The sequence below is a fragment of the Pseudoduganella umbonata genome (genome assembly GCF_014192225.1).
Classification (GTDB): Bacteria; Pseudomonadota; Gammaproteobacteria; order Burkholderiales; family Burkholderiaceae_D; genus Rugamonas; species Rugamonas umbonata.
Window position 1 is genome coordinate 646,235 of record NZ_JACHXS010000003.1, and the last position, 57,671, is coordinate 703,905.

Annotated in this window: 47 protein-coding genes and 1 tRNA gene (1 of these 48 cut by a window edge); 18 read left to right on the top strand and 30 right to left on the bottom strand. The window is 66.8% G+C overall.

The features are described 5' to 3' along the window. The 3 genes from FHS02_RS11480 to FHS02_RS11490 all read left to right on the top strand — a co-directional run. Positions 1-100: the final stretch of a flagellar basal body rod C-terminal domain-containing protein gene (locus tag FHS02_RS11480; RefSeq protein WP_229422590.1), read on the top strand. The gene continues 239 nt to the left of window position 1, outside the view; the window shows 100 of its 339 coding nt (coding positions 240-339); the start codon falls outside the window, past its left edge; the stop codon is at positions 98-100. 116 nt (positions 101-216) lie between these two features. Then, positions 217-1,191, top strand: coding sequence for an IS1595 family transposase (locus FHS02_RS11485; RefSeq protein WP_137317361.1), 975 nt, complete (start codon positions 217-219; stop codon positions 1,189-1,191). Between the two features lie 107 nt (positions 1,192-1,298). After that, positions 1,299-2,018, top strand: coding sequence for an HAD-IA family hydrolase (locus FHS02_RS11490; RefSeq protein ID WP_137313542.1), 720 nt, complete (start codon positions 1,299-1,301; stop codon positions 2,016-2,018). A gap of 14 nt (positions 2,019-2,032) precedes the next feature. Here the strand turns inward: FHS02_RS11490 and FHS02_RS11495 are convergent, their stop codons facing one another. Further along, the gene (locus FHS02_RS11495) at positions 2,033-2,890 is read right to left on the bottom strand and encodes a phytanoyl-CoA dioxygenase family protein (RefSeq protein WP_137313543.1); all 858 of its coding nucleotides are present in this window, start codon (positions 2,888-2,890) and stop codon (positions 2,033-2,035) included. 169 nt (positions 2,891-3,059) lie between these two features. On the opposite strand from FHS02_RS11495, the gene FHS02_RS11500 reads away from it, so the two are divergent. After that, a complete protein-coding gene (locus FHS02_RS11500; protein WP_137313544.1) occupies positions 3,060-4,778 on the top strand; it encodes an ATP-binding protein in 1,719 nt (572 codons plus the stop codon). 21 nt (positions 4,779-4,799) lie between these two features. On the opposite strand, the gene FHS02_RS11505 is transcribed toward FHS02_RS11500, so the two are convergent. Continuing rightward, positions 4,800-5,219: a response regulator transcription factor gene (locus FHS02_RS11505; RefSeq protein ID WP_137313545.1), complete on the bottom strand. Its 420-nt coding sequence runs from the start codon at positions 5,217-5,219 to the stop codon at positions 4,800-4,802. A 174-nt stretch (positions 5,220-5,393) separates the two neighbouring features. On the opposite strand from FHS02_RS11505, the gene FHS02_RS11510 reads away from it, so the two are divergent. Together FHS02_RS11510 and FHS02_RS11515 are read left to right on the top strand one after the other, a co-directional pair. Further along, positions 5,394-6,068, top strand: a complete 675-nt coding sequence (locus FHS02_RS11510; protein WP_137313546.1) for a phosphoribosyltransferase — start codon at positions 5,394-5,396, stop codon at positions 6,066-6,068. Between the two features lie 133 nt (positions 6,069-6,201). Continuing rightward, complete coding sequence (locus tag FHS02_RS11515; RefSeq protein WP_137313547.1) at positions 6,202-6,717, top strand: ferritin-like domain-containing protein; 516 nt, start codon at positions 6,202-6,204, stop codon at positions 6,715-6,717. An 88-nt stretch (positions 6,718-6,805) separates the two neighbouring features. Here the strand turns inward: FHS02_RS11515 and FHS02_RS11520 are convergent, their stop codons facing one another. The 4 genes from FHS02_RS11520 to FHS02_RS11535 form a co-directional block, all read right to left on the bottom strand. Continuing rightward, complete coding sequence (locus FHS02_RS11520) at positions 6,806-7,690, bottom strand: ZIP family metal transporter (protein ID WP_137313548.1); 885 nt, start codon at positions 7,688-7,690, stop codon at positions 6,806-6,808. A gap of 1 nt (position 7,691) precedes the next feature. Further along, entirely contained in the window at positions 7,692-8,666 is a 975-nt protein-coding gene (locus FHS02_RS11525) for a manganese catalase family protein (RefSeq protein WP_137313549.1), read from the bottom strand. A 300-nt stretch (positions 8,667-8,966) separates the two neighbouring features. Then, positions 8,967-10,013 carry a chemotaxis protein CheB gene (locus FHS02_RS11530; RefSeq protein ID WP_137313550.1) on the bottom strand — a complete coding sequence of 349 codons (1,047 nt, stop codon included), beginning with the start codon at positions 10,011-10,013 and terminating at the stop codon, positions 8,967-8,969. Between the two features lie 62 nt (positions 10,014-10,075). Continuing rightward, positions 10,076-14,212 (bottom strand): CheR family methyltransferase, encoded by a 4,137-nt coding sequence (locus tag FHS02_RS11535; protein ID WP_137313551.1) that lies wholly within the window; start codon positions 14,210-14,212, stop codon positions 10,076-10,078. A gap of 218 nt (positions 14,213-14,430) precedes the next feature. Between FHS02_RS11535 and FHS02_RS11540 the strand changes: the two genes are divergently transcribed. After that, positions 14,431-15,996 (top strand): class I adenylate-forming enzyme family protein, encoded by a 1,566-nt coding sequence (locus FHS02_RS11540; protein ID WP_137313552.1) that lies wholly within the window; start codon positions 14,431-14,433, stop codon positions 15,994-15,996. On the opposite strand, the gene FHS02_RS11545 is transcribed toward FHS02_RS11540, so the two are convergent. Next, positions 15,974-16,294 (bottom strand): hypothetical protein, encoded by a 321-nt coding sequence (locus FHS02_RS11545; RefSeq protein ID WP_137313553.1) that lies wholly within the window; start codon positions 16,292-16,294, stop codon positions 15,974-15,976. The two genes, FHS02_RS11540 and FHS02_RS11545, sit on opposite strands and share 23 nt — an antisense overlap. A gap of 257 nt (positions 16,295-16,551) precedes the next feature. Between FHS02_RS11545 and FHS02_RS11550 the strand changes: the two genes are divergently transcribed. Together FHS02_RS11550 and FHS02_RS11555 are read left to right on the top strand one after the other, a co-directional pair. Beyond that, positions 16,552-17,061: a MarR family winged helix-turn-helix transcriptional regulator gene (locus FHS02_RS11550; RefSeq protein ID WP_137313554.1), complete on the top strand. Its 510-nt coding sequence runs from the start codon at positions 16,552-16,554 to the stop codon at positions 17,059-17,061. Positions 17,062-17,086: 25 nt separating this feature from the next. Beyond that, on the top strand, positions 17,087-18,034 hold the full coding sequence (locus FHS02_RS11555; RefSeq protein ID WP_137313555.1) for a gamma-glutamyl-gamma-aminobutyrate hydrolase family protein: 948 nt from the start codon (positions 17,087-17,089) through the stop codon (positions 18,032-18,034). Between the two features lie 160 nt (positions 18,035-18,194). On the opposite strand, the gene FHS02_RS11560 is transcribed toward FHS02_RS11555, so the two are convergent. Further along, on the bottom strand, positions 18,195-19,316 hold the full coding sequence (locus tag FHS02_RS11560; protein WP_137313556.1) for a YbdK family carboxylate-amine ligase: 1,122 nt from the start codon (positions 19,314-19,316) through the stop codon (positions 18,195-18,197). A gap of 3 nt (positions 19,317-19,319) precedes the next feature. After that, on the bottom strand, positions 19,320-20,501 hold the full coding sequence (locus FHS02_RS11565) for a cation:proton antiporter (protein WP_137313557.1): 1,182 nt from the start codon (positions 20,499-20,501) through the stop codon (positions 19,320-19,322). Positions 20,502-20,701: 200 nt separating this feature from the next. On the opposite strand from FHS02_RS11565, the gene fghA reads away from it, so the two are divergent. Then, complete coding sequence (gene fghA, locus FHS02_RS11570) at positions 20,702-21,538, top strand: S-formylglutathione hydrolase (RefSeq protein ID WP_137313558.1); 837 nt, start codon at positions 20,702-20,704, stop codon at positions 21,536-21,538. 175 nt (positions 21,539-21,713) lie between these two features. Here fghA and FHS02_RS11575 read toward each other — a convergent pair whose 3' ends face one another. From FHS02_RS11575 to FHS02_RS11585, 3 genes are all read right to left on the bottom strand, one after another. After that, positions 21,714-22,295: a DJ-1/PfpI family protein gene (locus FHS02_RS11575; protein WP_137313559.1), complete on the bottom strand. Its 582-nt coding sequence runs from the start codon at positions 22,293-22,295 to the stop codon at positions 21,714-21,716. Between the two features lie 151 nt (positions 22,296-22,446). Beyond that, positions 22,447-23,409, bottom strand: coding sequence for a chemotaxis protein (locus tag FHS02_RS11580; protein WP_137313560.1), 963 nt, complete (start codon positions 23,407-23,409; stop codon positions 22,447-22,449). Between the two features lie 342 nt (positions 23,410-23,751). After that, positions 23,752-23,827, bottom strand: a tRNA-Gly gene (locus FHS02_RS11585). A gap of 147 nt (positions 23,828-23,974) precedes the next feature. On the opposite strand from FHS02_RS11585, the gene FHS02_RS11590 reads away from it, so the two are divergent. The 6 genes from FHS02_RS11590 to FHS02_RS11615 all read left to right on the top strand — a co-directional run bounded on the left by FHS02_RS11590 (position 23,975) and on the right by FHS02_RS11615 (position 31,283). Continuing rightward, a complete protein-coding gene (locus tag FHS02_RS11590) occupies positions 23,975-24,949 on the top strand; it encodes an IS1595 family transposase (protein WP_137313561.1) in 975 nt (324 codons plus the stop codon). Positions 24,950-25,190: 241 nt separating this feature from the next. Next, a complete protein-coding gene (locus FHS02_RS11595) occupies positions 25,191-26,189 on the top strand; it encodes a PEP-CTERM sorting domain-containing protein (RefSeq protein WP_137313562.1) in 999 nt (332 codons plus the stop codon). Positions 26,190-26,400: 211 nt separating this feature from the next. Continuing rightward, positions 26,401-28,038 (top strand): Na+/H+ antiporter, encoded by a 1,638-nt coding sequence (locus tag FHS02_RS11600; RefSeq protein WP_137313563.1) that lies wholly within the window; start codon positions 26,401-26,403, stop codon positions 28,036-28,038. Between the two features lie 2 nt (positions 28,039-28,040). Then, the gene (locus FHS02_RS11605; RefSeq protein WP_137313564.1) at positions 28,041-29,156 is read left to right on the top strand and encodes a sensor histidine kinase; all 1,116 of its coding nucleotides are present in this window, start codon (positions 28,041-28,043) and stop codon (positions 29,154-29,156) included. Then, entirely contained in the window at positions 29,144-29,923 is a 780-nt protein-coding gene (locus FHS02_RS11610; protein WP_137313565.1) for a LytR/AlgR family response regulator transcription factor, read from the top strand. The genes FHS02_RS11605 and FHS02_RS11610 overlap by 13 nt, the downstream gene beginning before the upstream one ends. 160 nt (positions 29,924-30,083) lie before the next feature. Then, positions 30,084-31,283, top strand: coding sequence for an acyltransferase family protein (locus FHS02_RS11615; RefSeq protein WP_137313566.1), 1,200 nt, complete (start codon positions 30,084-30,086; stop codon positions 31,281-31,283). Between the two features lie 8 nt (positions 31,284-31,291). On the opposite strand, the gene FHS02_RS11620 is transcribed toward FHS02_RS11615, so the two are convergent. Further along, positions 31,292-32,248 (bottom strand): GGDEF domain-containing protein, encoded by a 957-nt coding sequence (locus FHS02_RS11620; RefSeq protein ID WP_175424779.1) that lies wholly within the window; start codon positions 32,246-32,248, stop codon positions 31,292-31,294. A 56-nt stretch (positions 32,249-32,304) separates the two neighbouring features. After that, complete coding sequence (locus FHS02_RS11625; protein ID WP_137313568.1) at positions 32,305-34,704, bottom strand: penicillin acylase family protein; 2,400 nt, start codon at positions 34,702-34,704, stop codon at positions 32,305-32,307. A 127-nt stretch (positions 34,705-34,831) separates the two neighbouring features. On the opposite strand from FHS02_RS11625, the gene FHS02_RS11630 reads away from it, so the two are divergent. Together FHS02_RS11630 and FHS02_RS11635 are read left to right on the top strand one after the other, a co-directional pair. Beyond that, positions 34,832-35,353 carry a GAF domain-containing protein gene (locus FHS02_RS11630; protein WP_137317362.1) on the top strand — a complete coding sequence of 174 codons (522 nt, stop codon included), beginning with the start codon at positions 34,832-34,834 and terminating at the stop codon, positions 35,351-35,353. Continuing rightward, positions 35,346-35,747 (top strand): ANTAR domain-containing protein, encoded by a 402-nt coding sequence (locus FHS02_RS11635; RefSeq protein ID WP_137313569.1) that lies wholly within the window; start codon positions 35,346-35,348, stop codon positions 35,745-35,747. The genes FHS02_RS11630 and FHS02_RS11635 overlap by 8 nt, the downstream gene beginning before the upstream one ends. Positions 35,748-35,759: 12 nt before the next feature. On the opposite strand, the gene FHS02_RS11640 is transcribed toward FHS02_RS11635, so the two are convergent. From FHS02_RS11640 to FHS02_RS11715, 16 genes are all read right to left on the bottom strand, one after another. After that, complete coding sequence (locus FHS02_RS11640) at positions 35,760-37,304, bottom strand: PAS domain-containing sensor histidine kinase (RefSeq protein WP_137313570.1); 1,545 nt, start codon at positions 37,302-37,304, stop codon at positions 35,760-35,762. A 65-nt stretch (positions 37,305-37,369) separates the two neighbouring features. After that, a complete protein-coding gene (locus tag FHS02_RS11645; protein ID WP_137313571.1) occupies positions 37,370-38,542 on the bottom strand; it encodes an esterase-like activity of phytase family protein in 1,173 nt (390 codons plus the stop codon). Positions 38,543-38,814: 272 nt separating this feature from the next. Continuing rightward, a complete protein-coding gene (locus FHS02_RS11650; RefSeq protein ID WP_137313572.1) occupies positions 38,815-40,110 on the bottom strand; it encodes a DUF3422 family protein in 1,296 nt (431 codons plus the stop codon). Beyond that, positions 40,110-41,051, bottom strand: coding sequence for a LysR family transcriptional regulator (locus tag FHS02_RS11655; protein ID WP_137313573.1), 942 nt, complete (start codon positions 41,049-41,051; stop codon positions 40,110-40,112). The genes FHS02_RS11650 and FHS02_RS11655 overlap by 1 nt, the downstream gene beginning before the upstream one ends. 107 nt (positions 41,052-41,158) lie before the next feature. Continuing rightward, positions 41,159-42,169, bottom strand: coding sequence for a glycoside hydrolase family 43 protein (locus FHS02_RS11660; protein ID WP_307722197.1), 1,011 nt, complete (start codon positions 42,167-42,169; stop codon positions 41,159-41,161). Between the two features lie 73 nt (positions 42,170-42,242). Continuing rightward, a complete protein-coding gene (locus FHS02_RS11665) occupies positions 42,243-43,217 on the bottom strand; it encodes a glycoside hydrolase family 43 protein (RefSeq protein ID WP_137313574.1) in 975 nt (324 codons plus the stop codon). 10 nt (positions 43,218-43,227) lie between these two features. Further along, the gene (gene yjfF / locus FHS02_RS11670) at positions 43,228-44,178 is read right to left on the bottom strand and encodes a galactofuranose ABC transporter, permease protein YjfF (protein ID WP_137317364.1); all 951 of its coding nucleotides are present in this window, start codon (positions 44,176-44,178) and stop codon (positions 43,228-43,230) included. A 103-nt stretch (positions 44,179-44,281) separates the two neighbouring features. Further along, positions 44,282-45,379: an ABC transporter permease gene (locus FHS02_RS11675; protein ID WP_229422591.1), complete on the bottom strand. Its 1,098-nt coding sequence runs from the start codon at positions 45,377-45,379 to the stop codon at positions 44,282-44,284. Then, entirely contained in the window at positions 45,376-46,905 is a 1,530-nt protein-coding gene (locus FHS02_RS11680; protein WP_137313575.1) for a sugar ABC transporter ATP-binding protein, read from the bottom strand. Before FHS02_RS11680 ends, FHS02_RS11675 begins: the two co-directional genes overlap by 4 nt. 14 nt (positions 46,906-46,919) lie before the next feature. After that, entirely contained in the window at positions 46,920-47,882 is a 963-nt protein-coding gene (locus FHS02_RS11685) for an ABC transporter substrate-binding protein (RefSeq protein ID WP_137313576.1), read from the bottom strand. Between the two features lie 141 nt (positions 47,883-48,023). Next, complete coding sequence (locus FHS02_RS11690) at positions 48,024-50,381, bottom strand: glycoside hydrolase family 127 protein (RefSeq protein WP_137313577.1); 2,358 nt, start codon at positions 50,379-50,381, stop codon at positions 48,024-48,026. A gap of 264 nt (positions 50,382-50,645) precedes the next feature. Continuing rightward, positions 50,646-51,668: an arabinan endo-1,5-alpha-L-arabinosidase gene (locus FHS02_RS11695; RefSeq protein ID WP_137313578.1), complete on the bottom strand. Its 1,023-nt coding sequence runs from the start codon at positions 51,666-51,668 to the stop codon at positions 50,646-50,648. Positions 51,669-51,750: 82 nt separating this feature from the next. Beyond that, complete coding sequence (locus tag FHS02_RS11700; protein ID WP_137313579.1) at positions 51,751-53,277, bottom strand: glycoside hydrolase family 43 protein; 1,527 nt, start codon at positions 53,275-53,277, stop codon at positions 51,751-51,753. 4 nt (positions 53,278-53,281) lie between these two features. Further along, on the bottom strand, positions 53,282-54,826 hold the full coding sequence (locus FHS02_RS11705) for an alpha-N-arabinofuranosidase (protein ID WP_137313580.1): 1,545 nt from the start codon (positions 54,824-54,826) through the stop codon (positions 53,282-53,284). Positions 54,827-54,848: 22 nt separating this feature from the next. Beyond that, positions 54,849-56,774: a glycoside hydrolase family 97 protein gene (locus FHS02_RS11710; protein ID WP_137313581.1), complete on the bottom strand. Its 1,926-nt coding sequence runs from the start codon at positions 56,772-56,774 to the stop codon at positions 54,849-54,851. Between the two features lie 122 nt (positions 56,775-56,896). Continuing rightward, positions 56,897-57,664 carry an SDR family NAD(P)-dependent oxidoreductase gene (locus FHS02_RS11715; protein WP_137313582.1) on the bottom strand — a complete coding sequence of 256 codons (768 nt, stop codon included), beginning with the start codon at positions 57,662-57,664 and terminating at the stop codon, positions 56,897-56,899. Between the last annotated feature and the right edge of the window lie 7 nt (positions 57,665-57,671).

Below are 57,671 nucleotides of genomic sequence, written 5' to 3' on the forward strand. Positions count from 1 at the left end.
CGTCAACTCGCTGGTGTACAAGGCCGGCTTCGAGCTGTCCGCCAAACTGATCCAGGCAGCCGACGAGCGGCTCGGCACGCTGATCGACATCCGCGCCTGACCTTGACGAGGTCTCCCTTTCGGCCGATTCGATAGGCGCTGTTACCCGAGCACGTGGGATGAACTGAACCATTCGCCGGCGTTGCTGTCTCATCCTTATTGACGATGGAGGCGGCGATGCACGACGGCGTTTTCAACAGCTTGCTGGAACGATTACGGGGGCAACTCGACGGGTTCTCCGGCGCCCAACTGACGACACTGCGTGCCCTGCTCGAGTCGGCCTCCTCACTGGCGACCTGTCTTGAACTGATCGAGAAGTTCGGCCGGCCCTGCGATCGTTGTCCGCATTGCGCGGCTATCCGCATCCATCGTCACGGCTGCACTGGCGGCCTGCAACGCTACCGCTGCGTGACGTGCCGCCGCACCTTCAACGCGTTGACCGGCACGCCCTTCGCGTTCCTGCGCCTGCGCGGCAAGTGGCTGCCGTTCCTGCAGGCGGTGCTGGATTCGCGCACTGTCCGGGGCGCCGCCGAAACCACCGGCATCCACCGCAATACCAGCTTTCGCTGGCGCCATCGTTTCATGGGTGGAGCACGGCACGACCGGCCACCGCGGCTGCAAGGCATTGTCGAGGCGGACGAAACCTATCTGCTCGAGTCGCAGAAAGGCAGCCGACACCTGGACCGGCCGGCGCGCCGCCGTGGCGGCAAGGCCAGGCGGCGCGGCATCTCAAACGAACTCGACTGCATTCTGGTGGCGCGCGACCGTGACGGCAAAACCCGGGATTTCGTCTGCGGCCGAGGTCCGGTCACGGCACGCCAGTTGGCGTCCCACCTGCCGCCAGTACTGGCCGCCGATGTCTTGCTGGTGTCGGACAGTGCAGCCGCTTACCGAACGTTCACACGCCGCGCCGGTATCCTGCATGAGGCAGTCAATCTGAGGGCAGGCGTGCGCGCTCGCGGCGCCATCCACCTGCAGCACGTAAACGGCTATCACAGCCGCTTCCATGGCTGGCTGTCGCGTTTCAATGGCGTGGCGAGCAAATACCTGCCGAACTACCTGGGCTGGCGTCATGGCCTCGACGGGCAGCGCTGGCTTGCCCCTGCAGACTGCCTGATCGCCGCGCTGCGCGGCAATTACCCTCTTTCTTGATGACTTGGCGAAACTTCCACAGGTTCGGGTGACAGCGCCATTCGATACGCCTGTTCAATTCGTGCCGTTATGGCATGATCGCCCGATCACTTACAAGCGAACCGGGCATGACATTGACTGAATCCTTTACCCCCGTACCCTTCACCCACCTGATTTCCGACTGCGACGGCGTGCTGATCGACAGCGAGGCCGTTGCCTTGGAGGCCCTGGTCGATTACCTGGCCCCGCTGCATGCAGACCGCGCCGCGCTGGCCGCGCGAATCCGCCCCCGCCTGGGCCTGAAGCTGGAGGCACTGGTACTGGGCGTGTGCGCGGAACTGGGCCTGCCGGAACCTACCGTGCCGGACCTGGCCGTCATGCGCTCGGTGGTGGAAGGCGAATGCGACCGCAAGGCGCAGCCGATACCCGGCGTGCGCGAAGCCTATGCGGCGATCCCCCTGCACAAGGCGGTGGCCAGCAACAGCCGCCACGTGCGGGTGCAGGGCCTGCTGGGCCGTACCGGCCTGGCGCCGCTGTTCGACGGCGGCATCTACACGGCCGATATCGCCGGGCGCCCGAAACCGGATCCGGCCGTGTACCTGGCGGCCGCGGCCGGCATGGGCGTCGCTCCGGCACGCTGCATCGTCATCGAGGACAGCGTGACCGGCGTGCATGCGGCGGTGGCCGCCGGCGCCACGGTGCTGGGCTTCGGCGGCGGCGAGCACAGTCCGCCCGGCCAGGCGCGCCTGCTGCGCGAGGCCGGTGCCGCGCACGTGTTCGGATCGATGGCGGAATTGCCGGACCTGGTGGCCGGGCTGAATTCAGCCGGCCGGCCTGCCGCCGGCTGAATGCCGCCCGGACTTCAGCCCGGGCCGCCCATCGTCGGCTCGTCGACGCCCTTCAGCAGGCCCTCGATCGCATGCTCCTGCACGATCGGTTCGAGCCGGTCGACGACGCGGCACGCCAGGTGGCGGCGCACGTCTTCCGGCAGGCTGTCCCAGTAGCCGCGCGTGACCTGCAGGTCGTGCTTGTCGGCGTTGGTACCGTCCGGCGCGTCCACGCCGAGCACGAACACGGGGCGCGACTTGTCGGAACGATTGGCGGTGCCGCGGTGGATCGTCAGCGCCGAGCGGGCCGAGATGTCGCCCATCTGCGCCAGCTTGCGCTGCGCCCGGGCCGCGTAGCGCGGCCATAATTCCTGGGCCGGGAACATGTGGTGCCCGCCGGCCAGGTCGTCCCACTGCGTGCCGGGGGCGATCTCGAACGGCCCCATGTCTTCCGTGACATCGACTGTCGTGATGTTGAACGCCAGCGAGTTCAGCCGGCGCCCCACCAGCGTCGCTTCCGGCGTCGCGAAATCGCGGTGCCATGGCTGGTGCAGCGCGCCGGGGCCGGGCACGTCGAAGCCGGCCTCGACTACCTTGTAGTCCGGTCCGAGGATCGATTCGCACACCGCCATGACCCAGGGATGCGTGACGATGTCGGTAAAGCCGCGCAGCCGTTCCGGGTGGATTTCAACGTAGAAGCGGTTCGGGCCCCGCGGCAGCGCGCCGCCCGGCTGGCGCTGCGCCTCGGCGAACAGCGTGTCGATATCCTCGCGCAGGCGCTGCACCCATTCGCGCGAAAACGCGCCCTTCAGCGCCGTGAAACCGTCGCCGTACAGCGCACCCATGATCGCGGCCACGTCGTAGCCGCGGTTGTCGTTGCGGTCATCGTTCATCTTGCCCTCCGTTGCCGCCATTGTAGGCAAAACCGCCGGCGGGCGCGGCACGGCTGGCTGCGCGCGGCATGTGCGCACGATATGTGCGCGCGCGAACAGCGGGCGCCCGCACCGCCCCTTACGATGGCCCGCAATTACCAACGGAGACGGCGTCTCGGGAGAAGCGAACATGACGATCGGACGGCAAAAGGACGATGCCAGCGTACCGACCGAACAGCAGGCCGGCGGCCAGGTCGTCGGCAAGCTGGCCTGCGGCGAACTGGAAGGCAACTCGGTATCCACGCTGGGCAGCCCGGGCGTGCGCCACTGGCAGGCCACGTACCTGGAGCACGCGGACCTGCACGACCGTGGCAACATCTTCTTTGCCGCCGTCGAGATGACGCGGATGCCGATGCTGATCACGGACCCGAACCAGCCGGACGACCCGATCGTGTTCGTCAACGGCGCCCTGCTCGACCTGACCCTGTACCAGGAAGACCAGTTGCTGGGCCGTAATTGCCGGCTGCTGCAGGGCCCCGACACCGATCCCCGCACCGTGGCCGAAGTACGCGAGGCACTCGCCGGACAGCGCGCCGTGGCCGTCGACATCCTGAACTACAAGGCCGACGGCACGCCGTTCTGGAACGCGCTGTTCATCGGCCCTATCTTCGACAAGGACGGCAAGCTGCTGTACTTCTTTGCATCGCAGATGGACATCACGCAGCGGCGCATCCACGAGCAGTCCTACCTGCAGGCGCAGAAGATGGAAGCGGTCGGCCAGCTGACGGCCGGCCTGGCGCACGACTTCAACAACCTGCTGCAGGTCGTCAACGGCAACCTCGAGCTGGCCCAGCGCATGATCGACGCCAAGCCGCAGGCGCTGCAGGCGATCGGCCGCGCCCAGCGCGCCGCGCTGAAGGGCGGCGCGCTGACCCAGCAGTTGCTGACCTTCGCGCGCAAGCAGCGGCTCGAGCCGCGCCGCATCAACCTGAACGCGCTGGTGCTGGAATTTTCAGAGATGCTGGTACGCACGCTGGGCCAGGAAGTGCAGCTGCAGCTGGACCTGCGCCCCGGCCTGCCGCCGTGCGTGCTGGACCCGACCCACCTTGAAATGGCGTTGCTGAACGTGCTGATCAACGCACGCGACGCGCTGGGCGGCGGTGGCACCGTGAGCGTCGGCACGTCCGTGCTGAGCGATGCCCGCAAGCTGGCCGTGCACCACCTGGCACCGGGCCAGTACGTGGTGATCTGCGTGGTCGACCAGGGCTGCGGCATGACACCCGAAGTCCTGCGCCGCGCCACCGAACCGTTCTTCACCACCAAGGGGCCGGGAACCGGCCTCGGCCTGGCGATGGTGCACGGCTTCGTGCAGCAATCGCATGGCCGCCTCGACATCGAGAGCAAGCCGGGCGTCGGCACCACGGTACGGATGATCTTTCCCGTTGCCGACCAGGCCGGCGCGGCACATGCGCCGGCCGCACAGGCCCGCCCCGTCCCTGCCGACGGCAAGGCGACAATCCTGCTGGTGGAAGACAACGAAGACGTACGCGAGCTGGGCCGCATCATGCTGGAGGCGCACGGCCATGCGGTCGTGTCCGCCGCCAGCGGCGAGGAAGCGCTGCGCCTGCTGGAGGAACACGAAGGCGGCGGCCATGGCCCCATTGGCCTGCTGTTTTCCGACGTGATCATGCCCGGCGGGATGACCGGCGTGCAACTCGCCGAGGAGGTGCGCCGGCGCCGGCCCAGCCTGCCGATCCTGCTGGCCACCGGCTACATGGAGCAATTGCCGGACGCGCGCAGCCTGCCGTTTCCCGTGCTGCCGAAACCCTACCAGGAAAGCGAGCTGATGAGCCGCATCGCCGATGCACTGGCCGGCCACGGCGCGCGGCCGCACCCGGCCAGCGTGTAGCGGAGCTTGGGAACGGGACTGTCAGGTCAGCAGCGTGGGCCGGATACCGAGCGAGGCGGCATCGACCACCCACATCGGCCGCGCCCCTTGTAACATGCGCGGCGTGCGCAGCACGTAATCGAAGCAGCGGTGCCGGTCCAGCAAGCCGATCGCGGGCGGCAGCAGCGCCAGCACGCGCATCCGTGCGCAGCCCGGGATCGTACGCAGTGCCCGCGCCAGCTGGAAGCCGTCGAGGTAGCGCAGGTCCAGGCCAAGCACCGCGGCAGTGGGGAAAAAGGTGCGCGCCTTGTCGAGTGCGGCCACGCCGTCGAAGGCAGTGCGCACGGAAAAACCGGCGTTGCCGAACGTGCGCGCCAGTGCCTCGGCCATCGCGTGGTCGGCGCTGGCCACCAGTACCCGGTCGCCTGGCTTGAACGGTGTAATCAGCGATGCGGTCGTCATGCTTTCCTCCCTTCGTCAAGCCGATTCTGGCACGGCGCGCTGCCGGCGCTGTAGGCATACGCCTCGTACCCGCGTCGGATCGTGTCGAACGGCCTGCGTGGCGCGCAGCCGCGCCGTTAATCTGTATGCTGGAAAAACGCAGCGCAGACCGAGACATGACCGCCGAGGCCCTGTATGGACGACACGGACGACACGGACGACACGGACGACCCGCATGACCTGGTGAGACTGCCTTTCCGCGATCGCGCCCAGGCGGCCGAGCTGCTGGCCGAGCGTGTGCTGCGCTGGCGCGGCAGCAAGCCGCTGGTGCTGGCGATTCCGCGCGGCGCCGTGCCGATGGGCCGCATCGTCGCCGACCGCATCGAAGGCGAACTCGACGTCGTCATGGTGCGCAAGATTCCGTCCGCCTACGACCCGGAACTGGCCGTCGGCGCCGTGGACGAACACGGCACCGTGGAGCTGGCGCCCTACTTTCACCGCACCCGCACCGGCATGGAATGGGTCGAGGCCCAGGTGCGCGAGCAGGTCGCGCTGATGAAGCGCCGCCGCGCCGCCTACGGCCCGTCGGCCGACGTCCATGACCGTGTCGTGCTCGTCGTCGACGATGGCCTGGCAACGGGGTCGACGATGGCCGCCGCCCTGCGCGTGCTGCGCGCCAGGCAGCCGCGCCGCCTGGTTGCCTGCGTGCCCATCGCATCGGGCGAAGCGGTGGCGCTGATCGCGCCGCTGTGCGACGACGTGGCCGTGCTGGCCACGCCGTTCAACTTCGTCTCCGTCAGCCGGCATTACGAAGTGTTCCCGCAAATCGAGGAAGCGGAAGTGATCCGCCTGCTCGACCGCGTGGCCTGACCTACCGGATTTTCCTACATGCGCCGACGGTGCGTTCCTATACCGTGCGCGCGAACCTGCGGCCATCATGCGTTGGCCGGCGCGCGTGCGCCGTTTGAAATACCACCGACCAACCAGGCACCGGGAGAACGACATGGCAACGAAGGAACCTCGCGACCACCTGCTCGACTGGCTGCGCGATGCGCATGCGATGGAGCAGCAGGCCGAAACGATGTTGAAGGCGCAGGCCGAACGGCTTGTACACTACGGCACGCTGAAGGCGCGCGTGCTGCAGCACCTGGAAGAAACGCACTGGCAGAAGGCTCAGCTGGAAGACTGCATCGCCCGCCTGGGCGGCAGCCCGTCCGTGCTGAAGGACCTGTCGATGACGATGATGGCATTCGGCCAGGCCGCGATGGGCATGGCGGTCGACGATGAAGTGGTGAAGAACTCGCTGCAGAGCTATGTCTTCGAGAACATGGAAATCGCCAGCTACACGGTGCTGATCGCGGCCGCCGAGCAGGCCGGCGACACGGCAACGCGCGACGTGTGCCAGCAGATCCTGGCCCAGGAAGTGGCGATGGCGAAGTGGGTGCTCGACCACCTGCCGGGCACGACGAACGCGTTCCTGACCCGTTCGGCGATGCCGGGGCTGGAAGCCAAGGTGTGATCCGCAGGCTTTCCAGTCTCGTCCAGCATTGCCGGGCAAGAACAACGCCGCGTCGAACGCGGCGTTTTTTTATCCCGGCGATAGGCGCCTAGGCCAATGCCGTATCGAGCACCATCATCAGGATGAATCCGGCCACCACCGAGCACGACGCGCTTTTCGCATGGCCATGGCGGTGCGATTCGGGAATCACGTCGTGCGCGATCACGAACAGCATCGCGCCGGCCGCCAGCGCCAGGCCCCACGGCAGCATCCAGCGGGCGTATTCGATCAGCACGGCGCCGCCGACGGCGGCCACCGGTTCGATCAGCCCCGATGCAATGCCCAGCGCGCACGCGAACAGCCGGCCATAGCCGACCGTGCGCAGCGCCAGCGCCACCACCAGGCCTTCCGGCACGTCCTGGATCGAGATGCCGGTGGCAAGGCTGTGCGCCTTGGTCACGTCGACCCCGGCATAGGCGACACCGATGGCCAGCCCTTCGGGCAGGTTGTGGATCGCCACCGCGGCCACGAACAGCCATGCGCGCTTGAGCGAATCGCTGCGCGCCGCGTCCACGCCCTCGAGGATGTTCTGTTCGCGCACCAGGCGGTCCAGCAGCAGCACCAGGCCCATGCCGAGCAGGATGCCGCCGCCGGTGATCGCGCTGGCCTCGAACGCGCCGGACCCTTCGCCCCTGGCCGCCGCGATCGCCGGGATCACCAGCGAAAACGACGTGGCGGCCAGCATCACGCCGGCGCCGAAGCCGAGGAAGGCATCATAGGTTCGTTGCGAGAAATTCTGCGACAGCAGCACCGGCAAGGTGCCGAGTGCCGTCGCCAGGGCGGCGGTGGCGCCGCCCAGCAATGCGCCATGCACGCTGGCGTCGAACGCCTGCACGCCGCTGACGATTTCATGCAGCAGCGCCAGCGCTCCGCCGAGGCAGATCGCGGCGCCGAGCGCATAGCGCCAGACGGGGAAGACGCGCGCCAGCGGCATGTCAGTGCCTCGTCAGGCCGTCGGGGCTGGCGTGCGGGGCGGAACCGTCGGGCGTTGCCGGAATCCTGCCGCCCGCGGCGGAAGCCGAGTCGATCGCGCCGGGGTCGGCCGTCATGCCCAGCTCGGCACCGGTCAGCGGATCGGCGCTCGGGTCGGACATCGTGCGGATCGCCATCTGGTTCAGCAGTTCCGCATCGGCAGCATCCAGCGTGACGCTGGCATCGCCGCCGCCGCCGTCCACGCCCATCTGCTGTTCGCGGTCGGAAACCACCTGCCACTTCTCGCCGCTGTTCCACGGACCGTTCAGTTCCGGGCCGCCCTGCGACATGTTGTAGTACACGCTGGCGAATTCCGGCCGGCCGGCGGTTTTCCCTGGAGGGAAGTTCGGCTGGATCGCGTACAGCGCCTTCTCGAACGATTTCTGGTGGGCGATCTCGCGCGTCATCAGGAAGCCCAGCGCTTCGCGTACGCCCGGGTCGGGGGTCAGCGCGATCAGTCGTTCGTAGACGATCTTGGCACGCGCCTCGGCGGCGATGTTCGAACGCAGGTCGGCGGTCGGTTCGCTGATCGAGTCGATGTAGGCGGCCGTCCACGGCACGCCGGCCGAGTTGGTCAGCGGTGCGCCCGCGCCATACAGCACCTGGGTGATGTGGCTGTCGTTGCCGGCGCCGGTGATGCGGCGGTACATCTCGCCTTCCTCGTCGACCGCTTCGGACAGCCGGCCCTTGGCCCCCTTGTTCAGCATACAGACGATGTTACCGATCACTTCGAGGTGGCTGAGCTCTTCGGTGGCGATATCGAACAGCATGTCCTTGCGGCCTGGATCGTCCTCGGCAACGGCCTGCGTGAAGTAGCGCATCGCCGCGGCCAGCTCGCCCTGCGGGCCGCCGAACTGTTCCAGCATCAGATTCGCCAGGCCAGGATTCGGTTCGCTGACCCGCACGGTGTATTGCAAACGCTTATTGTGTGCAAACATTAGATTCTCCTAATCGGTTCAATGGACGCCGACGCCCATTACGGTCGAGACCGCGTAACACCGGCATGCACATCATGAACGTTTAGAAAAAGTGCAAGTATAGGAACGCGACGACAGCGCGTGTAGGACTTTACCCGCCTGATTTGCAACGAACGATCGCGGTCCGCCTGTACTTTGTCGGTTCGGGCTGGCCGCTTCGGCTGGCAGGTGGGTTACCCCGGTTTTTTCCATCACGGCCGGGGAAGCCGCTCATGCCTCGGATACTTCCAGAACTTCTGATACCTGATGCCTGCATTCCTCTCAAACGGACTGCTCCGTATGCCCTTCGGCGACCAGCAGCCGCCGCAGCACCTCGCCATCGCGCTGCGCGGCCGCGGCCTGCTGCAGGTAATCGGCGGCGGTTTGCGCATGCCCGAGGGACAGCGCGCTTTGTGCCATCTGCCGCAGCAGCTTTTCCTTTTCCGTCAGTGCCCGCACCGCCGACCACAGCGATTCCTCGACGGCCACGCCCTGCTGCTCGCTCAGGTGGCGCTCGGTAAACGCGTGCCCCGTGTGGCAGCGGAAACGCGTTGGCGCCTGGCCCTGCATTTCCCACAGCGTACCATGACATTCGGGGCAGGTGAACGTCGATGGCGTACCGATCCGTGACAGTGTTTCCATGTCGCTTTCCTCGATAGCAAAGCGGTTTTCCAGCCGCACCCATTCCGGCACCTCGCGCGGCCGGCCGCGCGCCTCCGCCAGGCTTTCATCCAGCATGCGCTCCAGCGCGGGACCGATGTCGGCGACTGGCAGCACGCGGTCCACCTCGACGTTGCGGATGGCGCTTTCCGGCATGTCCGGCGCCTGCGCTTCGTCGGGCGATTGCACGATCGCCCGGCCGCCGCAAGCCTTGATGGCCTGCAGTCCGGAGGTACCGTCGTCGAGCATGCCGGTGAGGAGCACGCCGATCGCCCGCGGCCCGAACGCGGCGGCGGCCGAGCGGAACAGCGGGTCGATCGCGGGCCGCGCATGGTTCTCGCGCGCGGTGCGCGACAGCAGCACACGGGTGTGGCCGCTACCGATGTCCGGATCGCGTGCGACCAGGAGGTGGAAATCGGGCGGTGCGACGAGGATGCGGCCGGGTTCGAGCACGTCGCCATCGCGTGCATGGCGCACCGGCAGGCGTGCCGCCCGCGCCAGCAGCGACGGCAGGATGCTGTCGTGATTGCCGATGTGCATGACGACCAGCACGGCCGCCGCGAACTGCGGCGGCAGCGTGGCCACGAAGGTCTGCAAGGCGGCGACACCTCCGGTGGAGGCGCCGACGACGACCGCGTCATCCGCGGCAAAAATGGGGCGCTGGTTCATCCGTGAAGGGTGCCAGCGCCGTGCCATGCGGTCAGTGCGGTGGGCCACATTGGGCAGCGCCGCTACTGCGGGGACAACAGCCGAGCGACCCGTTCGTTCAGCAGTTCCAGCGTGACCGGTTTCGTCATGAAGTCGGAGAAACCGGCGTTGCGCGCGCGCTGTACATCCTGGTCGCGGGCGAGGCCGCTCAGGGCGATGGCCGGCAGCCCCTGCAGTTTGGGCTGGGCGCGCACCGCCTCGATGAACTCGAACCCGTCCATGTCCGGCATCGACAGGTCGGAAATCACCAGATCGACGCTCTGCTCGCCCAGCAGCTGGAGCGCGCGACGCGCGGTGGTGGCCACGTGCACTTCGGCGCCTTCCAGTTCCAGCAGCGCCTGGAAGGTTTCGGCCGTGTCCTCGGTATCGTCGAGGATCAGCACGCGCCGGCCGGCCAGCGCGCCCACCTCGCCCGCCGCATCGGCCGTGTCGCTGGCGGGCGATTCATTGACCAGCGGCAGCCAGACCGTGAAGCGGCTGCCCTTGCCGGCGCCTTCCGACGCGGCTTCCACCCGGCCGCCATGCAGTTCGACAAGCTGGCGCACCAGTGCCAGGCCGATGCCCAGCCCGGCCTTGCTGCGCACCGCCTGGGCGGTGCCCTGGCGGTACATGCGGAACACGTCCGGCAGGTGTTCGGCCGCGATGCCGGCGCCCGTGTCGGTCACGTCCAGCCGCGCCTCGCCTTCCTCGCGCACCAGGCGCAGCGTGACGGTGCCGCCGGCCGGCGTGAATTTCACGGCATTGCTGAGCAGGTTCAGCATCACCTGTTCGATGCGCACCGGATCGGCCGACACCACCAGCGGATCGTCGGGCAGCAGCACCCGCAAGGTCAGCCCTTCGACCACGGGGTCGGCCTGCATCACCTCGATCAGGCGCGTGGCGCTGTCGGCCAGGTCGACCTCGCGGCACGCCAGCGCCAGCTTGCCGGTATTGACGCGCGACATGTCCATCAGGTCTTCGATGATCTTGGCCTGGCTGGCCACGGAATTGCGGATGATCGACGCGGCGCGCAGCGCCGGCGGCGATTGGCGCACCGCGGGCAGCCGCGACAGCAGCTCCACGTTGATATAGATGAGGTTCAGCGGATGGCGCAGCTCATGCGACATCACGGCCAGGAACTCGTCCTTCATGGCGCTGTCGGTCTCGGCCTGCGTGCGGCTGGCCTGCTCGGACCACAGCGCGGCTTCGCGGCGCTGTTCCTGCTGGGCACGCGAGGTCTGGTCGCGGGCGATCTTGGCGAATCCCCGGAACCGGGCGTTGTGCAGCGGCGTCGTGACGCCGGCGCAGAAAAACCGCGTGCCGTCCTTGCGCATGTGCCAGCGTTCGTCTTCGGCGCGGCCTTCGTCGGTGGCGCGGCGGCGCTCGTTCTCCGGCGCGCCGCCGGCCAGGTCTTCCGGCGTGAAGATCATGTCGAGGCTGCTGCCCAGCGCTTCTTCCTCGGTCCAGCCGAAGGTGCGCTCGGCACCCTTGTTCCAGCCGGTGACGCGGCCTTCGGCATCGGTACTGATGATCGCATAGTCGTCGGTGCTTTCGGCCACCAGCCGCATCCACATTTCGCTGGTGCGCACCTGCTCTTCCGCCTCGCGGCGGCGGGTGATGTCGAAGAAGGTCATCACGGCGCCTTCAATCTTGTCCTCGGTGGTGCGGTACGGCAGCAGCCGGATGATGTAGTAGCGCCCTTCGCTGCTGCGCACCTCGCGCTCGACGGGGCGCAGTGTCTCGAAGGTGGACGACACGTCGCCGGCCAGCTGGTCGTACTCGAGCCGGTGCGTGATGTCGAGCAGCGAGCGGCCGATGTCGGTCGGGATGATCGAGAAGATGTCGGCCGCGCGCGGCGTGAAGCGCTTGATGCGCATGGCCCGGTCGACGAAGACGGTGGCGATGTCGGTCGAGGCGATCAGGTTGTTCAGGTCGTCATTGGCCTTGCCGGTTTCCTCGACCTTCACCTTCAGCTCATAGTTGACGGTGATGAGTTCCTCGTTGACCGACTGCAGCTCCTCCTTCGAGGTTTCCAGTTCCTCCGTGGCTGAGCGCAATTCCTCGTTGATCGCCTGCAATTCCTCATTCGATGCGCGCAGTTCCTCGTTGGAGACTTCGGCATGCTCGATGGTTTCCTGCAGTTTTTCCTTGCTGCGCTGCAGTTCCGCTTCCAGCTGCTCGAGCACCAGGTCCTTGTGCGGGGCCGGGGCCGTGGCGGCACCGCTGCCGCCCGCCTGCAGCGTCTCGTCGAACATCACCAGCATGAAATCCATGTTGGCCACCCCATCGGTGAACGGCTGCACGGCAATGCTGACGAAGAAATCCTGGTCCTCGCGCCGGACCGGCACGCGCGCGCCCTCGACGTTCTGGCCGCTCTGCTGGGCCTGGTACAGCGCCGTGCGCAGCTCCAGCCGCAATTCCGGCAGGATCAGCGCCAGCGCGTTGCGCGACGGCTCGCCGCCCACGTGGCGCAGGAAGCGCCCGGCCGCATCGGACATGTGGACGATATTGGTTTCGCGGTCCACCACCAGGCTGGGCGGCGCGAACTTCGCCAGCGCCCGCTGGTGTACTTCGGCAAAGGAAAACTGGCGGCGCGCTCCCGGGCCCGCCTGCGCCAGTTCCGGCACCCGGCTCACCGGCGAATGCGACAGCACCGGCACGTAGCGCGCCGCACGCGACAGCGGCCGCGCCCGGTAGATACGGTTCTTCTTGTCGAACGGCACAAAGAATTCAGCCGCCGCATCGGCCGATTCGGACGAGCCGAGGAACAGGAAGCCGTCGGGTTTCAGCGCCGAATGGAACATCTGCAGCACGCGCAGCTGCACGTCGCGGTTCAGGTAGATCAGCAGGTTGCGGCAGGAAACCATGTCCAGCTTCGAGAACGGCGGGTCGCGCAGCAGGTTGTGCGAGGCGAACAGGATGCGGTCGCGGATCGTCTTGCGGATGCGGAAGCGGTCGTCTTCCTTCGTGAAGAACTGGCGCATGCGCGACGGCGGCACGTCCATCACGATCGAGGCCGGGTAGACGCCGGCGCGCGCGGTGGCGATCGCATGCTCGTCGATGTCGGAGGCAAAGACCTGGATCTCCGGCGGGCGTTCCTTTTGCAGCGCATAGTCGGCCAGCAGCATCGCCACCGAGTAGGCTTCCTGGCCGGTGGCGCAGGCTGCCACCCAGACCCGCACCTGCTCGCCGCGCAGCTTGTCGCGGAACAGTTCGGGAATGATGTCGCGTTCGAGCGCCTCGAACGCGTCGCGGTCGCGGAAGAAATTCGTCACGCCGATCAGCATGTCGTTCAGCAGCGCCTTGAATTCGCCCGGTTCATTGTCGAGCAGCTGGGCATACTCGGGCAGCGTGGCCACTCCCTTGACCTGCAGGCGGCGTTCGATACGGCGCAGTACGGTGGCACGCTTGTAGTTGCGGAAGTCGTGGCCGGTATGCGCGCACAGCATGGCGATCACGTTCTGCAGCGCGGCCTCGTCGTCGATCCGTTCTTCCTCGACGGGCGGCGGACCGATCGCCGCGTCGCCGTCGCCGGTCGGCGGCAGCTGGATGTGGCGGGCGTTTTCCCACAGTTCCGCCAGCTTGGCCGGCAGCTCCTCGGCCGGCAGCACGAAATCGATCATGCCGGTGCCGATCGCGGCGACCGGCATGCCGTCGTGTTCCGCGTCGGCCGGCGCCTGCGCCAGCGCCACGCCGCCCTGTTCCTTGATGCGCTCGATCCCCACGGCACCGTCGGAACCGGTGCCGGACAGCACCACGGCAAAGGCGCGTTCCCGATGGGCCATCGCCAGCGTGCGGAAGAAGATATCGATCGCCACGTGATGGCCGGGCGTGCGCACCAGTGCCGAGACGCCGAGGTGGCCGTCATCCATCGACAGCTGCTGGTTCGGCGCGATTACGTACACGTGTTCCGGCTGGATGGGCACCCGCTCGGTGACCTGGATCACCGGCATGTACGTAGCCCGCTGCAGCACGTTGTCCGCCAGGCTTTCGTGCTTCGGCGACAGGTGCAGGATCACCACGAAGGCCATGCCGTTTCCCGGCTGCACGTTCTCGAAGAACTGCAGCAGGGCCTGCAGGCCACCGGCCGAGGCACCAAGGCCGACCACTGGAAATCGGAGGTGGCTGCGGCTGACGACGGGATCGGTGTCACTGCCCTGCGGCGTGGGGGTCTGCGGCATGGAGAATAAGATTGAATGGAAGGCACTGAAGTCTACTCCAATCATGTCTGGAGGTTAAGCACTTCCGCCCAGTGTGTGGGGGGGGGGAACAGGCTTTTGACCACAGGATCGGCAAAAGGTTTCGGCCTGGACAGTCCAACCGTTGACAGCGGCAGGTCCGGACGGCACACTGCCGGCCCCTGCCCACCGCCACTGCCACTGCCAGTCTGTTCAGGACAATGACCGCCGCACTGCCTTTCACCTTGCTACCTGGCACCCTGCCGGACCGACTGCCAGGCCTTCTCGCCGAACGCGCGCTGCGTCACCCGCAGGCGCCGGCACTGCGTGAAAACGGCCGCGACATCGGCTATGGCGAACTGTGGCAAACGGTGCGGGAAACGGCCGCGCAACTGGCCGCGCTCGGCGTGCGGCCCGGCGACCGCGTGGCGGTGGTCGGCGAGAACGCGCTGGCGCAGGTCTGCCTGGTGTTCGCGGCCGGGCTGTGCGATGCATGGATCGTCTGCGTCAACGCCCGGCTGGCGCCACGCGAAGTCGACGGAATCCTCGACCATTGCAGCGCGCGCGTGGCGTTCTACACGGATGACGTGTCGCCCGAAGCGGCGGCGCATGGCGCCCGGCACGGCGCGGCGCACGTGGCCGGGCCGGCACTGGTCGGCAACTGGCTTGCCGGGCCGCTGAACCACGCGGCACGGCCGGAACCCGTGTACGCCGACGGCGCCCGCCAGTGCGCCGCGCTGCTGTACACCAGCGGCACCACGGGGCGCCCGAAAGGCGTGATGCTGTCGCACCGCAGCCTGCTGTACGTGGCGGCCGTTTCCGCCACGCTGCGCCGCCTGGTGCCGGGCGACCGGGCCTGCGGCGTGCTGCCGCTGTCGCACGTCTACGGCCTCGCCTCCGTGCTGCTGGGCACCCTGCACGCCGGCGCCTGCCTGCACCTGGTGCCGCGTTTCACGCCGGCCGGCCTGCTCGGCATGCTGCGCAACGATGGCATCACGATCCTGCAGGGTGTGCCGGCACTGTATGCGCGACTGCTCGATGCGGCCGGCGGACCGGTGGCCTCCACGCTGCGCTTCATCTACGCGGGCGGATCGCCGCTGACGCCGGCGCTGAAGGCGCGCGTCGAAGCGGCGTTCGGGCTGCCGCTGCACAACGGCTACGGCATGACCGAAACGGCGCCGACGATCTGCCAGACGAACCTCGACGCGCCGCGCGCCGACACCTCGGTCGGCCAGCCGATTCCCGGCGTGGACACGCGCATCGCCGGCGGCGCCGGGGAAGGCGAACTGTGGGTGCGCGGGCCGAACGTGATGCTCGGCTATTACCGCGATGCGGCGCAGACCGCCGCCGTGCTGGCGCCGGACGGCTGGCTGAGTACGGGCGACGTGGCGCGCCGCGCCGCCGACGGCGCCCTGTTCATCGTCGGGCGCACCAGGGAGCTGATCGTGCGCAGCGGCTTCAATGTCTATCCTCTCGAAGTGGAAACGCTGCTGAACGCGCACCCGCGCGTGGCGCAGGCCGCCGTGGTGGGCCGCGCCGCCCCCGGTGGCAATGGCGATGAAGAAGTGATTGCCTTCGTCGAGCCGCGCGGTGCGGCGGACGGCGCCCTGCCCGACGCGCTGGCGGGCTGGCTTGCCGGGCAACTGGCGCCGTACAAGGTGCCGGCCCGGGTGGTGGTGCTGGAGGCGCTGCCTGCCGGCGCCACCGGCAAGGTGCTGAAGGCGGCACTGCGCGACATCGCGGCCGCGCTGGACGACGGCCCGGTCAGCCGTGCACCAGCTTCGTGATCTCGATCAGCCGGTGCGGGTATTCGCGGGACAGCTCGGCGATCAGCGCATGCAGCGCCGCGTCGGCCGGCTGGTAGAGCACGTGGCCGCCCGGCGTGCACGCGCAAAAGCCGCGTGCCGCCAGTTCGCGCACGATGGTGTCGGCCTGGCCGAGTGATTGCAGATACAGCCGTTGCGCGATGGCTTCGGCGGTCCAGATCTGGCCGGGCGCGCCGTGCAGCAGCAACAGCGCTTCCAGGAACGGGACGGATGGCAGCGTCAGGATGAAGCTGCGCAGTGCGGGACTGATCTCCTTCATTGGCTCTCTACGGTGGCTGGCGGCGCGGGCCGGCAGGCGGTGTGCCGCTGGCTTTGCAGCGGCAATGTGCAGTTGAGTAAACCATTCGGCCCTCCCGCGCGTTGCTTGCCAATGTCCTGCACAGCCGAACGACAGCCGAACTACAGGTGAAAAGCGGATGGACGGGAAGAGAATTCGATGGACGAAACCGAAATTATATTCCTAAAAATATATTTATGCCACGCAGCAAGCCAAGCAGTAATCCAGAAGCACCAGCCATGAGCGGTACTGAAAACCCCGATATTCCGGCAGCGGCCGCCGCGCCGACGCCCCACCTGGAGGCGCTGCAGAAGCTGCGCATCGTGATCCGGTCGGCGCAGCGCCATTCGCTGTGGGTGGAAAAACAGTGCGGCGTGAATGGCGCGCAGCTGTGGATCATGCAGGAACTGGCCGACACGCCGGGGCTGCGCGTGGGCCAGGTCACGGCGCGCCTGGCGATTGCCCAGACCACCACCAGCAACCTGCTGGAAGGCCTGGTAAGGAAGGGCTACGTCGTCAAGACGCGCGACTCCGATGATGCGCGTGTGGTAAAACTGGCACTATCCGTTCCGGGGCTGGCCCTGCTGGACGCGGCCCCGAAACCGGCGCGCGGCCTGTTGCCCGAAGCGCTGGCCAAGCTGGACGGGGCCGAACTGGCCAGCCTGAACACGGGCCTTCAGGGCCTGCTCGAATCGATCGAAGACCTGGACGAAGGGTTCGGCCTGCAGCCGCTGCCCTTCACGATGTAAACCGATGAAAACATAAAGGAACAGCATGGAAGACGAGCGCCGGCGGGATCGGCGCGGGGCAGACCGGGAGTTCAGCCGCCGCAAGGAAGATTCGCCACGTTACCTGGACCCCGGCGATTCGGTGTTCACCCTGTGGGGCCGGGTGATCCGCGCGCGCTACCAGCGCATCGCCGCATCGCTGACGCGGCGCGTGATGCAGCGGCCGCTGCGCATCGGCATCTCGGCCCGCATCTTCCACCCCGAGGCCGGCGCCACGGGGCTGCGCAGCAAGAACCTGCAATACCTGGAAGAGTCGATCGCGCACTGGGTCATGTCGCGCGACGTGCTGGTGTTCATGATTCCCACCGTGAACACCAGCGGGTTGCTGCACCCGTCCAACATCCGGCTGCGCGACTATGCGCGCCACCTCGACGGCCTGGTGCTGCAGGGTGGCGCCGACGTGTCGCCGCAGACCTATTCGGAAGCGCCCACGCGCCCCGAGTGGAGCGGCGACCGTGCGCGCGACATGTACGAGCTGGAACTGCTGCATGAATTCGTGGAGGCCGGCAAGCCGGTGCTGGGCATCTGCCGCGGCTGCCAGCTGATCAACGTGGCGTTCGGCGGCACGCTGTACCAGGACATCGCCACCGACGTGCCGACCGCCATGCCGCACGTGCACGACGACTACGACCGGCACCGGCACGAGATCAGCTTCCCGCCCGGCTCGTCGCTGGCGAAGATGTTCAGGGAAACCGCGGGCGGCGTGGTGAACTCGATCCACCACCAGGCCGTCAAGACACTGGGCCGCGACATGGAGATCGAGGCCCTGTCGGTACCCGACCAGATGATCGAAGCGATCCGCTACCGCAAGGCGCCGTTCGTGATGGGCCTGCAGTGGCACCCCGAATTCCACCGCGCCGGCGGGCAGGAGCTGCTCGACTGCACGGGCATCCTCGACAGCTTCCTGCGCGTGGCCCGCGAAACGCGCTTCTAGACGACGCTTGGTGCATTGGTGTCTGACACTTTTTCCGGGCGCGGTTTCCGGAAAAAGTGTCAGACACCGGTTTTCTCCTGAGGCACCCGGCGGCAACCGGTGTCCGACACTTTTCCCGAAGAAGCCCGGGAAAAATGTCCGACACCAGGCGCATCGACTGTCAGCGGCGGCCGCGGAAGCGCTGCACGGCGGCGTCGACGATGCCCTCGACGCTGCCGCTGGCGGCGAACTGGTCGCGCAGGTACTGCGCATCGCTGCCCATGTGCGTCACCTGCACCAGGTGGTTCAGCGCGGCGCTGCCGCCCAGCTTCTCGGCATACGGGTCCATGCGCCGCAGCGTGGTGAGGATGTCCTCGCGCAGCGACAGGCTTTCGTAGGTTTTCGGGTGCACCACGGTGCCGTCGAGCCCGAAGCGGCAGGCCTGGAAGCGGTTGTAGTTGTAGACCAGGTAATCGTCTTCCGCCGGCGGTTCCTCCTTGCGGTCGAGCAGGTAGGCGCACAGCGCCTGCAGGTACGAGGCCAGCGCGGCGGCCCGCTCCACCGTCAGCGGCGTGTCGCACACGCGCAGCTCGATGGTGCCGTACTCGGGCTTCGGCCGCAGGTCCCAGTAGAAGTCCTTCATGCTCTTGATGACGCCGGTGTGCTCCATCTTGGCGAAGTAGCCGTTGGAGAAATCGTCCCACGACAGCGTGAACGGCGCCCGTCCGCTCATCGGGAATGCGAACACGGAGTTCAGCCGCGCCGAGTTGAACAGCGTGTCGCCGCCCTGCACGAATGGCGACGAGGCCGACAGCGCAATGAAGTGCGGCAGGTAGCGCGACAGCGAGTGCAGCAGGTACAGCGCATTGTCGCCGTTGCCGGTGCCGATGTGGACGTGCTGGCCGAACACGGTGAACTGCTTGGCCAGGTAGCCGTACAGCGACGACACTTCCTTGAAGCGGGGCTTCTCGAAGATGCGGCGGTCGACCCACTTCTGGAACGGGTGGGTGCCGCCGCCGCAGATGCCGATATTCAGGCGCTCGGCCGCATCGACCAGCGTGTCGCGCACCTCGTGCAGCTGGGCCAGCAGCTCGTTGTGGCGGGTGTGCACGTCGCTGTTAATCTCGATCATGCTTTCCGTGATTTCCGGCGTGACGTGGCCGGGAAACGGCTTTTGCGCCAGCAGGTGCAGCAGGTCCGGGCTCGACGCGGTCAGGTCGTAGTCGGAAAAACTGACCAGCTGCAGCTCCAGTTCCACGCCCATCGTCAGCGGCGTCGATTCCTTGAACGGTTCCAGTGCCATCGCTTATTCCTCTTTCTTCGTTTCGCGGGCCCAGACCAGGGCGCGCTGGGTGATGATGGGGCCGAGCACCTCCATGAACACGGTCATCGCCGCCACGGCGGCCAGCTCGTCGACCAGCACGACGCCGGAATTCTTGGTCTGCTCGAGCAGCAGCACGACGAACACCGACATCGGCGCGAGCGCCATGCCGGTGGCCAGGCCCTTGCGCCATGGCGTGCCCGACAGCTTCGAGAACGCCGCCACGCCGGCCGTCTTGACGACGAAGCGGGCCAGCAGCAGCACGAAGGCCAGCATGCCGCCGCTGACGACGTTATCCCAGGACAGCGTGGACACGGCGAACACGAACAGCAGGATCGTCAGCAGTTCGCCGATCGCGCCGAAATTGCGCTGCGTGCGCGTGAATGCCACGCGGCGGTGGCGCGCCGTCAGGCCGAAGGCCAGCGTGGCCAGCACCGGCGACAGGTCGTACGCATGGGTGATGGCGACCAGGATCACGACGACCAGCGCGAACGCCAGCGTGCCTTCGCGTGCCAGGTTGCCCAGGTGGCGCAGCACGGCCGGCACCAGCATGCCGCACACCGCGCCCAGCAGCGCCGACGCGACCAGTTCGATCGCGCTGAGCGAAATCGCCTGCGTCAGGCTGCCGGACGTTTCAAAGACCCAGAAGCCGACGATGACCTTGAACGTCAGCACGGCCAGCACGCAGTTGAGCGCCACCAGGTGCAGCACCCGTTCGGTGGCCTGGCCGGAGCTGCGCTCCTCGTTGACGACGCGCAGCACGCCGGCCGGCGACGTCGACATCGCCAGCGACGCCAGCAGCAGCGCCGTCATCGACGGCACGCCCCATAGACTGGCGATCAGGTAGACGACCGCGAACGTGGCGAACGATTCGGCCAGGCCGCTGATCGCCACCCAGGGATTGACGCGCAGCCAGTTCAGGTTGACGCGATAGCCCAGCTCGAACAGGATCAGGCCGAACGCCACGTTGGCCAGCACGATGACGGGACTGCCCGACTCGGTGGCGAACAGGTCGGGAAACGCCTGGGCACACAGGAAGCCGACCAGGCCATACACGCTGATGCGGGGAAGGCGGGTCCAGCGGTGAATGAATTCGCCGGCAAGCCAGGCGAGCAGAACAGCAAGCGGCCACGCGAGATCGGCCGAGATCACCAGGAAATCTGGCATTAGGGTTCCTCCTATTGTTGGGTACTGTAGCCGGGCAGGATCGGCGGAAACTACATTTGCGCGAATGTAGTTGATAATGACCGGTGTTGCAAGGAAAACTCATCCGTTAGATGACTATATAGCAAGATCGGCCGTTACGTCGCACACGTGATGCCGTACAATACAATGAGGGTACTTATCGATATGCCAAGAGGATAACCATGCTGGAACTGGTCAGCGAACACGCGTGCCATGGCGGCGTGCAGCGCTTCTATAAATACGACTCGCAGGCCATCGGCCTGCCGATGCGCTTTTCCGTCTTCATTCCGCCGCACGCGGCGGAGTCGACACTGCCGGCGCTGTTCTACTTGGCGGGGCTGACCTGCACCGAGGAGACCTTCGCCATCAAGGCCGGTGCCCAGCGCGTGGCGGCGGAACTGGGCCTGGTGCTGGTGGCGCCGGACACCAGCCCGCGCGGCGCCAACGTGCCCGGCGAAACGGATGCGTGGGACTTCGGTGCCGGTGCCGGCTTTTATCTCGACGCCACGCAGGAGCCGTGGGCGCGGCATTACAGGATGGAGAGCCATATCCACGAGTTGCGTGAACTGGTGACGCGCGAGTTGCCGGTCGACGCCGCACGGATCGGCATCTTCGGCCATTCGATGGGCGGGCATGGCGCGCTGACGCTGGCGCTGCGCCGGCCGGACCTGTTCAAGTCCGTCTCCGCGTTCGCGCCGATCGCCGCGCCGGGCCAGTGCCCGTGGGGCCGCAAGGCATTCACGGGCTACCTGGGCACCGACGAATTCACCTGGGCCGAGCATGACGCCACGGTGCTGATGGCGCACCGCTGCACACCGTTCCCGAACGGGATCCTCATCGACCAGGGCCTGGCCGACAAGTTCCTGCACGAGCAGCTGAAACCGGAGCTGTTCGAGACGGCCTGCGCCAAGGCCGGCCAGCCGCTGACGCTGCGCCGGCACGCGGGCTACGACCACGGCTATTACTTCATCGGCACGTTCATCGAAGATCACCTGCGCTGGCACGCGCCGCAACTGTAAGCGTCGCGGGCTGATGCTTCCAGGCGCGATGCTGCAAAGCTCGACGCTTCAACGATCGATGCTTCAACGATCAATGCTTCAACGATCGATGCTTCAACGATCGATGCTTCAACGATCGATGCTGCAACGATCGATGTGTCTAAGCCCGATGCCCGATGCTGCAAAGCCTGTCGCTTCACAGTTTGATTTCCGTGCCCAGCTTGCGCAGGAACTGTGCGATCCATTGCGGATGCGCGGGCCATGCGGGCGCGGTGACGAACTGGCCATCGGTGACGGCGGCATCGACGGCGATATCGGCGAACTCCGCGCCGGCCAGCTTCACTTCCGGCGCGCAGGCGGGATAGCAGCTGATCGTGCGGCCGCGGATCACGTCCGCCGCCGCCAGCAGTTGCGCGCCGTGGCACACGGCGGCGATCGGCTTGCCGCTGTCGGCAAATTGCTTCACGATCTCGATCACGCGCGCATCGAGGCGCAGGTATTCGGGCGCGCGGCCGCCGGCGATGGCCAGCGCATCGTAGTTCGCCACGTCGACATCGTCGAACGCCGCGTTCAGCGTGAACTGGTGGCCCGGTTTTTCCGTGTAGGTCTGGTCGCCTTCGAAATCGTGGATCGCCGTCTTGATCTTGTCGCCGGCCTTCTTGCCGGGGCAGACCGCATGCACGGTATGCCCGACGGCCTGCAGCGCCTGGAACGGCACCATCGTTTCGTAGTCTTCGGCAAAATCGCCCGTCAGGAACAGGATGGTTTTTGCTGCCATGCTTGCCTCCACAGTGGTCGCCAGTTAATGGAAAGGCAATCATAGCACCGAAAAAAAACCGGTGACAGACACCGGTTTTTTTAAAACATTTCCTGGAAACCGGTGACAGACACCGGTTTTTTTGAAACATTCCCTGGCTGAAAGCGGAAGGTCAGGCGTCCTTTTTGTGCAGCACGCTCTTGATGGTAGTCGCCAGGTCCTCGGCCACGAACTTGGCCACATAGGCATCGGCGCCCACGCCCTTGACGTGATCCTCGTTGGTCTTGCCGGACAGCGAGGAATGGATCACCACCGGGATCTTCGAGAAGCGCGGATCCTGCTTGATCTTGCGGGTCAGCGTGAAGCCGTCCATCTCCGGCATTTCCAGGTCGGTCAGCACCAGCGCCACGCGCTCGCTGACTTCGATGCCCTCGGCCTTGCAGCCGACCGCGATGCTGTTCAGCTTGTCCCACGCTTCCTTGCCGGACTTGGTCATCACGAACGGTGCGTGCATGGCCTGCAGGCCCTGCTCGATCAGGTTGCGCGCCACCACCGAATCGTCCGCCGCGAGGATGAAGGCACCCTGCTTCAGCGCGATGGTGGGGATCGATTCCGGGTCCACTTCCTTGCCCTCGACCGGCACCATGCGGCGCAGGATGGTTTCCACGTCCAGCACCTGCGCCAGGCGGGTGCCGCTGGTGTCGCCGTCCAGGCGGGCGATCGACGTCACCATGCCGGTCGCGTTGCTGCCTTCCGCGGTCAGCACCTGGCTCCAGTCCAGGCGCACGATCTCGTCCACGGATTCGACGGCGAACGCCTGCGTGGTGCGGGCGAATTCCGTGACCAGCATGATGTTCAGGCCGGTTTTCGGCTTGACGCCGACGATCGCCGGCAGGTCCATCACGGGAATGATCTGCCCGCGCAGGTTTACCACGCCCAGCATGTGCGGCTGCGCGCCGGCCACCGCGGTCACCTGCGGCATCGCGACGATTTCGCGGATCTTGAACACGTTGATGCCGTACAGCTCGGAACGGTCGCCGTTCTCGTCGCCGCCGAGGCGGAACAGCAGCAGTTCGAACTTGTTCGTGTTGGTGAGATTGGTACGTTCGTCGATTTCCTGCTGTACGCTTTTCATCTGTGATCCCCGGTCATCAATAGCTGCCCGCCACGCGGCGCAATGGAAGGCAGTATAGGCGAGAAAAATGTGCACACTGCAGTTCCTGCACATTAAGACAACACGTAATAGTGCCGAGAAACAACACTGTTGAAACGGGGGGTGCGATGCGATGGCGGCAGCAAAACCGGCGTTCGGGAAGGATGGCGGCGGACAGAATGGCGCCGTTGCAACCCCGCACATCGCGATGCGAAACCATCACGATGTGAGCCGGTAACGACGCCGGCCGGATGACGGCAATGCTGGCTTGAAATGCTGCCCAAAAACGACAATCGGCAGCCCGGAGGCTGCCGACTTGAATCCTGGAGCGGGAGAAGAGTCTCGAACTCTCGACCTCAACCTTGGCAAGGTTGCGCTCTACCAACTGAGCTACTCCCGCAGAAGAGGCATGATTATGCCAGACCGTTTTGATAATTACCAGAGTCCATGGCAATCATTTCGTGAGGCGCTGTAACCCGAGCCTGTGGGGTGAACTGAACCATTCGCCGCCATTTCTGTCTCATCCGTATTGACGATGGAGGCGGTGATGCATGATGGCATTTTCAACAGCTTGCTCGAACGATTGCGCGGGCAACTCGACGGGTTCTCCGGCGCCCAACTGGCGACACTGCGTGCCCTGCTCGAGTCGGCCTCGTCACTGGCGACATGCCTGGAATTGATCGAAAAGTTCGGCCGGCCCTGCGATCGTTGTCCGCATTGCGCGGCAACCCGCATCCACCGTCACGGCAGCACTGGTGGGCTGCAACGCTACCGCTGCGTGGCGTGCCGCCGCACCTTCAATGCGTTGACGGGCACACCCTTCGCTTTCCTGCGCCTGCGCGGAAAATGGCTGCCGTTCCTGCAGGCTGTGCTCGATTCGCGCACGGTCCGGGGCGCTGCCGACACCACGGGCATCCACCGCAATACGAGCTTTCGCTGGCGCCATCGCTTCATGGGAGAAGCACGGCACGACCGGCCACCCCGGCTGCAAGGTATTGTCGAGGCGGACGAAACCTATCTGCTCGAATCGCAGAAGGGCAGCCGGCACCTGGACCGGCCGGCGCGCCGGCGTGGCGGCAAGGCCAGGCGGCGCGGCATCTCCAAGGAACTCGACTGCATCCTCGTGGCACGCGACCGTGATGGCAAAACCCGGGATTTCGTTTGCGGCCGCGGCCCGGTCACGGCGCGGCAGCTGGCGCACCACCTGCCACCGGTACTGGCCGCCGATGTCTTGCTGGTGTCGGACAGCGCTGCTGCTTACCGCACGTTCACGCGCCGTGCCGGCATCCTGCATGAAGCTGTCAATCTGAGGGCAGGCGTGCGCACCCGCGGCGCCATCCACCTGCAACATGTAAACGGTTATCACAGCCGCTTTCATGGCTGGCTGTCGCGCTTCAACGGCGTGGCGAGCAAATACCTGCCGAACTACCTGGGCTGGCGCCATGGCCTCGACGGGCGGCGCTGGCTAGCTCCTGCAGACTGCTTGATCGCTGCGCTGCGCGGCAATGACGCTCTTTCTTGATGACCTGGCGAAACTTCCACAGGTTCGGGTAACAACGCCTTTCGTTACCGCCCTCCTGCTTCGGAATGCCCGCCCCCGCCCCCCCTGTCGGCATTTTTTGCACTTCCGCGCCGGAAGCGGTCTCGGCAAGTCCAAGTAGTTGAAAATACAACATAAATTTCCCTGGCACCATTACTGCTCCTGTCCACAGGCAACCCGGCCCGCGCCGGGTCACGCCAACCAGCCAACCCAGGGGCAAAAAATGTCACGAACCAACAAAGCACTGCTTCACGCACTATTCTCTGCCGCCGCGGCCGCCGCGCTCTGTCCGCAATCCGCCAGCGCCGGCACGTTCGCCTCGGCGATCCTGGAAATCAACAACTTCAGGATCCTGCACTCGAACGGCGCCGTGTACCGGAACACGGACTTCTCCAAGCTCATCGGCGTCAACGATGCGCACGCCACGGCGTCGCTGAACGACGTCGTCAAGGGCAAATCGGCGATCGGGGCCATGCCCAACGTGGCGCACCAGTGCGTCGGAGCGCCCTGCCCCGCGTTCGGCGAAAACAACTTCACGCCTTACCACTCGCTGTTGCCGATGCATGGCAACTTCGCGTATGCGGACCAGAATTTCATCGGCTCCGCCATCTCGATGAATGGCGCCGCGGCCGGCGCCCGCTCGCAGACGCGGGCCGACGCGGCCACTTCCCGGAATATGCAGTTTGCCAACAGCAACTCGTCGGTCGGCAGTTCGAACACGATGCTGTTCCAGCTCGGCGCCAGCGATACGATGACGTTCTCGTTCGAGGCCACGCCATTCGCGATGGCGTACGCGTCGCCAGAAGGGCGCTCCGTCACTACCGCCAATGCGCGCATTTCATGGAGCGTCAGCATCGTCGAGATCGCGACCGGCGAAACCGTGTTCACCTACGCGCCCGCCGAGATCAATGCCATGGCGACCGTGAGCCGCACGCACGGCGCCCACGGCACATCGCTGTACAAGCCGGCCGGCACCTTCATACCGCTGGGCGACACGTCCGGCCTGCTGGCTGCCAACCGTTACTACCAGATCACGGTGCAGCACAATACCCTGGTCAGCGCGCTGCAGCATGAAATCCCGGAACCCGCCTCGCTGGCCCTGCTCGGTACCGGCCTGTTTGCCATGATGGTCTGCCGCCGCAGCGGCCAGCGCCGCCCGCTCCACTTGCTCCGCCTGCCCCGCCTGCCGCATCTGCCCCGCCTTCCCTACTTGCGCGCCTGAGCAACCTGCCTCCAGTTCGCCCGCGGCCCCTGCCGCGGGCTTTTTTTGGCCCGCCGTCCCCGGCCCCCCGACCGTCCGCTGGCTCCACGATTCGTCCTCGGACCGCCCGCTGCGCCCCATCCTCCTATAATTGCATTGATTCACTAATTGATATCATCAGCAACCAGGGCCAGTCACGCCGGCTGGCGGCAATCAGGAGTAACCCGCAACAATGGATTCGATCGAAATCGTACTGGCCATGCTGCTGGCCGTCGTGGCCAGCGCCTATCTCGTCCGGGTCTTGCCGGTGGCGCTGCCATTGCCGCTCGTGCAGATCGGGCTGGGCGCCGCGATCGCCGGCTACACGGGCCACGGCGTGCAACTCGATCCCGGCCTGTTCTTCCTGCTGTTCCTGCCGCCACTGCTGTTCCTCGACGGCTGGCGCATTCCCAAGAGCGGCCTGTTCCGCGACAAGGGCATCATCCTCGAACTGGCGTTCGGCCTCGTCATCTTCACGGTGCTGGGCGCCGGGTTCCTAATCCACTGGCTGATCCCGGCGATGCCGCTGCCGGTGGCGTTCGCGCTGGCCGCCATCGTGTCGCCCACCGATCCGGTGGCCGTCGGCTCGATCGCGTCGCGCGCGCCGATCCCGAAGCGGCTGATGCACATCCTCGAAGGCGAATCGCTGCTGAACGACGCCAGCGGCCTGGTGTGCTTCCGCTTCGCCGTCGCCGCCGCGATGACGGGCACGTTCTCGCTGACGCAGGCGTCGCTGACCTTCGTCTGGCTGGTGGTGGGCGGCATCGCCGCCGGCGTCGGCGTCACGCTGCTGGTCACGTGGGTGCAGCGCTGGCTGTTCCGGCACTTCGGCGAGCCGTCCGGCTCGCCGATCCTGGTCAACCTGCTGATTCCGTTCGGCGCCTACCTGGCCGCCGAGCACACCCACGCGTCCGGCATCCTGGCCGCCGTCTCGGCCGGCGTCACGATGAGCTACGTGGAGCTGTCCGGCCAGGTGATGGCGGCCACCCGCATCCAGCGCTCGGCCGTCTGGGACACGATGCAGTTCGCGCTGAACGGCGTGATGTTCGTGCTGCTGGGCGAACAGCTGCCGGACATCCTGCACGGCGCCCGCGTGTCGCTGGACCAGAGCGGCCACCTCAACCCGTGGTGGCTGGTGCTGTACGCGTTCGCGATCTCGTTCGGCCTGCTCGCGCTGCGCTTCATCTGGGTCTGGACCACGCTGCGCATCACGCTGTACCGCAAGGACCGCCGCGGCGAGGAAGCGGCGCGCCCGCCGCTGCGGCTGCTGCTGGCCACGTCGCTGGCCGGCGTGCGCGGCGCGATCACGCTGGCCGGCGTGATGACCCTGCCGCTGACGCTGCCGTCGGGCGCGCCGTTCCCGGCACGCGACCTGACGATCTTCCTGGCGTCCACCGTGATCCTGATCTCGCTGGTATTGGCCAGCGTGGCGCTGCCGCGCCTGCTGGCCGGCATGCACTTCCCCGAGGAGCCGGCCGAGCAGAAAGAGGAAGACCTGGCGCGCCGCGAAGCGGCCAGCGCCGCCATTGCCGCCATCGAACGGGCCCAGATGGAACAGCTGCAAAGCGGCGCCGACAGCGACATGTACCCGGAAGCGGCGGCGCGCGTGATCGCGCTGTACCAGCATCGCCTCGATACCACCGCCGCCATCGACGACGAGGACGTGGCGCGCTTCCGCAAGCTCGACGCGGCCGAGCGCGCGCTGCGGCTCGCCGCGCTGCAGGCCGAGCGGCGCACCATCTTCAGCCTGGCGCGCCACGAACACATTTCCGACGAGATCTCGCGCAAGCTGGTGCGCGAGATCGACCTCGTCGAGGCGCGGCACAAGTAGCGATGGACGACGCCCGCCTGCGCCGCCGCATGCGCCTCGTCATCGGCGCGGCCTGGATCCTGTTCTGGGTCCTGATGATGGTCACGGCGGTGCAGGACTTCCTGCGCAACGACGACGGCCCGCTGTGGAAGCCGCTGCTGTGGGAAGGCTCGTCTGCGCTCACCGGCACGCTGCTGCTGATGGTGCAGCGCCGTTGCACGCGCCGCCACGATGCGCTGGTGGCGCAGCCGCGCGCCTGGTTCGCCCGGCAGGCGCCGTGGCTGCTGCTGTACTGGCTTGCCTTCGTGCCGGTCGCGTTCGGCATCCGCCACGCCGTCTACGCGCTGATGGGCGATGTCTATCCGCACGCATCCTGGCCGCGCGTGTTCGTCTACGAGAACGTCAAGATGACGATCTTCTTCGCCATCTTCGTCGTCATCCTGTTCGGCATCCTGTCGTGGCAGGAGATGCAGGGACAACGGCTGCGCGCCGAGCGGATCGCCTCGGAGCTGCGCGCGGCGCAGCTGCACCAGTTGACGCAGCAGATGCAGCCGCACTTCCTGTTCAACGCGCTGAACACGGTCGCCGCCGTGATGCACGAGGACGTCGAGCGTGCCGACGCGCTGCTGGTGCGCCTGGCCGACCTGCTGCGCGCCTCGCTGCGCAGCGAGGCCCAGCAAGTGCCGCTGGCGGCCGAGCTGCACCTGCTGCGCGGCTACGCCGACCTGATGGCTGAGCGGTTCTCCGATCGGGTGACGATCGCCTGGCATGTCGACGACGGCATCGGCGGCCTGGCGGTGCCGGCGATGAGCCTGCAGCCGCTGCTGGAAAACGTGTTCCGCCATACGGTCGAGCGCACCAGCGCATCGCTGCGGGAGCCGGTGCGCGTGACCGTCACCGCGCGGCGCGACGGCGACCGCCTGCTGCTTGCCGTCGCCGACGATGCCGGCATGCTGGACGAAGCGCCGGCGGCCGGCGGCACCGGCAGCGCGCTGGCCAACCTGCGCGCCCGCCTCGCCGCGCTGCATGGCGATCGCGCCACCCTCACGCTGGCGCAACTGTCACCGGCCGGCGTGCGCGCCGAGCTCGTGCTGCCCTGCGTCGTGCTGCCCTGCGTGGAGGCGCCATGCGCATCCTGATCGTCGACGACGAACGGCCGGCGCGCGACCGCCTGCGCCGGCTGCTGGCGGGGCAGGAAGGCATCGGCGCGGTGGACGAAGCGCGCGACGGCGTGGAAGCGCTGGCCAAGGTGGAGGCATTCCGGCCCGACGCGCTGCTGCTCGACATCCAGATGCCGGGCCTGTCCGGGCTGGACGTGGCGGCCTCGCTGCCGGCTTCCCCGACGGCTCCGGCGCCGCTGGTGGTGTTCGTGACGGCCCATGACGACTACGCGCTGCGCGCCTTCGACGCCAATGCGATCGACTACCTGCTCAAGCCCTGCGACCCGGTCCGGCTGGCGCGCGCGCTGGCGCGGCTGAAGGAAAGGCTCGCGGCACGCCCGGCCGGCCGCGGCGCGGCGCCGGCGCCAGCGGGCGGGCACGCAGACGGACTGGCGCCGCGCCAGTTGCTTGTCGCCGAACGGGGTGTCACGCGCATCGTGCGCATTGCCGACCTGCGCTGGCTGGAAACGGCCGACAATTACGTCGCCCTGCACGACGGCGCCGGCGTGCCGCTGCTGCGGCAGACGCTGGCCGGGCTGCTGGAGACGCTCGGCCCGGCCTTCGTCCGCTGCCACCGCCGCGCCGCCGTCCACTTGCCGTGGATCGACCGCATCGTCGCCAACGACAAGGGCGACGGCCACGTCGTGCTGGCCGATGGCGGCACCGTCCCGCTGAGCCGGCAATACCGGCCTGCCCTGCTTGCCGCACTGCTGGCCGCCTCCGCCGCGCCGCCGGCGGTTGGCTGACCTACTTCGCCGCTGGCGGCTGAACTCCTCCCTCCTTGCCCGCCTTTACCCCGCCTTTACCCCGTCTTGCCCCGCCCGCCTCCGCCTCGCCCCATTTCCCTGGCCCGTCCGCGCGCGCCGGTCCACACTGCCTTTATCCCCTCCCCACCATGGCAGCATCATGCACAACGATAACCGCCTGTACTTCCTCGACTGGCTGCGCATCCTCGCCTTCTTCCTGCTGGTCCTGTACCACACCGGCATGTACTACGTGACATGGGACTGGCATGTGAAAAGTCCGCACGCGGGCGGCGCCATCGAACCGCTGATGCTGCTGTCGTCGCCGTGGCGGATGTCGCTGCTGTTCCTGGTGTCCGGCGTGGCGTCGGGCTTCCTGCTGAGAAAGCTCACCGCACCGGCCCCGCTTCGCGGCTTCGTGCGCGAGCGCAGCGCGCGGCTGCTGGTGCCGCTGCTGTTCGGCATGCTGGTGATCGTGCCGCCGCAGCCGTATTTCGAAGTGGTCGAGAAACTCCGCTATGCGGGCAGCTACGGCGATTTCATGGCGCTGTACCTGCAGGCCTACGGCGACTTCTGCAAGGATGGCGAATGCCTGACGCTGCCGACCTGGAACCACCTGTGGTACCTGCCGTACGTGTGGACGTACACGCTGGTGCTGGCGGCGCTCGCCGCCGCGGCCGGCCACGGCGCGCTCGACCGCGCCGGAAGGCAGGCGGGCCTGCTGCTGGCCGGCTGGAAGGCCATCGTGGTGCCGGTCGCGCTGCTGGCGCTGGTGCGCATCCTGCTCAAGCCCCATTTCGAGGAAACCCATGCGCTGGTCGACGACTGGTTCAACCACGCCACTTACCTGCCGCTGTTCCTGGCCGGCGCCGTGCTGTCCGGCCAGCCGGGGTTCTGGCGCGAACTGGAGCGGCTGCGCTTCGCGGCGCTGGGCATCGCGCTGGCCTGCTGGGCGGCACTGGTCGGCTACCACTGGCAGCCCGAAGCGCTGCAGGTGTGGCCGGTTGCCGCGCGCATCGTGTGGGCGGCGTGCCAGTGGTGCGCGATCGTGGCGGCCTGCGGCTTCGCCCGGCGCCACCTGTCGGCCGACGGTCCGGCGCGGCGCTACCTGGCGCAGGCCGTGTTCCCCGTCTATATCCTGCACCAGACGCTGATCGTCTGCTTCGCCCGGCTGCTGCGCGGCGCGGCGCTGCCGCCCGTCACGGAAGGTATCGTGCTGGTGGTGCTGACGGTCACGGCCAGCTTCGCCATCTTCGAGGCCGTCCGCCGGACGCCTGTGCTGGGACCGCTGCTGCGGCCATTGTTCGGCCTGAAGCGGGAACCATCGCGCACCGTGCAGGCGGCCGGCCAGCCGGCCGCCTGAAGGCGAAGTCAGTTGAGGACCTTCTTGCTGCGCTTGGCGCGGCTCATCTCGGCGTCGGCCATCGCGAACGTTTCTTCCAGGTCATAGCCGGGCTTGCGCAAGGCCATGCCCAGCGCCGCCCGCACGTCGGCCGCGGCCAGCGCTTCCTGCACCCGCACCAGCAGGGACTGCGCATCGAAATAATCGCATTCGACCATCAGCATCGCGAACTCGTCGCCGCCCATCCGGGCTACCGTGTCGGTACCGCGCGTCACCCCTTCGAGCGCGCGCGCGGCGCGCACCAGCATGCTGTCGCCGGCCGCCTTGCCCTGCGTATCGTTGGTGAACTGGAGGTCGTCGAGATCGAGCGACACCACGCAGGCCGAGTGGCCATAGCGGCTGCAGCGCTCTTCCTCGCGCTGCACCAGCAGGTCCCAGCCGCGGCGGTTGACCAGGCCGGTCAGCGGGTCGCGCGTGGCGTCCGCATCCGCCCGGTCGGCATGGCGCGACGCGGTACCGGCATCGAGCTCGCTGCCGAGTATCCTGCTCAGCAATTCGCCCATCAGCGTCACGGTATCGAGTTCGTCGCGGATCGCGTCGGGCTGGGCCTGCGGGTCGAGCCCGCACAGCGTGCCGAACAGCGAGCCGTCGGAGCGCCGCAGGGGCACCCCCACGTAGGCGCCGGCCGGCAACCGCTCCGCCAGCGGCGCCTGCGCATACGCTTCCACCTCCTGGGTCGACGGCGCGATGCCCGGGCCGTGGCCCAGCACCATCCGCGCGCAGAACGTATCGGTCCAGCGGAACGACTGTCCCGGCGCGATATCGTAGCGGAACGCGCTATCGGTATCCTTGGCAGCGGCCTCGTCCGTGTACAACACGATCCAGTCGTCTCCCTCGGTCCGTGTCACCATCCACAACTGCAAGCCAAGCCGGCGGCGCAGATAGGCCATCGTGGCCTGCGCCGCCGCAGCGAAATCGTTGATCATGCACGCCTCTTCGGTATTCATTGTGCTGCGACATTATGCACCGAAAATATGCCATATCACGGCGCGAAAGCTAACGTGTGCTCCACCGGGCCGGGCAGCAGCGGCGTGGCGCGCGCCCGTACCCAGTCCGCATGGCCGGCCAGGAAGTAGGGCGACAGCGGATGGCCGCTCTGCCCGCCCGGCATGTTGAAGATGCCGCCCTCTTCCTTGCCGGGCGAAACGGTGAACCGCTCGGACTGGCCGAACGTCGGCCCGGCCACGCGCGGCATGTTGGCATCGCCCGGCAGCTGGTCGGCCGGCGCGCTCAGCCATTGCCGCAGCGCCGGCACCGCGCCGGCGATCGGATGCGCGATCGCGGCCGTGTTGAACGCGCCCCAGGTGGCGTTCGACAGTGGCTGGCCATCGGCCGCCAGGTCGCCGATCGTGCGGTCGAGGGCGGCCAGCTGCAGGTGACGCCAGCTGGCGTACTGCCGCGGCAGCCAGGCGGCCGGCTGGCTGTCGAGCAGCCGTTCGATCACGTCGGGCCAGCGCTTGCCGGCCAGCGCGGCATTGCCGGCCCACTCGGCCATCTGCCGGTTGGCGCCGCCATACAGCAGCTCGTACAGGTTCCACATGAAGCCGCGCGCGATCCGGTAGCCGCTGGCATCCACGCTGGCACGGCCGGTCCACCCCGAGCGCAACAGGCGGGCCGCCTCCGCGCGCTTCGGATCGGCCTTGATCGCGGCATCGTCCAGCAGCGCCAGCGCGCGGTCGCGCCAGCGTGCCTGGAACAGCGCGCGGTCATCGAGCATCACGCCGTAGACGGCCTTCTCGTCCAGTTTCGGGCCCAGTGCCGCCAGCATGTCGCGGGCCTGCCGCGTGCGCGCGCCCAGGTCGTAGCCGCCGTCGCCCAGCAGCCGGGCGCCGGGCCCGGCCAGCTGGCGGCTGTTCGCCGTCACCAGCTGCCCGGTCGGGGGATTGACCACGCGCGGGTATTCGCGCGGCTGCAGCGTGCCCTGCCAGCCGGCATCGCCGTCGGGCAGCGGATAGCTGGCGTCGGCGGCGGCGGGCGCGCGGCGCGGCAGCGGGCCGGCGATGGTCCAGCCGATGTTGCCGGCGGCGTCGCCGGCCACGAAATTCTGCGCCGGCACGCCGGAAGCATTGGCCACCGCCAGCGCCTCGTCCAGCGTGTCCACCGCCTCCAGGCGCCGCAGGTTCACGTTCAGCAGCGCACTTTCATGGGCGATCCAGTGCACCGCCCAGGTACGGCCGGCGGTGTCGATCAGCGGCCCGCGGGAGGTTTCGCGCACCGTCATCGTCTCGGCCGGCGCGCCCTTCACGAGGATCGTTTCGCGGTGCGGCACGGGCTGTTCCCACTTGCCGTTCAGCCGCACCTGGCCGGGCCGCGCCGGGTCGGCGGCGGCCGGCACCAGGTCGAGGAAGTCGCCATAGCTGTTGGTGAACCCCCAGGCCACGTGGCCATTGCTGCCGACCACGACGAACGGCGTACCCGGCAGCGTGACGCCGACGATGCGGCGCGTGCTGCCGTTGCTGTCCGGTACTTGCAGCAGCGCGCGGTACCACGTGTTCGGCAGCTTGATCCCCAGGTGCATGTCGTCGGCGACGATGGCGCCCCCGGTCGTGCTGCGGCTGCCGGCCACGGCCCAGTTGTTGCTGCCCGTATTGCTGTCCGGAGGGTCGAGCGTTTCGGCGGCGGTCATCATCAGTGCATCGCGCGGGCCCGTCTGGCCCCACCACGATGGCGGCGCGGCAGGCACCGGCGCCTGCGCCACCGGGATGTCGCCGGCATCGACCGGCGCATCCCAGGGCGATGCTTCCGGCAACAGGAAGGCCAGCTGTTCCGGGGTCGAATTGTCGCGCATCCAGCCGCGCGACAGTTCGCGCCCCGCGCTGGCGCCCTGCAGGTCGAAGTACATCGCCCAGATCACCAGCAGGGTGTCGTGCGCGGACCAGGAGCGCGGCGCCTGCGCCAGCAGGCCGTATTCGAACGGCCGCGTGCCCAGCGCATTCAGGCCGTCGTTGACGCCCGCGGCGTAGCGTTCGATCAGTTGCCGGTCTTCCGCGGAAAGGTGCGTGTAGGCCTCGGCCGCGCGGGCACGGAAACGGTGCAGGCGGTGCTTGCGGTCGGTCGGCAAGGCCTTCGGGCCGAACAGCTCGGCCAGCTCGCCGGCCGCCACGCGGCGCAGCAGGTCCATCTGGAAGAAGCGGTCCTGCGCATGCACGAAGCCGGTCGCATACGCGACGTCGTGCCGGTCGCCGCCGGAGATCGACGGGATGCCCAGCGCATCGCGGTGCACGGCGACGGCGCCATGCAGGCCGGGCACGGTGCGCTTGCCGTCGAGCTGGGCCAGGCTGCCGCGCAGGAAGAACCATGCGGTCATCACTACGACGACGAGCAGGGCAAGGACGCCCCACCCGATGCGCCGGACCCAGCGGCCCCTGCGTCCTGCTGCCATGCATCGCCTCCGCGAAGTTTCTCTGCGGCGCATCTTGCCAGAAATCCAATGCGAACGGGAGCAAAAAAGTGTAAGCGGCCTCGAGCGGCATGGTAGAGTGGAAATGCCCGTGTTTCACTGTCAAATCATGCTCGTTCCCGCCAGACCCGCCGACGAAGGCGCCCGCATCGCCGCCCTGTACGCCCTGCTGATGCTCGACACGCCGCCCGAGGCGCGCTTCGACCGGATCGTCGAATTCGCGGCCCAGGAATTCGCCGTGCCCATCGCCCTGATCACGCTGCTCGACGACGACCGCCAGTGGTTCAAGGCGGCGATCGGCATGGGCACCACCTGCCAGACCAGCCGCGACATCTCGTTCTGCGGCCATACCATCCTGAAAAGCGAGATCATGGTGGTCGAGGACGCGCTGCTCGACCCGCGCTTCGCCGACAACCCGCTGGTGACCGGCCCGCCGCACATCCGCTTCTATGCCGGGGCGCCGCTGGTGCTGCCGTCCGGCTACGCGATGGGCAGCCTGTGCGTGATCGATACCCGGCCGCGCAGGCTCGACGGCATGGAGCTGGCGATCCTGTCCACGCTGCGCCACCTGGTGGTGCAGCAGCTGACGGGCGAAGCCGATGGCAAGGTGCAGGAGGCCGCCGATGCCTGAACACCGCATGCTGCTGGTGGAACCGGCGGACATGCTGCGCCGCACCGTGTCGCTGACCGCGCGCTCGCTCGGCCTGGAGGCGATCGACGAGGCGGCCAGCCTGCCCCAGGCGCAGCGGCTGCTGCGCGAACGCCGCTATGCCGGTGCCGTGATCGCCATCGACAGCGACGGCACGCTCGACCTGACGCTGGTGGACCAGGTCCGCCAGGGGCAGACCGCGAGCGACGCGGCGATGCCGATCGCCGTGCTGGCGGCGCAGGCCGATCCGGAATTCATCGAAGCGCTGCGCGGCCGTGACGTGCGGCGTGTGATCCTCAAGCCGTTCCGTGCCAAGGTGCTGCTGGAAACGTTTATCGCGATGGGCGCCGGCGGGCTGGCCGAGCCGCCGGCCTGAGGGCCGCGGCGGTCAGGCCGGCACCGGCTGGCACCGCTCCAGGGCGCAGGGCAGCCACAGCGAGAATACGCTGCCCTGGCCAAGTTCGCTGCGCACCGCGATGTCCGCATCGATCAGCTTGGCCAGCCGTTCGGAAAGATGCAGGCCCAGGCCGGTGCCCTCGAACTGCCGCGTGGTGCCCTGGTCGATCTGCGTGAATGGCTTGAACAGCAGGCCCAGCTTGTCGGAGGCGATGCCGATGCCCGTGTCGATCACGTCGATGCGCACCGCCGGCACGGCGACGTTGCCGCCGCGCTTTTCGCTATCTTCGTCGACGTTTTCATCGACCTCCACTTCCACCCGCACTTCGCCCTGCTCGGTGAACTTGATCGCATTGTTCAGCAGGTTGATGACGATCTGCTGCACCGCACGCCGGTCGGTGCAGACGACGGCGTTGCGGTCGGCCTGCCGCACGTGCAGCGCCAGGCCCTTGGCATGGGCCAGCGGGGCAAACATCGCCGCCACGTCCTGGACCAGCCGGCGGCAGTCGAACGGCTCCCGGTTCAGCTCCACCTTGCCGGAGGCGATCTTGGTGATGTCGAGGATATCGTTGATCAGCGACAGCAGGTGCCGTGCGCTGGACTGGATCGTGCGCAGCTGCCGGTCCTGCTCCACGTTGACGGGGCCGGGCAGCTGCATCAGCAGCGTTCCCGTAAAACCGATGATGGCATTGAGCGGCGTACGCAGTTCGTGCGACATCGACGACAGGAAGCGGTCCTTCGCCAGGCTGGCATCGGCCAGTTCGGCATTCTTTTCCTGCAGCGCGCGCTCGATGCGCTTGCGTTCGCTGATGTCGCGGATCGCGCTCATCACCAGCGTGCCTTCCTCGGTCGCCAGCGGCGACAGGCTGATCTCGACGGGAAACTCCTCGCCGTTGCGCCGCAAGCCGTGCAGTTCGCGCCCCATTCCCATCGCACGCTGGGTGGGCGCCAGCGAATACGCGACGCGCTGCCACACGTGCGCGCCACGGTAGCGCTGCGGGATCAGCACCTCCAGCAGCTGCCCGCGCAGTTCGCCGACCGGGTAGCCGAACAGCTCGTCGGCCTGCCGGTTCGCCAGCACGATGCGGCCGGCCGCGTTGGCCATGATGATCGCGTCGGGCATCGATGCCAGCAGGTTGCCGAAGCGGGCATCGAGAAGCGCCGCGTCGCGCATCACGCGCAGCGGCGTGACGTCCTTCTTGGTCCACAGGATGGTGTCGGGCCGGCCTTCCGTGCCGCGCACCCGCTTGCTCGAGCTGTCGATATAGATCAGCGAGCCGTCCTTCGCGCGGCGCATCGATTCGTAGTTGGCCGAGCCGTTGGCCAGCGTGTCGAACAGGATGGCCCGTTCGGTATCGCGCAACGACGGCGGCACGATCAGGTCGGCGAGCGTGCGGCCGCGCGCCTCCTCCGCCGTGTAGCCGAACACCGATCCGGCGCCCCGGGTCCAGTACAGCACCACGCCGTCGATCGTCGTGACGATGACCGCATCCGGTGTCTCATCCAGGATCAGCTTGCCGAAATCGATGTCGTCCATGGTATTGCCTGCGCCTGATGCTCGTGCCAAAGCTTACCCAGTTTCGTCAAATTACCGAGCACGGCTCATCGCTGCGGCGCTACCGCCGGCAATACTTCGAACAGCAGCAGCTGCGTGACCTGGCTTTTACTGAAATTGTCGTCGCTGGCAAACAGCAACGTGGCATGGCCGTTCGGCAGCGGCGGGCCGAAGGCAAAGCCTTCCAGGTTGTCGAGCACCGGCAGGCCGAGCGTGGTGAAATCCAGCACCAGGCGCTTGGCGGCCGGGATGACCGGGGAAGCGGCGGCGGCACCGGCCAACGCAGGCACGGCGTGGACGTCGGTGGCGCCGCGCAGGTCCGCCTCGTATAGCCGGATGTAGTTGCGGTACCGGCCGTCGTCGCCCTGCACGGCCGAGCGCTCCAGTACCAGCAGCGTGTGCGGGCCGGTGGCGACGATCTCGGAGATGCCGTTGTCGGCGAACCTGTCTTTGCCCGGGCGGGCGGGGACCGGGTCGAGCGGGTACGCGTACTGGCCCAGCACGCGGCCGCCGCGATCGAGCCGGGTGATGCGGGCCAGCGCACCGTGCTCCGGCGTCGGCACGTCGCCATCCTCGTACAGCGGCGCCTCCAGCGCCAGCCACAGGCTGGCGCCATCGGGCGCGAACGACATTCCTTCCAGGTTGCCGTTGTTGCGCACGCCGCGGTCGTGGGCCGGCGATTCGCGGAACATGGCCGGCAGCGGCAGCTCGCCGCGCGGCGCGCCGTCGGCGCCGGCCTGGCGCACGAACGGATCGATGCCGATGCGCCCGTCGCCCTCGCTCGCAAACCAGATCGTGCCGTCGCGCGGATCGACGCGGACCGATTCGATATCGGCCACCGTGCCGCCGGCCTGCGCCTGCTGCCGCGCGGCCGGGCCGCCAGTGCCCTCCCGCTGGCGGAACCGGTGCACGTCCGACAGCGTGACGACATCGAACGAGGCCGGCGTGAAGCGCAGCGTGGCGCGGTAATAGCGGGCCGGATCGGCGGCCGAACGGTCGTCGCTGGCGAAGACCCATTCGCCGGTCCTGGCATCGTAATCGACGCCGGACAGGCCGCCGACGACCGTGCCCCGGAACGGCATCTTCGACGGCAGGCGCTGCTCGCCGATGAACCGCAGCGCCGCCACCTGCTGCCCGGCCGGCGGCACCGCCACCGCCGCGCATCCGGCCAGCATGCCGGCCAGGCCCAGCACCGCTCCCCGCATCGCCAGACTTCTCATGACACCCCGAATGTTCAGTCAACGCAACATTATGGCAGAGCCAGCCGACTGTGGCATTTCAACAACGGAGAAACAATGGGGACAGTCCCTCCCAGGGGGACTGTCCCCATTGTTGTAAAACGACCAGCGACCTCGTCAGCGCGTCATAGAGCGACGTTTGTTGTAAAAAATTGGGGACTGGAAGGAGCAATGGCATGCATGCCATTGCCGCTTGGCAGGCGCGGAGCATGCTCCGCGAAACCCCTGCCGCGCCCCCGGTGTTGGGAAATATTTCAGGCGTGGTGGCCGCCGCGGTGCAGCCGCTTGTGCATGTTGCGCAGCGTGAGCCAGACGCCGCCGGCGACCAGCGGCACGGCGATGCCGATCAGCGCGTCCGGATTCGGCACCAGGCCGAACACTTTCGCACCCTTGATCGAATAGCCGAGCAGGCCGACCACGTAATACGAGATCGCCGCCACCGACAGCCCTTCGACCGCCTGCTGCAGCCGCAACTGCTGGGCGGCGCGGGCGTTCAGCGATTGCAGGATGGCCCGGTTCTGGGTTTCCTGCACGATGCCCACGCGGGTGCGCAGCAGGTCGTTGCTGTTGGCGATACGGCGCGCCAGCGCTTCCTGCCGGGCGGCGACGGCCTCGCAGGTGCTCATCGCGGGCGCCAGCCGCCGCTCCATGAATTCGGCGACCGTCGGCACGCCTTCGATGCGCGTTTCGCGCAGCTCGTCGATGCGCGTGTTGACCAGCTTGAAGTACGCCTTCGACGCCGCGAACCGGTAGCTGTTATCGAGCGACAGTTTTTCGAGACGCGCGGCCAGGTGCGTGATCTTCTGCAGCAGCGCCTGCTCGGTGGTGCCGTCGGAGGCCAGCAACGCCTCGGTGGCGCCGGCCAGTTCCTTCTCGACGGCGTTCAGTTCCGGCACGGCGCGCTGCGCGGCCGGCAGCGCATACAGCGCCATCATCCGGTACGTCTCGATTTCAAGCACGCGCTGCACCAGGCGCCCGGCCTGCTGTTCGCGCATGCGCACGTCGTTGACGACGAAGCGCGAGAACCCGTCGGCCTGGATCGCGAAGTCCGAGCAGACTTCGCCGCCCTGCATTACATTGCTGGCGGCCAGCGTCACGTGCTCGAACAGATCGTGGACCGGCGCATGGTCGCCCGCCCCGCCCTTGCGCAGGATGACGTGGGCCGCCACCAGCACGCGCCCCTTCAGCGACAGCAGCCACTCCTGCGGCACGTGCTCGATCGGCATCCGCTCGAAGTCTTCCGCTTCGTCGGTGCGCTCGGCGAATGTGTACGTGGCGAACTCGGAATGCAGTTCCCACTTCAGCCGGAAGCGGCCGAAGTCGTGGTAGAAGAAGCCGCCTTCGCGCCCCGGCGCCGTCACGCCGAAATGCGTGCACAGCGCGGCCAGCAGCTCGTGCTGGGCCTGCGCGTTATTGTTGCGGCCATGGCCGAACACGGCGATGTGCGACACGCGCTCGGGTGCGCGCAGCTTCAGGAACGGCCGCGAATGCAATTCGGCGGCGAGCGGCACGCGCTGCGGGTGATTCAGGCTCGAAAACACGAACGACATCAATACACCTCCTTTGCAACGCTGCGCACGGCGGTCAGCAGCAGGTTGGCACCGGGCGACAGCAGGTGGTCCTGCTGCCGGATGATGCCGAACGCATCCATCTTGAACGGCAGTTCGATCGGCAGGATCGTCAGCACGTTCAGCGACTGGTAATAGCGCGCCACGTCGACCGGCATGACGTGCAGCGAATCGGTCTGCTGGAGCAGCGCCGTGATCAGCAGCAGCGCGGTGGTATCGACGGTGTTGGCCGGCGGCTCCAGCCCGGCGCGGCGGAACATCATGTCCACGCGGTGGCGCAGGATGCTGCCCTGCGGCGGCAGCACCCAGGGATGGCTGGCGATGTCCTTCAGCGTCAGGTTGCTGGAACTGGCCAGCGGGTGGCCGTTGCGCGCCACGGCGCACGCCGGCTCCTCGGTCAGTTCCTCGTACGACAGCCGCGAATTGGTATCGTGTTCGAGGATGCGGCCGATCATGAAGTCGAGCGTGCCCCGCTCCAGCATGTTGACCAGCGTATTGGACGGCTCCATGTGCACGCCGATGCGCAGCAGCGGCGCCTGCTGCTTGACCTTGGCGATCGCCTGCGGCAGCAGCGACATGGCCGGCGTCATGATGACGCCGATCTCGACCTGGCCCACCAGGCCGGACTTCAGCGCCAGCACGTCGTCATGCGCCAGCGACAGGCTGGTCAGGGCCATGCGCGCATGGCGTATCATCGTCTCGCCGAACAGCGTGGGCTCCATGCCGCGCGGCAGGCGCTCGAAGAGCTTCACGTCGAGCATCTCTTCGAGGTCCTTGATCTGCTTCGACGCTGCCGGCTGCGTCATGTGCAGCGTTTCGGCGGCACGGTGGATGTTGCGTTGTTCGTCCAGCGCGATCAGCAGCAGCAGCTGCCGCGTTTTCAGGCGCGCGCGCAGGAACCAGTTGGGATTGAGTGTATCCATCGGCGCATCATATCATTGCCGAGTTTCAATCCGGCATCGGAAAAGCCGCCAGGACCCCGCACAGCCGCGCTTTTGCAACGCACGGCTGTCGGTATCGGGGCGCGTGTTTACTTGCAGCTCGCCGTGGGGTTGGCGGCCGGCCCTTCGGCGGTTTGCGGGATGAACGGGATCGTACCGTCCGCGTTGTAGCGGAACTCCTCCACGGCCACCGAGCGCCGGTGCTCGCCCCCGGCCGGCAGGTCGGCATTGTGGTACACCACATACGATTTGCCGTTGAACTCCGCGAACGCATGGTGCACCGTCTTGGTCTTCCTGTTCGCGTCCATGATCTTGCCGCGGTAGCGCCACGGTCCGGTCGCCTTGTCGCTCGTCGCGTACACGGTGTACTCGGGCCAGTCGCGCGAATACGACAGGTAGTAGATGCCCTGGCGCTTGTGCAGGTATGGCGCCTCGGTGAACTGCGGCAGTCCCTCGGTGACGATCGGCCCATCGAGTTCGGTCATGTTCGTCTTCAGCTTCGCGTACTTCAGCACCTGGTTGCCCCAGTAGATATAGGGCGTGCCGTCGTCGTCGATGAAGACGGTCGGATCGATGTCGTCCCAGCCGATGTCGGTCTGCAGGGTTTGCGCATTGGTGATCAGGGGCTTGCCGATGGCGTCGCGGAACGGTCCGAGCGGGCTGTCCGACACCGCCACGCCGATCGCCTTGGCATTCGCGGCACGTTCGGACACGGTGGCGAAGAACCAGTACTTGCCGCCATGCTTGACGATGTCGCTGGCCCAGGCGGAATCCTTGGCCCACGCGAACGTGTCGTAGCGCAGCGCGGTACCGTGCTCCTTCCAGTGTTTCATGTCGCAGCTCGACAGCACCAGCCACTCGTTCATCACGTAGCCCTTGTCGTCCGGCGACTCGTCGCGGCCCGCGTACACGTAGGCACGGCCGCCATCGACCAGCACGGCCGGATCGGCGGTGAACTTGTCCTTGACGAGGGGGTTGCCGGCCAGCGCCGACGCGGCGCACAGGGCGGCGGCGGCGGTAAAGACGGTACGCTTCAATGAGTTACGCTTGAATAAGGCACGCTTGAAGAAGGTACGCGTGAATACGTCAGGCTTGAACAAGGGAGTCTCCAGTCCGGAATATCGTTATGGAAGTAAAAACGCCCCCGCTGGCGGGGGCGCAATGCTTCTTCTGTTACTTCTTGCAGGCCGCGGTCGGATTCGCCGCCGGGCCTTCGGTGGTCTGCGGGATGAACGGAATCGTGCCGTCCGCGTTGTACTTGAACTCTTCCACGGCCACCGAGCGGCGGAACTCGTCGCCGGTCGGCAGTTCGGCGTTGTGGTAGAAGATATACGACTTGCCGTTGAATTCGGCGAAGGCCTGGTGGATCGTCGGCGTCTTCTTGTTCTGGTCCATGATCTTGCCGCGGTAGTGCCACGGGCCCGTCACCTTCTTCGCCGTCGCGTACACGGTATGCTCCGGGAACTCGCGCGAGTACGACAGGTAGTAGATGCCGTTGCGCTTGTGGACGTAAGGCGCTTCCGTGTAGTGCGGCAGGCTGGTGGTCTGGATGTCGCCATCCATCTCGATCATGTTCTTCTTCAGTTTCACGAACTTCAGGGTCTGGTTGCCCCAGAACAGCCACGGCGTGCCGTCATCGTCGACGAAGATGCCGGGATCGATGTCGTCCCAGGCGATATCCGTTTCCATCGTCATGTCGTTGGTGATCAGCGCCTTGCCGATGGCGTCGCGGAACGGCCCCGTGGGGCTGTCCGCCACGGCCACGCCGATGCCCTTGGCATTGGTGCTGTTGTCATGCACGGTGGCGTAGAAATAGTACTTGTTGCCGACCTTCGTGATGTCGCTGGCCCAGGCAGAGCCGCCCGACCACTTGAACACGTCGTAGCGCAGCGCGGTGCCGTGCGCGGTCCAGTTCTTCATGTCGCAGGTCGAGTACACCAGCCATTCGTTGAGCACGAAGTCCTTGTCTTGCGGCTTCGGGCGCGCTTCGTCGTGGCCCGTGTACAGGTAGACGCGGCCCTTGTCGACCAGCACCGCCGGATCGGCCGTGAACTTGTCGGAGAACAGCGGATTGCCCGCAATGGCCGGAACGACCGCGCAGGCGGCCGCCACCGCGAGCGCCAGGGCGCCGAGGCTTTGCTTCTTCATCTAAAACTCCTCAGGATTGTTGCGAGCGGGCGGACAGCAGTCGTTGCACCACGCAGAACAGGAACAGCAGGCCGCCGATGACGATCTTGGTCCACCAGGAACTCAGCGTACCGTCGAAGGCGATCAGGGTCTGGATCGTGCCGAGCACCAGCACGCCGGACAGGGCGCCGGCCACATAGCCGTAGCCGCCGGTCAGCAGGGTACCGCCGATGACGACCGCGGCGATCGCATCGAGTTCGGTGCCCTGCGCATGCTGGCCATAGCCGGACAGCATGTAGAACGCGAACAGCACGCCGCCCAGCGCGGCGCAGAAGCCGGAGAACGCGTACACGCCGATCTTGGTGCGCGCCACGTCCAGGCCCATCATCAGCGCCGATTGCTCGTTGCCGCCGATGGCGTAGACGCCGCGGCCGAAGGCGGTGCGGCGCGAAGCCCAGATGGCGACGGCCAGCACGACCAGCGCGATCGCGGCCGACGGCGAGATAAATCCACCGATGAAAGGAATCTGCGTCTGCGACGCCGCCACGAACAGCGGGTCCTCGATGGTGATCGATTCGATGCTGATCAGGTAGCACAGGCCACGGGCCAGGAACATGCCGGCCAGCGTGACGATGAACGGCTGCAGCTGGAAATAGTGGATCAGCGCGCCCTGGAAGGCGCCGAACACGGCGCCGAAGGCCAGCACGATGGCGATCACGGCGAGCGGATTCCAGCCGGCGTTCAGCAGCCAGGCGGCGATCATCGTCGTCAGCGCCAGCACGGAGCCCACCGACAGGTCGATGCCGCCGGCCAGGATCACGTAGCCCATGCCCACCGCGATCACCAGCAGGTGCGCGTTGTCGATCAGCAGGTTCAGCATCACCTGCCCGGACAGGAAGCCTTCGTAGGCGCCGCCGCCGGCGGCCAGCAGCACCACCAGCAGGATCACGGTGACGAGCGACGTGAACCACGGCGCGCTCATGATGCCCGGCGCGGATCTGTTCGCGGCCTTGTGGGCGCCCCCATTGCTCATGACAGCAGTATTCATTTGCGTACCTTCTTCCGAATCTTCATCCGAATCTTCATCACTTACGGCCCTTCCACAGCTTCTGGAAACCCGTCGACTGCGACAGGCACACGATGAACACGACGATCGCCTTGACGACCATGTTGACTTCCGGCGGCACGCCCAGCGAGTAGATGGTCCACGTCAGCGTCTGGATGATCAGCGCGCCGATCATGCTGCCCACCAGGCTGAACTTGCCGCCGGCCAGCGACGTGCCGCCCAGCGTGACGGCCAGGATCGCGTCCAGTTCCAGCAGCAGGCCGGCGTTGTTCGCGTCGGCGCTCTTGATGTTCGAGCTGATCATCAGGCCGGCCATGCCGGCGCAGGTGGAGCAGAACACGTAGGTGAAGAAGATCAGCGTGGCGGTGCGGATGCCGGCCAGCCGCGCGGCCACCGGGTTGATGCCGACCGACTGGATGAACAGCCCCAGCGCGGTCTTCTTCAGCAGCAGGCCGACCACCAGCAGCACGGCGCCCACCACCCACAGCGAGAACGGCAGGCCCAGCAGGTAGCCGCTGCCCAGGAAGAAGAACGGTTCGTAGTACACGGTGACGATCTGGCCATCGGTGAACAGCTGGGCCAGGCCGCGGCCGGCCACCATCAGGATCAGCGTGGCGACGATCGGCTGCAGTTTCAGGCCGGCCACCAGCACGCCGTTCCAGGCGCCGCACAGGACGGCGATGCCCAGCGCCGCGGCCAGCGCCACCGGCATCGGCGTGTTCGCCACGTACTCGGGCTGGCCGTTGTTGATGACCATGGTGCCGCCGATCAGCATCGCGGCCACGGTTCCGGAGAGCGCTACCACCGCCCCCACGGAAATGTCGATGCCGCGCGTGGCGATCACCAGCGTCATGCCCAGCGCCGCCAGCATCAGCGGCGCGGCGCGGTTCAGGATGTCGATCAGCGGGCCATACAGGTGGCCATCCTTGATTTCCAGGCTCAGGAAGCCGGGAATGAAGATGATGTCCAGCACCAGCAGGGCCGCCAGCGCGAGGATCGGCTTGGCCAGCGAATGCGACAGCAGGGAGTTCCTTGCGGGCTTGGCCCCCGCTGCGGGGCCGGATGCGCCGGACGGTGCCGGCGCGGGCGCCGGCGGCGCCATGTTTGCTTGCGTCATGCGCGAATTCCTTCCACTTCCTCTCCCGCGATCACCTGCAGCACGGTCTGGTCGTCCAGGTCGCCGCGCACGTATTCGCCGCATTTCTCGCGGTCGCGCAGCACCACCATGCGGTCGCTGCAGCGCAGCACCTCCGGCAGTTCGGACGAGATGAACAGCACCGACATGCCCGTCCTGCACAGCGTCGTCACGTAATCCATGATCTCGCCCTTGGCGCGCACGTCGATGCCGCGCGTGGGTTCGTCGAGGATCATCAGCTTCGGATCGGTGGCCAGCCAGCGCGCCAGCAGCACTTTCTGCTGGTTGCCGCCGGACAGGGTGCCGATCGGGGTTTCGATGCTGGCCGTCTTGATGCCCAGCCATTTCACGTAGTTCTCGGCGATCTCCTGCTGCAGCTTCATCGGGATCGCGCGCATGACGCCGGCCCGCGCCTGCATGGCCAGGATCAGGTTCTCGCGCACCGACAGCGACAGGATCGCGCCTTCGTGCTTGCGGTCTTCCGAGCAGAAGCCGATGCCGGCGGCAATGGCGTCGCGCGGCGTGTCGAAGCGCTGCGTCTTGCCGCCCATCGTGATGCTGCCGGTGTCGGCCTTGTCGGCGCCGAACAGCAGGCGCGCCAGTTCCGTGCGGCCGGAACCGAGCAGGCCGACCAGGCCGAGCACCTCGCCCTGCTTCACTTCCGCATCGACCGGCTTCAGGGCGCCGCGGCGGCCGAGACCTTCAATGGTCATCAGCGTGCCGCCGGCGTGGTGCGCCTGGGCGGCTGCCTGTGCCGCCTCCTCGGCCTGCTGGGCCGGCGCGCCGATCATCTTGTTCACCAGCGCGAGACGCGACAGTTCGCTGGCCGGGTATTCGCCTTCCCGTTCGCCGTTGCGCATCACCGTGATGCGGTCGGAGATCGCGTAGGTCTGGTCCAGGAAGTGGGTGACGAACAGGATCGCCATGCCCTCCCCGCGCAGGCGGCGCAGCACGCGGAACAGCAGCTGCACTTCCGCCTCGTCGAGGCTGGACGTCGGCTCGTCGAGGATCAGCACTTTCGCCGACGTGTTCAGCGCGCGCGAGATCGCCACCATCTGCTGGATCGCCAGCGAATAGCGGGCCAGCGGCTGCGTCACGTCGATGTCCACTTCCAGCTGGCGCAGCATGGTGGCGGCCTGCTCGCGCATGGCCTTCCAGTCGACGCCGAACCAGGTGCGCGGGTAGCGGCCGATGAAGATGTTTTCCGCGACCGACAGGTTCGGGCACAGGTTGACTTCCTGGTACACCGTGGAGATGCCCAGTTCCTGCGCCTCCAGCGTGGAATCGGGCCGGATCGGCTGGCCGTCGAGCACCATGCTGCCCTCGTCCGGCGTGTACACGCCGGTCAGCACCTTGATCAGCGTCGACTTGCCGGCGCCGTTCTGGCCCATCAGGGTGTGCACTTCGCCCGGATATAGGCGCAGGCCGGCATTCGACAGGGCCTTCACGCCCGGGAACGATTTGTGGATGCCGGTCAGTTCCAGTACCGGCGCGCGGTCAGCCGCCATGCCTGCCACCGACATCAGTATTTACGGTTCGGGAATTCTTTCAGCGCGACCTCGGCCGGGAACACGCGTTCCTCGACGACGAGGCGCTTCGGCACCTGCTTGCCGGCCTTGACGTCTTTCGCCGTCTGCATCAGCAGCGGGCCGAGCAGCGGGTTGCACTCGACGGTCACGTTCAGCTTGCCCTGGATCATGGCCTCGAACGCGCCGCGCACGCCGTCGACGGAGACGATGACGATGTCCTTGCCCGGTTTCAGGCCCGCTTCCTCGATCGCCTGGATCGCGCCGATCGCCATGTCGTCGTTGTGCGCGTACAGCACGTTGATATTCTTGCCGTGCGCCTTCAGGAAGGCTTCCATCACTTCCTTGCCCTTGGCACGCGTGAATTCGGCGGTCTGCGTGCGCAGCAGCTTCAGTTGCGCATTGCCCTTGGTGACTTCGTCGAAACCGGTCTTGCGGTCGATTGCCGGTGCCGAACCCACGGTGCCCTGCAGTTCGACGATGTTGAACGTTTTACCCGGCTGCTTCTTGGCGTACTCGTTCAGCCAGCGGCCGGCGCGGCGGCCTTCCTCGACGAAGTCGGAGCCGATCAGCGTCACGTACAGCGACTTGTCGGCCACGTTGACGTCGCGGTCGGTCAGGATCACCGGGATGTTCGCGGCCTTGGCTTCGCGCAGCACGGTATCCCAGCCCGATTCCACCACCGGCGAGAACGCGATCACGTCCACTTTCTGGGCGATGAAGGAGCGGATCGCCTTGACCTGGTTTTCCTGGCGCTGCTGCGCATCGGCGAACTTCAGGTTGACGCCGGCCTTCTTGGCGGCATCCTTGACGGACACGGTATTCGCGGTGCGCCATTCCGATTCGGCGCCGACCTGCGAGAAGCCCATCACGAGGGGTTTGGCCGCCATGGCGGGGAAGGCGGCGCCGGCCAGGGCGAGTGCTGCTGCGGCGATGAAAGTCCTGCGCTGTACAGTCATGCGTGTCTCCGTGCTGTGATGTTGCGATTCAAATTGCGGATGCAACAGCTGAATTGGTTGCAATTATTCTTTTGCGGCTATGGTAGAAGAAATTGCCATGCCGAACCAATATATTTTTTCGCCGCTGCCATACCTTTTTTACTATCGCAGCAGCCTCAACCCATACAGGCCGCCCGCGATCGAGCCCGGTTGCGCGACGAATTTCACTTCGATCTTCTTGCCCAGCCCTTCGGGCAGCGCGATATCGCGGGTATAGAAAGCTTCGTCTTCCTTACCCAGCGCCATCGACTGCAGCGGCCTGCCGTCGACGAGGATGTCGAACCTGCGGCCCGCATCGCTTGACGCGAACGTCAGGCGCAGCACCTTGGCCTCGCCTTTCGGGTTGTTCAGCACATAGCTGAACCAGCCGGTGGCATGGCGCCAGTGGCGGCCCGCATTGACGCCGGCATCGGCGCCCTCGCCCTTGAAGGCATGGTCGGACTCGGGCTGCTGCTCGCCCGGCGCCACCTGGTCGATGGTGCGGGCGTTCAGCGCCAGGCGTTCCTTTTCCTGCTGCGCGGTCTGTTCCTGCAGCGCGGCATAGCCGGACGGCGTGGAGCGCTGCCAGTACATCGTGTAGCGGGCATCGTGCAGGCGGAAGAACGGCACCAGCTTGAGCTGTGCGGCGTCGCCTTGGCCGCGGATCAGGTCCGGCGCCGTGAACGTCAGCGGCTGGCCTTTCACGGGCTTGATCTTGCCCGTGAAGTCCTTGGCGTCGGACACGAACATCGGCGCGGCGCCCAGCGGGCAGATCTCGCCCTTGGCGATGTGGCCCATGCGCGAATCGTCGGCCAGTACGTTCAGCTTCTCGTCCCTGAATTTTTCGTCCAGGATCGGCGCGGTCTTCGCGGCCAGCACGATCGGGCCGTGCAGCACGGCGTACCAGTTCGACTTGTCGGGCATCTGCTCCAGGTGGGTCTTCATCGGCAGCTTCAGTTCCACCGTGTCGCCGTCGCGCCATTCGCGCTCGATGCTGACGTAGCCATCCTCGCCGGCGTTGGCTTTCACCGCCTTGCCGTTGACTTTTACCGCCAGCGCGCCCTTCGCCACCCACGCCGGGTAGCGCAGTTTCATGGCGAACCTGCCGGTCCCGTGGACCGTTACGCGGGTGCTTTCCTCATCCGGGAAGCTCGTGGCTTGCGTGATGCGCACGTTCTTTTCCGCCCACGCCAGCTCGGACGGGATGAACAGGTTGACGAACAGCGTGTCAGCCTCTTTCGCATAAATGAACTGGCCATACTTGGCATGGCTCTCGATGCCGGAACCGACGCAGCACCACATGCCCTGGTCGACCTGCGAGTAGACCCGGTAGTGGTTCGGGCGCATCGGCGTGAAGTACACGAAGCCGCCCGTTTGCGGGTGCTGCGACGACAGGATGTGGTTGTACAGCGCACGCTCGTAGTAGTCGCCATAGCGCGACTGCGGCTTGTCGGCGAACAGCAGCTCGGTGAGCTTGAGCATGTTGTAGGTATTGCAGGTTTCCGGACCTTCCACGTCGTCGATCATCGGAGCGAAGTCCTTGTGGTCGTGGAAGTGTTCGCGCACGCTGTTGCCGCCGATCGCCACGCTGCGGTTCTCGACAACGGTCTTCCAGAAGAAGCGCGCCGCCTCGCGCATCTTCGGATCGTTGGCCAGCGTGCCGACCCGCTCGAAGCCGATCACTTTCGGGATCTGCGTGTTGGCGTGCAGGCCGGTCAGCTGGTCGCGGCCCTGCTGCAGCGGATCGAGCACGGCGCGGTGCGAGAAGCGCTTTGCCAGCTCCAGGTATTTCTTGTCGCCTGTCATCTCGGCCACGTCGGCCAGCACCTCGTTCATGCCGCCATGTTCGGCGCGCAGCATCGCCTGCATCTGCGTGTCGGACAGCTTCGACGTCAGCGCCAGCGCCCAATCGGCGTAGGCCACCAGCATCGTCCTGGCTTGCTGGTTCCCGCCGATCCGGTACGCGTCGCGCAGGCCGGCAAACGTCTTGTGCAGGTTGTACCACGGCACCCACTTGCCGTTGACGGAGAAGTTATCCGCCTGCAGCTCGCCCCTGGCGATCTTGTCCAGCGCCTCCTTCCCGCCCGGCACGCCGCCCAGGTAGCCGTCGCCGCCGGCATCCTGGCAGCGCTTCAGCTCGCGCACGAAGTAGTCGAGGCGTTCCTTGACCTGCGGGTCGCCGGTCGCCGCATGCATCAGCGCCAGCGCCGACAGGTAATGCCCGCCCATGTGGCCATCCAGCCCGCTGGACTCCCAGTTGCCGTACGACTGCTTCACCGCCGGCAGCCCCGCCTCGCGGCGGAACGGCGCCAGCAGGCGGTCCGGATCGAGCGCCATCAGGTAGCGCAGGTCGGTCCGCTGCGCTTCCAGGAACGGGCTCGCCGTCAGGCGCACGTCCTGCAGCCTGAACAGGTCGGCGGCGTGGGTGGAGTTGACTGCGCAGAGGGCGGCAGCGAGGGCGAGGTGGCGAAGAGTGAGCATGGGTCGTCCTGTGGTTCAGTTCGGCTAGCATTCCTGCTGTCGAGCCCGTGTCCCGGTGCCAGGCACGATGACACGGACTCGACAGGTGTTTCTGCTGCCGAGCTCGTGTCCCGGTGCCAGGCACGATGACACGGACTCGACAGGTGTTTTTGCTGCCGAGCCCGTGTCCCGGTGCCAGGCACGATGACACGGACTCGACAGGTGTTTTTTGCTGCCGAGCCCGTGTCCCGGTGCCAGGCACGATGACACGGGCTCGGCAGTTGGCTATTTGCCAGCCGGCAGCAGCACGCTCTGATAGCTGTTCAGCTGCGCCGCATCGACCACCGGCCAGCCGGCGCCATCCCACTTCATGTCCAGCACCTTCAGCTTCTGCCGGTAGTCGTCGCCGGTCTCGTAGGCGTGCAGCACCAGCACGTCGCGCCCGTCGAAGGTGTAGGCGCTGTTGTGGCCCAGGCCGACCCAGTCGCGGTTGCCCTTGATGACGAGCGAGCCGCCGCCCTTGGCCATGTCCTTGCCGTCCTTGTCCAGGTAAGGCCCGGTGATCGCCTTCGAGCGGCCGACGACGACGTGGTACGTGCTCTGCTCTTTCTTGCAGCACAGGCCCCACGATGCGAACAGGTAGTAATAGCCGTTCTTGCGGAAGATGAACGGCGCCTCGATTTCCGCCGGCGCGGCCGATTCGTCGGGCTCGAACGCGGGGCGCTCGCGGCGCGCGATCGTGTACCATTCCTGCGGCTCGGCCGGTTTGGTCCAGTCGGCATTCAGCTTGAACAGCTTCAGGCCCGTCCAGAACGAGCCGAACGACATCCAGCCGTTGCCCTGCTCGTCGGCGATGACGGCCGGGTCGATGGCGTTCCACAGGTCGCGGCCCGGTACGGACTGGATCACCATGCCCTGGTCTTCCCACTTGTAGTCGGGCGAGCGCGGGTCCAGCGTCTTGTTGACGGTCACGCCCATGCCGGAGGTGTTCTTGCCGAAGCCCGACACCGAGTAATACAGGTAGAACTTGCCGTCGCGCTGCACGATGTCCGGCGCCCAGATATGGCCGTCGAACGACGGCGCCGCCTTCTTCGCCCACACCGGATCCTTGTCGAACACGCGGCCTTCCGGACGCCAGTTCTTCATGTCCTTCGAACTGTAGAACGTGATGCCCGGGCCGGTCGAGAACACGTAGTACGTGTTGCCGTCCTTTGCCATCACCGGGTCATGCACGCCCACCTGCGTGGCCTGGGCACCCGCGGCGCCCATGAACAGTGACGCCGCCACCAGATAACTCTGAAACTTCATTACCGATCTCCAATTGCTGTCTGCTTGTTTGCCGGACTTGCCGGCTTCAGTTGCCACCCCGGTCGCCAGCCCGGTTGCCAACTCAGTTGCCAACCCGTGCGCCCCACAGCGACACTCCGTCGGCGTTCTGCGCCGTGAATGTCACCGTGAACGCATTCGCATTGCCGTTGTATTGCCGGGACAGCACGCCGCTGTAGACGGCTGCCGTGCCGTCCACGGCCAGCGCGATGCGGTTGTTGCCCTTGTGCGTCCAGGTACCGGCCAGCGCGCCGGCCAGCTTGCCGTCGGCCGACAGCGTGACCGTCTGCGATGGCTTGATGGCCGCCGAGATGTCCTTGCCGTGGTTGACCAGCTTGTACGAACCGGCGACGTCGGCCGCGGCCACCGTGGCAGGCGGCACGCCGGCGGCCTTGTCCAGCGGAACGTAGCGGAACGGCGCGACCACCGGCCAGCCATCCTCGTTGATGAACATCTCGTGCGTGCGCACTTCATGCAGCTCGCCGGTGCCCGGGAAGCGGGCATGGAAGATGATGAAGTACTTGTTCGTGGCCGGATCGTAGTACGTGCTGTTGTGGCCCGGCGAAACGTAGCCCGGAGCGGTACCCGTTTCGCCCGCGGCGAGCGCGAACTGGTGGTTGCCCATCAGCTTCTGGCCGTGCGGCGCGATGCTGGCATCGTCGAACAGCGGCCTGGCCGGGTCCGACTTCACGGTCGCCATGTCGGTGCCCTTCGCATCGACATACGGGCCGTCGGCATGGCGCGAACGGGCCACCCGCACGTTGTAGGCGCCGTTCGCATCCAGGCCGCCGAACGACGTGAACAGATAGTAGTAGCCACTCTCCGGGCTGTACTGCACGTAGGCACCTTCGATGCGGGCGTGGTTCCCGCCCAGCAGGTGCTTGCCGTAACCCTGGCCCGCCAGCGGCTTGCCGGTCGCCGGGTCCATCGCCAGGATGAAGATGCCGCCCGAGTACGAGCCGTAGATCATCCACAGCTTGTTGTCCTTGTCGCGGAATACCTGCGGATCGACCACGTTCGGGTGTTTCACCGCATCGTAGAGCGTGCCGTCGGCGCCCGCTTCGCCCCACATGCCGGACTTCAGGATGATGCCCTTGTCGACATACGGCCCCTCGACCTTGTCGGCGACCGCCACGCCCAGCGCGGAACGGGGCGAATCGCCCTTGCAGGCGTTGTAGTAGAAATAGTACTTGCCGTCGTCGAGCCGGATGACGTCCGGCGCCCACAGCGTGCTGGTCTGCGCCCAGGCGAAGGTTTCCGCCAGCTGCTTCGTCACGTCGGCGAACAGCGGATTGGTGGCGGTGGCGCCGTCGGCGATCTTCGTCCAGTTCATCAGGTCCGAGGACTTCGCCGCGGCGAGGTGCGAACCGAAGATGTAGAACGTGCCGTCGACGCGCACGACGGACGGGTCATGCACGCCGACGTTGGCGAACGTGACCGGCGTCTGCGCCGGCGCCGCGGGCGTGGTCGGCGTCGTCGGCGCGGAAGGCACGGTAACGGCAGGCGAGCCGCTGCCACCCCCGCCGCCACAGGCGGAGAGGGTCAGCAGGCCCGCCGCGGCCAGCGAGGCCGCAAGCGTTCCTGTCTTCATGCGCTTACTCGACGGCGCCGACGATCACGGACTTGGCCGGCAGCTGGACGGTCAGCTTGCCGCCGGCGGCCTGCGCGCTGTACGCGGCCGGCTTCACCGCGTTCGGTGCGTCGAACGTGTTGTGCGCGTCCATCTTCGCGGAGGTCAGCACCTGGCCGGTGAACTTGGTTGCCGAATTACCGGCGGCGCCGCCGACATTGACCGTGACCTCGGTGGCCTTGTTCGGGTCCGTGTTCACCAGCGCCAGGTACACCTTGCCATCCTTGGCGCGCGCGGCCGAGGCGCTCACCTGCGGCACGGCCTGGGTGCCGGCGCTGTACGCGGTGTTGTTCTCCAGGGACACCGGCAGCGACGTCGCGTCCTGGAACGGCACGTACATCTTGAACGCGTGGTAGGTCGGCGTCAGCACCATGCGCGTCTTGTCGGTCAGGATCATCGCCTGCAGCACGTTGACCATCTGCGCGATGTTCGTCATGCGCACGCGATCGGCGTGCTCGTGGAAGATGTTGAAGTTCAGCGCGGCGACGACCGCATCGCGCAGGCTGTTCTGCTGGTACAGGAAGCCGGCATTGGTGCCCGGTTCCACGTCATACCAGGTGCCCCACTCGTCGACGTACAGGCCGACCTTCTTCTCCGGATCGTTCTTGTCCATCACCGCCTTGTTGTCGCGGATGAACTTGTCCATCCTCAGCGTATTCTGCATCGTGCTGAACCACTGGGATTCCGGGAAGCCGGTGGCGGCGCCCTTCACTTCCCACTTGCCGGTCGGGATCGTGTAGTAGTGGAAGCTGACGCCGGCCATGTCGTTCTTGACCTCGCGGGTCAGCACGTCGGCCCATTTCACGTCGTCGGTATGCCCGCCGCTGGCGATGATCTGCGGCTTGAATTCCTTCGGCGCGCGGATGAAGGTCGTGGTGTTCTTGTACAGGTTGGCGTAGTGCTCGGGGTTCATGTTGCCGCCGCAGCCCCACATCTCGTTACCGACGGCGAAGAAGTCGACCTTCCACGGCTTGTCGCGGCCGTTCTTGCGGCGCAGCTCGGCCAGCGTGGACTTGCTCGGCGACGTCATGTACTCGATCCACTCGCTCATCTCCTGCACCGAGCCGGTACCGAGATTGCCGTTGATGTACACCTGCGCGCCCAGCAGTTCGGCCAGGTCGAAGAACTCGTGCGTGCCGACGGCGTTGTCCTCGGTGACGTTGCCCCAGTTGGTGTTGACCTTCACCGGGCGCTTGCTGCGCGGGCCGATGCCGTCCTTCCAGTGGTATTCGTCGGCGAAGCAGCCGCCCGGCCAGCGCACCAGCGGCACGCGCAGTTCCTTCAGCGCGCCGACCACGTCCTTGCGCCAGCCCTTGGTGTTGGGGATCTTCGAATCCGGACCCACCCACATGCCTTCGTAGATGCCGGTGCCCAGGTGTTCGGCGAACTGGCCGTACACGTTCTTGTCGATGACGGGGCCCGGCTTTGCGGTGTCGATGGTGACGGCGACCTGTGCGAAGGCGCTGCCGCAGACAGCCAGGGAGAGAGCGAGGATGGTACGACGGATCATGAAAGATCTCCTGATATGGTTTTTATTCGAAGACGGCAACGAAGCCGCCACGTGCTTTCAGCTTGATGCTGGTTTTCCTTGATGCCTTGATGCCGGCCTGGGCGAAGGCGCGCTCGCCGGCGCCGTCGGTAATGAGCTTGCCAGCTTTACCGATGAATGCCAGGTCCAGCGCCACGGTGCGCTCCTGCGCGGCGCCGTTGAAGCCTGCCACGTACCACTTGCCGCCGGCCTGGCGGGCGATGACGGCATACTTGCCCGGTTCGCCCGCGACGAAGCGGCTGTCGTCCCACCGGTCGGGCAGCGCGCGCAGGAAGTCCTTGACGTAGTCGGGCGCGGAGGCCATGCCCTGCGGGACTTCGGCGAAGTGCTGGATGCCGGACACGAACAGCACGGACTCGGCCAGCTCGAAGCCGTTGCGCGTGGCGCGCTTGATCTTCGGAATATCGCCGAACACCATCGGCGTGAAATCCATCGGGTCGAACAGGTTGCGCGTAAACGGCAGCATGGCCGCGTGGCTCGCCACCGGGTCCTGGTCCTTCTGGTCGAAAGTGCCGAACTCGAAGCCGCGCACGGCCTCCGCCGTCACCAGGTTGGGCCACGTGCGCGACCAGCCGCGCGGCAGCGTGGCGCCGTGGAAGTTGACCAGCAGCTGGGCGTCGTACGCGTCGCGCAGGATGCCGACGTAGTAGTCGATCATCGACTGGCCATCGCCGCCGAAGAAGTCGACCTTGATGCCTTTCACGCCCATCGTGCGCAGTTTCGCGAACTCGGCGCGGCGGTCGGCGGACGTCAGCAGCTTGCCGCGCGGCGTCATGTCGGTGTCGTTCCACGCGCCGGCCGAGTTGTACCAGACCAGGATGCCGACATTCTTCGGCTTCGCGTAATCCACCAGCTCCTTGACTTTGTCATAGCCGATCTTGGCGTCCCAGTAGGCATCGATCAGCGTGTATTCCCAGCCCATGTCGGCGGCGTAGTCGATGAACTGCTTCTGCGTGCCGAAGGTGGTGAAGTCGTCCTTCAGGATCGCCCAGCTCCACGACGACTGGCCCGGCTTGACCCAGGCCGGGACACCCTCTGCGGCGGGCGCGGCCAGGTCGGTGCCCAGCGTGGAATCGACCACGGTGGCCAGGCTGCCGATCGCCAGCACGCGCCACGGCGTGGTCATCTGGCCGCTGGCCGTTGCCAGCAGCGCACCATCGGTAAAGGTTTCCTGCGGGGCCGGGCCGGCGACGCGGTACTCGCCGCCCGGCGATTGCGTGGCCAGGCGCGAAGCGTGGAACGTGCCGTCCAGGTTCGCTTCGGTCAGCGCAACGTAGGTGTCGCCGGTGCGGAACAGCGCCGGGAAGACCCAGCCGGCCCCCAGCGGCGCTGCCGTGCCCACCGGGATATCGGCCCGGTAATGCTCTTCGTACGACGGATTGGTACGCGCAAAGCCCGTCTTCGCCACCGACATCGGCTGCAGCCATGCGCGCGCCTGCGGGGCGAAGGCGAACGTGGTCGCCTCGTCCTTGAATTTCAGCTGCGGCGCGCGCGCCGTGTAGCGGAACGCCACGCCGTCGTTCGAAACGCGGAACGTGATGTCCAGCGACTGCTTGCCGGGGTTCAGGTAGCGCCACGTGCGTTCGTTGGCCGCATACGTGACATGGCGGCGCTTGCCGGCGACGAGCTCGTACTGCTCGCGGATTTCGCGCGCGGGCGACGCTTCCGGGGCGCCGAGCTTCGTCGTGAAATCGGCACCGTCGAACGACAGGCCCAGCTTCGAGTCGCGCAGCACGGGCTTGCCGGCGCGCGCGATGCGATAGGTGACGCCGCCGTCCTTCGCCTGCGCGACGGTGACGGTCAGCTTGCCGTCCGGGCTGGCGACGGTGTGCGGGGATGGCTGGGCAAATGCAACGGCGGGCGCGGCAATTGCCGACGCCGCCAGTATCCGGTACAGGGCAGGTTTCATGGTCGTGACGATGAAAAGCGCTGCCGTGGGCAGCGTGCTGCGATCGGAACTACAAGACAGGCGAATACGGCCGAGCTCGTGTCACCGTGCAAGACACGGAACACGAGCTCGGCCATACGGGATTACACCCAGCCGGCGTCGACGATGAATTCCTGGCCCGTGCACATGGCGCTGTCGTCGGCGCCCAGGAACAGGATCATCGCGGCCACGTGTTCCGGCATCAGCTTGCCCGGCAGGCACTGGGCGCGCTTGATTTCCGCTTCGCCCGCCTCGTCGACCCACAGGTCGATCTGCCGCTGCGTCATCACCCAGCCCGGCGTCACGGTATTGACGCGGATGTTGTGCGGGCCGAAGTCGCGCGCCAGGCAGCGCGTCAGGCCGATCACGGCCGCCTTGGTGGTGCCGTAGACCGGGTAGCCGGCGTTCTTGGCATGCCACGACATCGAGCTGATGTTGATGATCGAGCCGCCGCCCTTCTTCTTCATGCCTTCCAGTACCGACTGGCACGTGAAGAACATCGGCCGCTGGTTGATGGCGATGCGCTCGTTCCAGTATTCCAGCGTCACTTCTTCCGGCTTGTGGCGCTGGTCGTTGGCGGCGTTGTTGACCAGCACGTCGAAGTCGCCGATCTCGGCGGCCAGTTCGGCGATGGTGTTCTGCAGCGCCGGAATGTCGGTGATGTCGCAGTAGCGGTACAGCGGTGCCGGCAGGCCGGCGGCGGCCAGGCGTTCCACCAGCGCCAGGCTGGCTTCCTTGGCGATGTCGACGAACGCGACGACCGCGCCCTGCTCCGCATACGATGCGACGATCGCTTCACCGATGCCGGTGCCGCCGCCGGTGACGAATACGCGCTTGCCGCGCAGGCTGCCGAACTTGGCAAAATCAGTCATGCTCTGT

Bases quoted from the DNA above. Each gene is read 5' to 3' on its own strand.
- FHS02_RS11485 (WP_137317361.1), top strand. From the start codon at position 217: ATGCACGACGGCGTTTTCAACAGCTTGCTGGAACGATTACGGGGGCAA.
- FHS02_RS11490 (WP_137313542.1), top strand. From the start codon at position 1,299: ATGACATTGACTGAATCCTTTACCCCCGTACCCTTCACCCACCTGATT.
- FHS02_RS11495 (WP_137313543.1), bottom strand. From the start codon at position 2,890: ATGAACGATGACCGCAACGACAACCGCGGCTACGACGTGGCCGCGATC.
- FHS02_RS11500 (WP_137313544.1), top strand. From the start codon at position 3,060: ATGACGATCGGACGGCAAAAGGACGATGCCAGCGTACCGACCGAACAG.
- FHS02_RS11505 (WP_137313545.1), bottom strand. From the start codon at position 5,219: ATGACGACCGCATCGCTGATTACACCGTTCAAGCCAGGCGACCGGGTA.
- FHS02_RS11510 (WP_137313546.1), top strand. From the start codon at position 5,394: ATGGACGACACGGACGACACGGACGACACGGACGACCCGCATGACCTG.
- FHS02_RS11515 (WP_137313547.1), top strand. From the start codon at position 6,202: ATGGCAACGAAGGAACCTCGCGACCACCTGCTCGACTGGCTGCGCGAT.
- FHS02_RS11520 (WP_137313548.1), bottom strand. From the start codon at position 7,690: ATGCCGCTGGCGCGCGTCTTCCCCGTCTGGCGCTATGCGCTCGGCGCC.
- FHS02_RS11525 (WP_137313549.1), bottom strand. From the start codon at position 8,666: ATGTTTGCACACAATAAGCGTTTGCAATACACCGTGCGGGTCAGCGAA.
- FHS02_RS11530 (WP_137313550.1), bottom strand. From the start codon at position 10,013: ATGAACCAGCGCCCCATTTTTGCCGCGGATGACGCGGTCGTCGTCGGC.
- FHS02_RS11535 (WP_137313551.1), bottom strand. From the start codon at position 14,212: ATGCCGCAGACCCCCACGCCGCAGGGCAGTGACACCGATCCCGTCGTC.
- FHS02_RS11540 (WP_137313552.1), top strand. From the start codon at position 14,431: ATGACCGCCGCACTGCCTTTCACCTTGCTACCTGGCACCCTGCCGGAC.
- FHS02_RS11545 (WP_137313553.1), bottom strand. From the start codon at position 16,294: ATGAAGGAGATCAGTCCCGCACTGCGCAGCTTCATCCTGACGCTGCCA.
- FHS02_RS11550 (WP_137313554.1), top strand. From the start codon at position 16,552: ATGAGCGGTACTGAAAACCCCGATATTCCGGCAGCGGCCGCCGCGCCG.
- FHS02_RS11555 (WP_137313555.1), top strand. From the start codon at position 17,087: ATGGAAGACGAGCGCCGGCGGGATCGGCGCGGGGCAGACCGGGAGTTC.
- FHS02_RS11560 (WP_137313556.1), bottom strand. From the start codon at position 19,316: ATGGCACTGGAACCGTTCAAGGAATCGACGCCGCTGACGATGGGCGTG.
- FHS02_RS11565 (WP_137313557.1), bottom strand. From the start codon at position 20,501: ATGCCAGATTTCCTGGTGATCTCGGCCGATCTCGCGTGGCCGCTTGCT.
- fghA (WP_137313558.1), top strand. From the start codon at position 20,702: ATGCTGGAACTGGTCAGCGAACACGCGTGCCATGGCGGCGTGCAGCGC.
- FHS02_RS11575 (WP_137313559.1), bottom strand. From the start codon at position 22,295: ATGGCAGCAAAAACCATCCTGTTCCTGACGGGCGATTTTGCCGAAGAC.
- FHS02_RS11580 (WP_137313560.1), bottom strand. From the start codon at position 23,409: ATGAAAAGCGTACAGCAGGAAATCGACGAACGTACCAATCTCACCAAC.
- FHS02_RS11590 (WP_137313561.1), top strand. From the start codon at position 23,975: ATGCATGATGGCATTTTCAACAGCTTGCTCGAACGATTGCGCGGGCAA.
- FHS02_RS11595 (WP_137313562.1), top strand. From the start codon at position 25,191: ATGTCACGAACCAACAAAGCACTGCTTCACGCACTATTCTCTGCCGCC.
- FHS02_RS11600 (WP_137313563.1), top strand. From the start codon at position 26,401: ATGGATTCGATCGAAATCGTACTGGCCATGCTGCTGGCCGTCGTGGCC.
- FHS02_RS11605 (WP_137313564.1), top strand. From the start codon at position 28,041: ATGGACGACGCCCGCCTGCGCCGCCGCATGCGCCTCGTCATCGGCGCG.
- FHS02_RS11610 (WP_137313565.1), top strand. From the start codon at position 29,144: ATGCGCATCCTGATCGTCGACGACGAACGGCCGGCGCGCGACCGCCTG.
- FHS02_RS11615 (WP_137313566.1), top strand. From the start codon at position 30,084: ATGCACAACGATAACCGCCTGTACTTCCTCGACTGGCTGCGCATCCTC.
- FHS02_RS11620 (WP_175424779.1), bottom strand. From the start codon at position 32,248: ATGATCAACGATTTCGCTGCGGCGGCGCAGGCCACGATGGCCTATCTG.
- FHS02_RS11625 (WP_137313568.1), bottom strand. From the start codon at position 34,704: ATGGCAGCAGGACGCAGGGGCCGCTGGGTCCGGCGCATCGGGTGGGGC.
- FHS02_RS11630 (WP_137317362.1), top strand. From the start codon at position 34,832: ATGCTCGTTCCCGCCAGACCCGCCGACGAAGGCGCCCGCATCGCCGCC.
- FHS02_RS11635 (WP_137313569.1), top strand. From the start codon at position 35,346: ATGCCTGAACACCGCATGCTGCTGGTGGAACCGGCGGACATGCTGCGC.
- FHS02_RS11640 (WP_137313570.1), bottom strand. From the start codon at position 37,304: ATGGACGACATCGATTTCGGCAAGCTGATCCTGGATGAGACACCGGAT.
- FHS02_RS11645 (WP_137313571.1), bottom strand. From the start codon at position 38,542: ATGAGAAGTCTGGCGATGCGGGGAGCGGTGCTGGGCCTGGCCGGCATG.
- FHS02_RS11650 (WP_137313572.1), bottom strand. From the start codon at position 40,110: ATGTCGTTCGTGTTTTCGAGCCTGAATCACCCGCAGCGCGTGCCGCTC.
- FHS02_RS11655 (WP_137313573.1), bottom strand. From the start codon at position 41,051: ATGGATACACTCAATCCCAACTGGTTCCTGCGCGCGCGCCTGAAAACG.
- FHS02_RS11665 (WP_137313574.1), bottom strand. From the start codon at position 43,217: ATGAAGAAGCAAAGCCTCGGCGCCCTGGCGCTCGCGGTGGCGGCCGCC.
- yjfF (WP_137317364.1), bottom strand. From the start codon at position 44,178: ATGAGCGCGCCGTGGTTCACGTCGCTCGTCACCGTGATCCTGCTGGTG.
- FHS02_RS11675 (WP_229422591.1), bottom strand. From the start codon at position 45,379: ATGACGCAAGCAAACATGGCGCCGCCGGCGCCCGCGCCGGCACCGTCC.
- FHS02_RS11680 (WP_137313575.1), bottom strand. From the start codon at position 46,905: ATGGCGGCTGACCGCGCGCCGGTACTGGAACTGACCGGCATCCACAAA.
- FHS02_RS11685 (WP_137313576.1), bottom strand. From the start codon at position 47,882: ATGACTGTACAGCGCAGGACTTTCATCGCCGCAGCAGCACTCGCCCTG.
- FHS02_RS11690 (WP_137313577.1), bottom strand. From the start codon at position 50,381: ATGCTCACTCTTCGCCACCTCGCCCTCGCTGCCGCCCTCTGCGCAGTC.
- FHS02_RS11695 (WP_137313578.1), bottom strand. From the start codon at position 51,668: ATGAAGTTTCAGAGTTATCTGGTGGCGGCGTCACTGTTCATGGGCGCC.
- FHS02_RS11700 (WP_137313579.1), bottom strand. From the start codon at position 53,277: ATGAAGACAGGAACGCTTGCGGCCTCGCTGGCCGCGGCGGGCCTGCTG.
- FHS02_RS11705 (WP_137313580.1), bottom strand. From the start codon at position 54,826: ATGATCCGTCGTACCATCCTCGCTCTCTCCCTGGCTGTCTGCGGCAGC.
- FHS02_RS11710 (WP_137313581.1), bottom strand. From the start codon at position 56,774: ATGAAACCTGCCCTGTACCGGATACTGGCGGCGTCGGCAATTGCCGCG.
- FHS02_RS11715 (WP_137313582.1), bottom strand. From the start codon at position 57,664: ATGACTGATTTTGCCAAGTTCGGCAGCCTGCGCGGCAAGCGCGTATTC.